Origin of the sequence: Acidiphilium rubrum, from assembly GCF_900156265.1 — a bacterium.
Classification (GTDB): Bacteria; Pseudomonadota; Alphaproteobacteria; order Acetobacterales; family Acetobacteraceae; genus Acidiphilium; species Acidiphilium rubrum.
Map to the genome: position 1 here is coordinate 57672 of NZ_FTNE01000011.1, position 57671 is coordinate 115342.

At 63.5% G+C, this 57671-nt stretch carries 50 protein-coding genes and 1 pseudogene (1 of these 51 only partly in view); 32 read left to right on the plus strand and 19 right to left on the minus strand.

Features of this window, described 5'->3' with window-relative positions; all coding sequences use genetic code 11:
- On the minus strand, nt 1–141 hold the beginning of the coding sequence (locus BW994_RS09850; RefSeq protein ID WP_029311888.1) for a P-II family nitrogen regulator. 198 nt of this gene lie to the left of the window's left edge; only the first 141 of its 339 coding nucleotides appear in the window; its start codon is at nt 139–141; its stop codon lies off the left edge, out of view.
- Nucleotides 142–440: 299 nt separating this feature from the next.
- Here BW994_RS09850 and BW994_RS09855 point away from each other — a divergent pair, with 299 nt between their 5' ends.
- The 5 genes from BW994_RS09855 (at nt 441) to BW994_RS09875 (ending at nt 4517) form a co-directional block, all read left to right on the plus strand.
- Nucleotides 441–1598 carry an aminotransferase gene (locus BW994_RS09855; protein WP_081849079.1) on the plus strand — a complete coding sequence of 386 codons (1158 nt, stop codon included), beginning with the start codon at nt 441–443 and terminating at the stop codon, nt 1596–1598.
- Nucleotides 1599–1764: 166 nt separating this feature from the next.
- On the plus strand, nt 1765–2004 hold the full coding sequence (locus BW994_RS19210) for a hypothetical protein (protein WP_139334063.1): 240 nt from the start codon (nt 1765–1767) through the stop codon (nt 2002–2004).
- Between the two features lie 117 nt (nt 2005–2121).
- Nucleotides 2122–2760: a hypothetical protein gene (locus tag BW994_RS09865; RefSeq protein WP_051657338.1), complete on the plus strand. Its 639-nt coding sequence runs from the start codon at nt 2122–2124 to the stop codon at nt 2758–2760.
- Between the two features lie 156 nt (nt 2761–2916).
- On the plus strand, nt 2917–3759 hold the full coding sequence (locus BW994_RS09870; RefSeq protein ID WP_029311892.1) for a carbon-nitrogen hydrolase family protein: 843 nt from the start codon (nt 2917–2919) through the stop codon (nt 3757–3759).
- Nucleotides 3756–4517, plus strand: coding sequence for an NAD kinase (locus BW994_RS09875; RefSeq protein ID WP_029311893.1), 762 nt, complete (start codon nt 3756–3758; stop codon nt 4515–4517). The genes BW994_RS09870 and BW994_RS09875 overlap by 4 nt, the downstream gene beginning before the upstream one ends.
- An 18-nt stretch (nt 4518–4535) precedes the next feature.
- Here the strand turns inward: BW994_RS09875 and BW994_RS09880 are convergent, their stop codons facing one another.
- Together BW994_RS09880 and BW994_RS09885 are read right to left on the minus strand one after the other, a co-directional pair.
- Nucleotides 4536–5405, minus strand: coding sequence for a phytanoyl-CoA dioxygenase family protein (locus BW994_RS09880; protein ID WP_029311894.1), 870 nt, complete (start codon nt 5403–5405; stop codon nt 4536–4538).
- A 59-nt stretch (nt 5406–5464) separates the two neighbouring features.
- On the minus strand, nt 5465–6448 hold the full coding sequence (locus tag BW994_RS09885) for a malate dehydrogenase (RefSeq protein WP_029311895.1): 984 nt from the start codon (nt 6446–6448) through the stop codon (nt 5465–5467).
- 82 nt (nt 6449–6530) lie between these two features.
- Between BW994_RS09885 and BW994_RS09890 the strand changes: the two genes are divergently transcribed.
- Nucleotides 6531–7130, plus strand: coding sequence for a RecX family transcriptional regulator (locus BW994_RS09890; protein ID WP_029311896.1), 600 nt, complete (start codon nt 6531–6533; stop codon nt 7128–7130).
- Nucleotides 7131–7284: 154 nt separating this feature from the next.
- Here BW994_RS09890 and BW994_RS19970 read toward each other — a convergent pair whose 3' ends face one another.
- Nucleotides 7285–7614, minus strand: coding sequence for a hypothetical protein (locus BW994_RS19970; RefSeq protein ID WP_217696455.1), 330 nt, complete (start codon nt 7612–7614; stop codon nt 7285–7287).
- A gap of 527 nt (nt 7615–8141) precedes the next feature.
- Here BW994_RS19970 and BW994_RS09895 point away from each other — a divergent pair.
- From BW994_RS09895 to BW994_RS09925, 7 genes are all read left to right on the plus strand, one after another.
- A complete protein-coding gene (locus BW994_RS09895; protein WP_342667838.1) occupies nt 8142–9281 on the plus strand; it encodes an acetamidase/formamidase family protein in 1140 nt (379 codons plus the stop codon).
- Nucleotides 9282–9346: 65 nt separating this feature from the next.
- A complete protein-coding gene (locus BW994_RS09900; RefSeq protein ID WP_083703302.1) occupies nt 9347–10561 on the plus strand; it encodes a substrate-binding protein in 1215 nt (404 codons plus the stop codon).
- A 13-nt stretch (nt 10562–10574) separates the two neighbouring features.
- Nucleotides 10575–11417, plus strand: a complete 843-nt coding sequence (locus BW994_RS09905) for a branched-chain amino acid ABC transporter permease (protein WP_245801554.1) — start codon at nt 10575–10577, stop codon at nt 11415–11417.
- Entirely contained in the window at nt 11410–13224 is a 1815-nt protein-coding gene (locus BW994_RS09910; RefSeq protein WP_211252777.1) for a branched-chain amino acid ABC transporter ATP-binding protein/permease, read from the plus strand. Before BW994_RS09905 ends, BW994_RS09910 begins: the two co-directional genes overlap by 8 nt.
- Nucleotides 13221–13928 (plus strand): ABC transporter ATP-binding protein, encoded by a 708-nt coding sequence (locus BW994_RS09915; RefSeq protein ID WP_029311901.1) that lies wholly within the window; start codon nt 13221–13223, stop codon nt 13926–13928. The genes BW994_RS09910 and BW994_RS09915 overlap by 4 nt, the downstream gene beginning before the upstream one ends.
- Nucleotides 13929–14069: 141 nt before the next feature.
- On the plus strand, nt 14070–15626 hold the full coding sequence (locus BW994_RS09920; RefSeq protein WP_139334064.1) for an amidase: 1557 nt from the start codon (nt 14070–14072) through the stop codon (nt 15624–15626).
- Between the two features lie 27 nt (nt 15627–15653).
- Nucleotides 15654–15887, plus strand: a complete 234-nt coding sequence (locus tag BW994_RS09925) for a hypothetical protein (RefSeq protein WP_029311903.1) — start codon at nt 15654–15656, stop codon at nt 15885–15887.
- On the opposite strand, the gene BW994_RS09930 is transcribed toward BW994_RS09925, so the two are convergent.
- On the minus strand, nt 15845–17296 hold the full coding sequence (locus BW994_RS09930) for an NCS1 family nucleobase:cation symporter-1 (protein WP_051657340.1): 1452 nt from the start codon (nt 17294–17296) through the stop codon (nt 15845–15847). The genes BW994_RS09925 and BW994_RS09930 overlap by 43 nt on opposite strands.
- Nucleotides 17297–17591: 295 nt before the next feature.
- On the opposite strand from BW994_RS09930, the gene BW994_RS09935 reads away from it, so the two are divergent.
- Nucleotides 17592–18866: an amidohydrolase family protein gene (locus BW994_RS09935; protein WP_029311905.1), complete on the plus strand. Its 1275-nt coding sequence runs from the start codon at nt 17592–17594 to the stop codon at nt 18864–18866.
- Nucleotides 18867–19426: 560 nt separating this feature from the next.
- On the opposite strand, the gene BW994_RS09940 is transcribed toward BW994_RS09935, so the two are convergent.
- The gene (locus BW994_RS09940) at nt 19427–20851 is read right to left on the minus strand and encodes a phospholipase D-like domain-containing protein (protein WP_245594119.1); all 1425 of its coding nucleotides are present in this window, start codon (nt 20849–20851) and stop codon (nt 19427–19429) included.
- 120 nt (nt 20852–20971) lie between these two features.
- On the opposite strand from BW994_RS09940, the gene BW994_RS09945 reads away from it, so the two are divergent.
- Complete coding sequence (locus tag BW994_RS09945) at nt 20972–21637, plus strand: endonuclease/exonuclease/phosphatase family protein (protein ID WP_076454528.1); 666 nt, start codon at nt 20972–20974, stop codon at nt 21635–21637.
- Nucleotides 21638–22079: 442 nt separating this feature from the next.
- Here the strand turns inward: BW994_RS09945 and BW994_RS09950 are convergent, their stop codons facing one another.
- Nucleotides 22080–23216, minus strand: a complete 1137-nt coding sequence (locus BW994_RS09950) for an alpha/beta hydrolase (protein ID WP_081849082.1) — start codon at nt 23214–23216, stop codon at nt 22080–22082.
- A 55-nt stretch (nt 23217–23271) separates the two neighbouring features.
- A complete protein-coding gene (locus BW994_RS19215; protein ID WP_139334065.1) occupies nt 23272–24159 on the minus strand; it encodes a hypothetical protein in 888 nt (295 codons plus the stop codon).
- A gap of 456 nt (nt 24160–24615) precedes the next feature.
- Between BW994_RS19215 and BW994_RS09965 the strand changes: the two genes are divergently transcribed.
- Genes BW994_RS09965 through BW994_RS10005 form a run of 9 tightly spaced genes read left to right on the plus strand, consistent with a single transcriptional unit; the run spans nt 24616 to nt 34600 of the window.
- Complete coding sequence (locus BW994_RS09965; RefSeq protein ID WP_035228907.1) at nt 24616–25998, plus strand: amidase; 1383 nt, start codon at nt 24616–24618, stop codon at nt 25996–25998.
- On the plus strand, nt 25998–26306 hold the full coding sequence (locus BW994_RS09970; protein ID WP_029311912.1) for a cupin domain-containing protein: 309 nt from the start codon (nt 25998–26000) through the stop codon (nt 26304–26306). Before BW994_RS09965 ends, BW994_RS09970 begins: the two co-directional genes overlap by 1 nt.
- Before the next feature lie 5 nt (nt 26307–26311).
- A complete protein-coding gene (locus BW994_RS09975; RefSeq protein ID WP_245594121.1) occupies nt 26312–28411 on the plus strand; it encodes a hydantoinase/oxoprolinase family protein in 2100 nt (699 codons plus the stop codon).
- Nucleotides 28408–30171, plus strand: a complete 1764-nt coding sequence (locus BW994_RS09980; protein WP_029311914.1) for a hydantoinase B/oxoprolinase family protein — start codon at nt 28408–28410, stop codon at nt 30169–30171. Before BW994_RS09975 ends, BW994_RS09980 begins: the two co-directional genes overlap by 4 nt.
- Nucleotides 30168–31271, plus strand: a complete 1104-nt coding sequence (locus BW994_RS09985) for an ABC transporter substrate-binding protein (RefSeq protein ID WP_029311915.1) — start codon at nt 30168–30170, stop codon at nt 31269–31271. The genes BW994_RS09980 and BW994_RS09985 overlap by 4 nt, the downstream gene beginning before the upstream one ends.
- 25 nt (nt 31272–31296) lie before the next feature.
- Entirely contained in the window at nt 31297–32172 is an 876-nt protein-coding gene (locus BW994_RS09990; RefSeq protein WP_029311916.1) for a branched-chain amino acid ABC transporter permease, read from the plus strand.
- Nucleotides 32169–33176, plus strand: a complete 1008-nt coding sequence (locus tag BW994_RS09995; protein ID WP_035228887.1) for a branched-chain amino acid ABC transporter permease — start codon at nt 32169–32171, stop codon at nt 33174–33176. Before BW994_RS09990 ends, BW994_RS09995 begins: the two co-directional genes overlap by 4 nt.
- Complete coding sequence (locus BW994_RS10000; protein WP_029311918.1) at nt 33169–33897, plus strand: ABC transporter ATP-binding protein; 729 nt, start codon at nt 33169–33171, stop codon at nt 33895–33897. Before BW994_RS09995 ends, BW994_RS10000 begins: the two co-directional genes overlap by 8 nt.
- Nucleotides 33878–34600 carry an ABC transporter ATP-binding protein gene (locus tag BW994_RS10005; RefSeq protein ID WP_408734948.1) on the plus strand — a complete coding sequence of 241 codons (723 nt, stop codon included), beginning with the start codon at nt 33878–33880 and terminating at the stop codon, nt 34598–34600. Before BW994_RS10000 ends, BW994_RS10005 begins: the two co-directional genes overlap by 20 nt.
- Nucleotides 34601–34953: 353 nt before the next feature.
- On the opposite strand, the gene BW994_RS10010 is transcribed toward BW994_RS10005, so the two are convergent.
- From BW994_RS10010 to yghU, 5 genes are all read right to left on the minus strand, one after another.
- Nucleotides 34954–35613: an RraA family protein gene (locus BW994_RS10010; RefSeq protein ID WP_029311920.1), complete on the minus strand. Its 660-nt coding sequence runs from the start codon at nt 35611–35613 to the stop codon at nt 34954–34956.
- Nucleotides 35614–35657: 44 nt separating this feature from the next.
- Nucleotides 35658–37100: a sodium:solute symporter family protein gene (locus BW994_RS10015; RefSeq protein WP_029311921.1), complete on the minus strand. Its 1443-nt coding sequence runs from the start codon at nt 37098–37100 to the stop codon at nt 35658–35660.
- Nucleotides 37100–37321 carry a DUF3311 domain-containing protein gene (locus tag BW994_RS10020; RefSeq protein WP_245594123.1) on the minus strand — a complete coding sequence of 74 codons (222 nt, stop codon included), beginning with the start codon at nt 37319–37321 and terminating at the stop codon, nt 37100–37102. The genes BW994_RS10015 and BW994_RS10020 overlap by 1 nt, the downstream gene beginning before the upstream one ends.
- Before the next feature lie 80 nt (nt 37322–37401).
- Entirely contained in the window at nt 37402–37605 is a 204-nt protein-coding gene (locus BW994_RS19975; protein ID WP_029311923.1) for a hypothetical protein, read from the minus strand.
- Nucleotides 37606–37686: 81 nt separating this feature from the next.
- Complete coding sequence (yghU, locus tag BW994_RS10030; RefSeq protein WP_029311924.1) at nt 37687–38565, minus strand: glutathione-dependent disulfide-bond oxidoreductase; 879 nt, start codon at nt 38563–38565, stop codon at nt 37687–37689.
- Between the two features lie 624 nt (nt 38566–39189).
- On the opposite strand from yghU, the gene BW994_RS10035 reads away from it, so the two are divergent.
- The 3 genes from BW994_RS10035 (at nt 39190) to BW994_RS10045 (ending at nt 41991) form a co-directional block, all read left to right on the plus strand.
- A complete protein-coding gene (locus BW994_RS10035; RefSeq protein ID WP_029311925.1) occupies nt 39190–39930 on the plus strand; it encodes an ATP-binding cassette domain-containing protein in 741 nt (246 codons plus the stop codon).
- Complete coding sequence (locus BW994_RS10040) at nt 39927–40943, plus strand: ABC transporter permease (protein ID WP_029311926.1); 1017 nt, start codon at nt 39927–39929, stop codon at nt 40941–40943. The genes BW994_RS10035 and BW994_RS10040 overlap by 4 nt, the downstream gene beginning before the upstream one ends.
- 73 nt (nt 40944–41016) lie before the next feature.
- Complete coding sequence (locus BW994_RS10045; protein WP_051657341.1) at nt 41017–41991, plus strand: sugar-binding protein; 975 nt, start codon at nt 41017–41019, stop codon at nt 41989–41991.
- 365 nt (nt 41992–42356) lie between these two features.
- Here BW994_RS10045 and BW994_RS19980 read toward each other — a convergent pair whose 3' ends face one another.
- Entirely contained in the window at nt 42357–42590 is a 234-nt protein-coding gene (locus tag BW994_RS19980; protein WP_217696456.1) for a hypothetical protein, read from the minus strand.
- A 358-nt stretch (nt 42591–42948) separates the two neighbouring features.
- Here BW994_RS19980 and BW994_RS10050 point away from each other — a divergent pair, with 358 nt between their 5' ends.
- The 5 genes from BW994_RS10050 to BW994_RS10070 all read left to right on the plus strand — a co-directional run bounded on the left by BW994_RS10050 (nt 42949) and on the right by BW994_RS10070 (nt 49634).
- Nucleotides 42949–43833, plus strand: a complete 885-nt coding sequence (locus BW994_RS10050; RefSeq protein ID WP_029311928.1) for a phytanoyl-CoA dioxygenase family protein — start codon at nt 42949–42951, stop codon at nt 43831–43833.
- Between the two features lie 115 nt (nt 43834–43948).
- On the plus strand, nt 43949–45187 hold the full coding sequence (locus tag BW994_RS10055) for an MFS transporter (RefSeq protein WP_162176796.1): 1239 nt from the start codon (nt 43949–43951) through the stop codon (nt 45185–45187).
- A gap of 377 nt (nt 45188–45564) precedes the next feature.
- Nucleotides 45565–46032 carry an Hsp20 family protein gene (locus BW994_RS10060; RefSeq protein ID WP_029311930.1) on the plus strand — a complete coding sequence of 156 codons (468 nt, stop codon included), beginning with the start codon at nt 45565–45567 and terminating at the stop codon, nt 46030–46032.
- A 272-nt stretch (nt 46033–46304) separates the two neighbouring features.
- On the plus strand, nt 46305–47246 hold the full coding sequence (locus tag BW994_RS10065) for a LysR family transcriptional regulator (RefSeq protein WP_029311931.1): 942 nt from the start codon (nt 46305–46307) through the stop codon (nt 47244–47246).
- A 438-nt stretch (nt 47247–47684) separates the two neighbouring features.
- Entirely contained in the window at nt 47685–49634 is a 1950-nt protein-coding gene (locus BW994_RS10070; protein ID WP_029311932.1) for a hypothetical protein, read from the plus strand.
- Between the two features lie 130 nt (nt 49635–49764).
- Here the strand turns inward: BW994_RS10070 and BW994_RS10075 are convergent.
- The 5 genes and pseudogenes from BW994_RS10075 to BW994_RS10095 form a co-directional block, all read right to left on the minus strand.
- Nucleotides 49765–50072, minus strand: a pseudogene (locus BW994_RS10075) (transposase); the annotation flags it as partial.
- Nucleotides 50073–50267: 195 nt separating this feature from the next.
- Nucleotides 50268–51233, minus strand: a complete 966-nt coding sequence (locus BW994_RS10080; protein WP_029311934.1) for an FkbM family methyltransferase — start codon at nt 51231–51233, stop codon at nt 50268–50270.
- A gap of 11 nt (nt 51234–51244) precedes the next feature.
- On the minus strand, nt 51245–51919 hold the full coding sequence (locus BW994_RS10085) for a hypothetical protein (RefSeq protein ID WP_029311935.1): 675 nt from the start codon (nt 51917–51919) through the stop codon (nt 51245–51247).
- 34 nt (nt 51920–51953) lie between these two features.
- Nucleotides 51954–56498: an FkbM family methyltransferase gene (locus BW994_RS10090; RefSeq protein ID WP_029311936.1), complete on the minus strand. Its 4545-nt coding sequence runs from the start codon at nt 56496–56498 to the stop codon at nt 51954–51956.
- Nucleotides 56495–57619 carry an FkbM family methyltransferase gene (locus BW994_RS10095; protein WP_051657343.1) on the minus strand — a complete coding sequence of 375 codons (1125 nt, stop codon included), beginning with the start codon at nt 57617–57619 and terminating at the stop codon, nt 56495–56497. The genes BW994_RS10090 and BW994_RS10095 overlap by 4 nt, the downstream gene beginning before the upstream one ends.
- Nucleotides 57620–57671 lie beyond the last annotated feature (52 nt).

The following is a 57671-nucleotide window of genomic DNA, read 5'->3' on the forward strand; positions in this document are numbered from 1 at the left end:
GCGATACAATTCGGTATGACCTTTCTGGCGGCCGAATCCCTTGGCTTCCAACACGGTGATGCCCTGAAGCCCAACCTCGTGCAAGGCTTCCTTCACCTCGTCCAGCTTGAACGGTTTGATAATCGCTTCGATTTTTTTCATCCGGTTCACGCCCGATCCGAGACGGGCACCCTCCTTGTTGCTGGTTTATCTCGGCGGGCAAATGCACGCACCGGCCCTTGTCCGGCCGGCAACACTGCGATGCATATGCCGTGCCAACGACACCTGACGCCAGGGATCGTTGCGTTGCTCACGGGATCGGCATAGCCTGTGCCCAAAACAAGTGCAGTTCATGCCTAGTTTACGAACGCCGCACGCCAAACCCCTTGCCCTTCCGTCGTCTCGCACGATACTGCACACAAATTGCCTCAGGGAGCCAGACCGTGAAATCGCCCAACCTCATGCTCGACGCCATCGGCACGACGATCTTCACGGTCATGTCCGCCCTCGCGACCCAGCACGGCGCGATCAACCTCGGCCAGGGTTTCCCCGATACCGATGGACCCCAGGACGTGATCGATGCCGCCGCCGCCGCCCTGCGCGATGGCCGCAACCAATACCCGCCGCTGACCGGCGTCGCCGAACTGCGCGAAGCCGTCGCCGCCGCCAACCACCGTTTCTACGGCATCACCGTTGATCCAGCGACCGAAGTGGTCGTCACCTCCGGCGCCACCGAGGCGATCACGGCGAGCCTGATGGCGCTGCTCAATCCCGGTGACGAAGCCGTGCTGATCGAACCGCTCTACGATACCTATCTGCCCGTCGTGCGAATGCTCGGCGCCACCGCCAGGCTGGTCCGCCTGAACCCGCCGGACTGGCAGCTGCCGCGCGCCGAGCTCGAAGCAGCGTTCGGCCCCAAAACCAAACTGCTACTGCTGAATTCACCGATGAACCCGACCGGCAAGGTCTTCTCCGCCGACGACCTCGCGTTCATCGCAGCCCTGCTGACCCGACACGATTGCTACGCCGTATGCGACGAGGTTTACGAACATTTGATCTTCGATGGTCTGAAACATACGCCCCTGATGAGCCTGCCCGGCATGCGCGAACGCTGCCTGCGCATCGGCAGCGCCGGTAAAACCTTCAGCCTGACCGGCTGGAAAATCGGCTACGTCACGGCCCCCGCGCGCCTCGCCACGCTGGTCGCCCGCGCGCACCAAAACCTCACCTTCACCACGCCGCCCAATTTGCAACGCGCCGTCGCCATCGGCCTCGCCAAGGACGATGCCTATTTCGCTGCCATGGGCACCGACCTCGCCGCCAAACGCGACATCCTCGCCGCCGGCCTCCGCGACATCGGATTCATCGTGCTGCCGAGTTCCGGCTCCTACTTCATCACCACCGATTTCACCCCCCTCGGCTTCGAAGGCGATGATGTCGCCTTCTGCCGCCACATCACCGAACACGCCGGCGTCGCCGCCATTCCGGTCTCCGCCTTCTATCCCGCTGACGCGCCGACCCACTACGCCCGCTTCGCCTTCTGCAAACGCGAAACCGTGCTCCGCGAAGCGATCGATCGCCTCAGCCGGCATTTTGCCGCGCGACAGGCAGCGGAATAGGGTAGGAAAGTTAAGGAAGCGCTACTTTTTTGAAAAAAAGTAGCAAAAACTTTTGTTTGTTTTAGGGCCGTTCGCTGCCGTCAGGTCGGCGCCGCTTCGCTGGATAGGCCACCCGCGCCCGGCCAAAATCCCCGCCATCCGCCAACTCCGCCTTGCCGATATGGACATGGCCGCGGCGGTCATGCGCGCCTCGTTCGACGACCGGCTGCCGCAGCCCGCCATTTCTACCAAGCCCATGGGTTCATCTCCATCGCCTGTACCGACGGGACCGGCAATGAGGACCAAGCGCCCGACGTTCGATATCGATGGACCCCAGCGCCGCTGGAAGCCAAGCGAGACTAACGCAAACGCAAGAATCTTCTTTTTTGTGAACAAAAAAGAAGCAAAAAAAACTTTGTTAATCTAGGTCCGTGCCGGTGAAACCGCCCATGCCCCAGCTCAAAAAAGTTTTTTGCTTCTTTTTTTCAAAAAAGAAGTGCTTTCTTCCTTTCTCACCCCCCGCCCACCGTGGTTATCTCCCCTCGTGCGCACCGCCCCAACCCCGCTGACGATCTCACTCCTCGACCGCTTCGCCCTCATCATGGCGATGCTGGCCGAAATCGCCGTCAACCAGGGCCACGCGCAACACCTTCCGGGGGCCAAGATCATCGCCATCTGGCAGCGCCTCACCAGCATCGCCGCCCGTTTCGCGCGCGCTGTATTGCGCGGCCCCACCCCAAGCCGGAAGCGCCTCACGCCCGCCAAACCCAACCGCGCCAAGCGCCCCTCCCTGCCGGATGGCTTCGGCTGGCTGCCCCGCGTCTTCCCCGGCACGCACGACATGCCCGCGGCCGTCACCTACCCCGCCCAGCAACTCCGCGACCTGCTCGCCGATCCCACGATGGCCGAACTGATCGAAACCAATCCCGCCATCGGCCGCATCCTCCGCCCCCTGTTCGAAGCCCTCGGCATCGAACGCCCGGCCATCCTCGCAATCCCCCAACCAGCGCCGGCCGCAGCCGTGCAGCGCGAACCCGCCCCACCGCCCGCCGTCTGGCTCCCTCCCGATCCGCCCCCGGCCTGGACGCAGCCAACCTCCGAGGACGGGACGCAACGACCACCAACCCGCACCGAACCCACCACCCCACCGCGCTTATTTCATTACGATTACGAAACAATATAACGCCCGTCATGCGCACATCCAGAACCCCGCGCCTCACAACGCCTCAGATCCGGCGCGCGCACCAAGCCTCGACCGCGTCCCGATTGCAACCGAATGGCGCGCGGATCGCATCACACGATCTTGCTTGCGCACGGCACTTGGCGCACCATACCGACCATGCATGATCCGCTCCGTCTCACCGCCATTCAGCTCGCACCCGGCGCCGACAAGGCTGCAAACATCGCCCAGGCGCGCGGCCTGATCGAAGCCGCGGTGCCGCAGGATCGGCCACAGCTGATCGCCCTGCCGGAAATCTGGACCTGCCTCGGCGGCGACCGTGCGACCAAGTTCGCCGCCGCCGAAACCCTGCCGGAACCCGGCGGCACCGGCGGTGCGGCCTATGAGTTTCTGCGCGAGATGGCGCGCACCCATCAAATCCACGTCCACGGCGGCTCGATTGGCGAATCGGGCGGCGACAAACTGTTCAACACCACGCTGGTGTTCGACCCCACCGGCACCGAAATCGCCCGCTACCGCAAAATCCATCTGTTCGACATCGTCACGCCGGATGGCCAGGGCTACCGCGAAAGCGCCATCTACGGCGCGGGCGACCAGCTCGTCACCTTCAAGCTCGGCGCCGCCACCATCGGCCTGACCATCTGCTACGACATGCGCTTCCCCGAACTCTACCTCGCGCTGCGCCGCGCCGGTGCGGACATCATTCTGGTCCCCGCCGCCTTCACCCTGCAGACCGGCAAGGACCATTGGGAGGTGCTGCTGCGCGCCCGCGCGATCGAAACCCAGTGCTGGATCGCCGCCCCCGCCTGCACCGGCACGCATTTCGACGGCTCGAACGAACCGCGCGTCACCTACGGCAATTCGCTGATCGCCGACCCGTGGGGCATCGTCACCGCCCGCTGCTCGGATGGTCCGGGCTTCGTGACGGCGCGGATCGATCTCGCGAAATCCGCCAAACATCGTGCTGACATGCCGGTTCTCGAACACCGAAAACTGGTGTGACCAAAATCCACTTCGCCGCCGCCGCGACCGAACAGGCGCGCGCGGCGAGGGAAAAACTCGTCGCCGCCTACGGCACCGTCGCGCCGCAGGAGGCCGAAGTGGTCGTCGCCCTCGGCGGCGATGGGCTGATGCTGGAAACCATCCACCGCATGCTCGACTACAAACTGCCGGTCTATGGCATGAACTGCGGCTCGGTCGGTTTCCTGATGAACGACTTCGCCGAAGCCGACCTGCCCGCCCGCATCGCGCGCGCCATGAGCAACGACCTGCACCCGCTGCGGATGCACGCCGTCACCATGACCGGCGCGGTCGAGGAAGCGCTCGCCTTCAACGAGGTCAGCCTGCTCCGCCAACTCCGCCAGGCCGCCAAAATCCGCATTCTGGTCGATGGTAAAATCCGCATGCCCGAACTGATCGGCGATGGCGTGCTGATCTCCACCCCGGCCGGCTCCACCGCCTACAACCTGTCCGCCTACGGCCCGATCGTGCCGCTCACCGCCAATCTGCTGCCGCTCACCGCGATCGCCGCGTTCCGCCCGCGGCACTGGCGCGGTGCCTTGCTGCCATCGTCGTCGGAGGTCGTGTTCGAAATCCTGGAGCCGGAAAAACGCCCGGTCTCCGCCGTCGCCGACTCGACCGAGGTGCGGCGCGTCATCTCGGTCGCCGCCAGCGAAGACCGCTCGGTCTGCGCCCGGATATTATCCGACCCCGACCGCGCCCTGTCCGAGCGCATCATCCGCGAGCAGTTCACGGTGTAATGTGCCGGCGCGGGCTGGTCAGTTCAGGTCGGGCTCGTCGAACACCGCATAGGCGCGGCCGTTCGCATCGCGCGCCTTGATCACCATGTCCGGCCGGTGGTGAATGCCCGAGTAATGCGTGATCAGCGATTTGCGCAGCGTGCCGGGCTGGCTGGGCGAACCGCGGTGGATCAGCCGGCTGTGCCAAATCAACACATCGCCCTTCTTGCCCAGAAACGGCACCACCGGAATGCCGCAACCCGCGATCTTCGCCTCGATCGCCGGGGTCACGAATCGCTCGGCGTATTTCGGCCATTGGTTGATGCCATGCGCCGGCTCGATCCGGGTGAGCTCTTCCTCGGTCAGATGCGCGCGCACCCGCGCGCCGCGCATCAACCCCCAGCGATGCGAGCCCGGCACGTATTCGAACGGCCCGCTGTCGGGTGCGATATCATCAAGCGCGATCCATACCGCCGCATACCAGGTGTTGACGAAATCCGGGTTCAGATAATCGTCCTGATGCCATTCGCGCCCGGTGGTCACCCAGGCGGTCAACGCCAGATGAAACAACATCTCTTCGCCGACCAGCGCGCCCAGCAGATCCATCAGCGGCGGATACAGCGCCACATCGCGCAGGCTCGGCAGCCCGACATAGCAATGCCCGTATTGCCAACCCGCCAGATGCCCCTTGACACCGGCGCGATAGGCGGCCCGCCGCTCGATATAGGGGTCGAGCAGGGCATCGGGGATGAAACCGCGCTTGATCACCACGCCATCCCGCCGCCACGATGCCTGATCGGCGGTCAACCCCGCCTCATCGACCCCGGGTCGATCGAGCGGCGGCAAGGTTGCGGGGTCGGGGAACTCGACCAGATCCTCGAATGTCACCATGGTCTCCGATTCCGACATCGCCCGTTCTCCCTTGTATCAGCAGAGTCTAACGGGCGGCGCCGGGTCGGGCAACCGCGTCAGGCCAGCAGATGCGCCACCGCGTCGCGCTCTTCCTTCAACTCGTTCAGCGTGATCGCGAACCGCTCGGTCGCGAATTCATCCATCGCAAGCCCCGAAATCCGCGTCACAACACCGCGCTCGGCGGTTACCGGCACACCGAACATGATGTCCTCTGGCACGCCATAGCTGCCGTCCGAGGCAATCGCCATCGACACCCATTTACCGTGCGAGCCCACCACCCAGTCGCGCATCTGATCGATCGCGGCATTGGCGGCCGACGCGGCGGATGACGCACCGCGCGCCTCGATCACCGCCGCACCGCGCTTGCCGACGGTGGGAATGAACACCTCGCGGTTCCACGCCTCGTCATCGATCATCGCGGCAAGCTTGCGCCCGCCCGACTCGGCGAAGCGATAATCGGGATACATCGTCGGCGAGTGGTTGCCCCAGACCACCAGTTTCTCGATCGTGCCGACATCGATGCCGGCCTTGCCCGCCAGCATCGAGGCGGCACGGTTGTGATCGAGGCGGATCATCGCGGAAAAACACGCGGGCGACAGATCGGGTGCCGATTTCATCGCGATATAGGCATTGGTGTTGGCCGGGTTGCCGACCACCAGCACCCGCACGTCGCGCGATGCCGCCTCGTTCAGAGCGCGGCCCTGCACGGTGAAAATCTCGGCATTGGCGCCCAGCAGATCCTTGCGCTCCATACCCTTGCCGCGCGGCCTGGCGCCGACCAGAAACGCGATATCGGCATCCCGGAACGCCACTTTCGGATCATCGGTCGCCGCCATGCCCGCCAGCGTCGGGAAGGCGCAATCCTCGAGCTCCATCATCACGCCCTTGAGCGCGCCCTGCATCTGCGGCAGATCGAGCAGCGTGAGTACGACCGGTTGATCCGGCCCCAGCAGCGCGCCACTCGCGATGCGGAACACCAGCGCATACGCAATCTGACCGGCGGCGCCGGTAACGGCGATGCGGACGGGGGATTTTTCCATGGGACTTGCTCCTGATTTGATGCGCCGCACTATCGCCCGCCGGGGCTTCCGGTCAACCCATGCGCTATGCCACACTGAAGCGATGAAACGCGAGGAACGCAAGCCGGGCCCACCCCCCACCGAGCATCGCCTGCGCGAAGCAGCCATCGCCCACCTCGCCCGCTTCGCCGCGACCGAAGCCGGCCTCACTCGTGTGCTGACCCGCCGCATCGATCGCTGGGTTCGCGCCGCCGAAGCCGATGGCACGGAACCCGAAACCATCGCCGCCGCCCGCACCGCCGGCCGTGCCGCGATCCCCGGCATCATCGCATCGCTGCGCGCGCTCGGCGCCGTCAACGACACCGAATTCGCCGCCTCGCGCGCCCGCCGCCTCGCGCGTGAAGGCAAATCCCGCCGCGCCACCATCGCCCATCTCGCAACCAAGGGGATCGATACCGACCTCGCGGCCAGCCTGGTGCCGGACAATCAAGCGCGTGACCTTGCCGCCGCCTGCCTGTACCTGCGCCGCCGCCGCCTCCCGCCGTTCGGCGAAGGCGACCGGATGCGCGCCCTCGCCAGCCTGGCACGCCAAGGCTTCGACCGCAGCACCGCCGAACAAGCTTTGGCCCTCGATCGATCCGCCGCCGAAGCGCTGGTCCTCGCCGCAAGATCCGGCCAGTTGCCGGGGGCCGTTGATTTGTAGGCGAGGAAGGCCAGTGGCACTTCCGCCGGAGCCATTCCAGCGATTGAGAGCATCGCTGGAACCCTCGGTTTTTCCGCCATTTAGTGTCATTCTCGAGCGATTTGGGTCCAGGTTACGATCGTGGAACCGTCCATGAAAAGATTTTTGTGATGATTCAGTTGGGACTCCAGCCTACCATTCGCGCCAATCTATCCAGCGCTGGCAGGACGTCGCTATCAGATCCGATAGCTCTGCAATCGTCTGCTGTTGGGTTCGCCATGACCTTTCGAATGCGTTGCAGGCGGTTTCCCATGATTTCGAAATTGACGAGAGCCCCGCGTGAAAGCATTCCGTCGCGCATTCCCCAAATATGTCCCGCCAGTGAATAGGCTTGAAGCACGGAGGTTCCCTGGATGAGAGCGTTCCAACGTTGATTTCGGAACCCGCATGCGTTCAGCTCAGTTGCACCTGCGACAAGCGAAATTATCGGTTTCATGTCATTCATGTACATTACGTTCAATTGATTGGCTCGCTCCGCAAATGCATATCGCGGCGTTATCAGGACCAGGAGTACTAACAATAGTTTCGTCGAAGTCATCTATGCCTCCAAGGAAAGTTCAATGGACAACGGCAGCCCCGCGCGAGCGATCCGGACGAAGCCAAGCGGCCATAAACGCATGCGATCGGGTTGTTTTACATGTTTGCCAGGACAGGGGACCGGCTATCACCCGACGGCAGCTCAATCATCTCGATCAAACCCGCTTGAAGACCCTAACAAAACTCTTGGTCAGAACACTTCGAAGGCAAAATAGGATAGAGTAAGAGCAATCTCATTGATCTATATCAATCACCTGAAAGCCAGGAAGGTACCTGCGGGCCCGACGCCGGTGGTCCGAAAATTTTTGTCCAGGCGGATGGCCAGCGCGATGACAGAAATACCTGCCATAGGGCCATGACGACGGGTAAGCCGGGACGGTTGCACCGGACAGCAATACCGAGCCATCGCAGAGTGTGGCGACCTGCACGAGCGACTTGTCGGCACTGGCACGGCGGGGTTTCCATCGACGATTATCTGCGCACGTCGGCAATGCCAGCAGGCCGCCGCCGGAAGATCGACGATCGCCGTCGAGTTGGTCGGGCATTGGCTTGCCTGCGACGGGCACCACCGCAATGCTGCGTAGAGACATCTCGAATGGTGCGGGCCAGAAAGTCGAAACTCAGCTTTTCGGGGAGATGTCTTTGACCACTCATCACGAGATTCCGGCAACGCCGGACAAGATGATTCTGGGCTATCTAGATGCGACAGCTTCACCTGTGCTGACTGTGGAGTCCGGCGATACCGTCACGCTACATTCATTTCCCGCCGGCGGTCGGGCAAGTTTGCCGGCCAGCGGCGTGCCGGCCGACTATCTCGCTGCATTGGACGCATTGCCGCCGGGGCCGGGTCCGCATTTCATGACCGGCCCGGTTTATGTACGCGGTGCCAAACCGGGCGATACGTTGCAGGTGGATATTCTCGCAGCGGTCCCGCGCATGGATTGGGGCTTTGTCTCGATCATGCCGCTGCTCGGCACTCTGCCCGATGAGTTCACCGACTACGAAACCATCCATCCGAAAATCGACCGTGAGCGCAATGTGTGCCTGCTGCCTTGGGGGACCGAGTTGCCGCTTGATCCTTTCTTCGGCATCATCGGGGTTGCGCCACCCGCCGCCTGGGGGCGGTGCACATCCTCGGTACCGCGCGCCTTCGGCGGCAATATGGACAACAAGGAACTGAAGCCTGGCACCACGCTCTATTTGCCGGTGTTCAACGAAGGCGCGCTGTTCATGGCGGGCGACGGCCACGGCGTGCAGGGTGATGGCGAAGTGTGCATCACCGCACTGGAAACCGGCCTGACCGGCACATTCCGCCTGACCGTCCGATCCGACCTCGACATCAAAACACCGTTCGCTGAAACGCCCACCCACTTGATGTCGATCGGCCTCGATGAAGATCTGGACGATGCCGCGAAACAGGCCGTCCGCGAGATGGTTCACCACATCTGTGCGCGGACCAATCTGTCGCGCAATCAGGCCTACATGCTGTGCTCACTGATCGGGGACCTGCGGGTGACCCAAACTGTCGACGGCAACAAGGGCGTGCATATGATGCTCGCGAAAACGTATCTCTGATATCGTATCTCTGATTCTGCCCTTTCGTTTCTGTCTGAATTGTCCATGAACCGAGGAGATCATCCATGTCGCGCATTCGTTGGAGTCAAACCAATCCTGTCCTAACGCGGGCCGGAGCCTCCCGGCGCGGGCTTGCGGCCGGCGTGTTGGCGCTCGGCATCGCCGGCGCTGTTCCACCGGCCCATGCCGCAAAACCGCCGATCCGGATCGGCGTGCCGGTGGGTCTGAGCGGGGCGAACAGTGTGGTTGCCCCTTCGGTGGTGCAGGCGGCCAAACTCGCGGTCTCCCAGATTAACGCAGGCGGCGGCATTCTGGGGCGCAAGTTGGTGCTTGACGTCGCCGATGACGGCAGCGGCGCGGATGGTGCGGTCAAAGCCTTCGACTCGCTGATTTTCCGTCAAAAGGTCGATGTGCTGATCTCGATGGAAACCAGTGCCGCACGCAATGCCGGCTTGCCCGTGGTCGCGCGCGGGCACACCCCTTATATCTATACCTCGTATTACGAGGGCCATTCCTGCAGCCCCTATCTTTATGTCGATGCCTGGGTACCCGAACAGCAGGTTCCGCCGATCGTCGATTATTTCATGCAGCACGAGCACGCCAAGACATTCTTCCTGGTCGGCAGCGACTATGCATTCGGTCGCGGCATGCTCGACCTGACACGCAAATACATCGAGGCCCATGGCGGCAAGGTGGTCGGCGAGGAATTTCTGCCGATGGATGCGTCTGACTGGACTTCGGTGCTCAGCAAGCTGCGTGCCGCCCACCCGGATGCGCTGATCAGTTCGACCGCCGGCGGGGCGCCGAATGTGACGCTCACCAAGCAACTTCGCGCCGCCGGCATCAAAGTCCTGTACGGCAATCTTGCAGAAGATGAAGGGACCGCAAAAGCGATCGGTCCGGACGCTGCGGGCACCTATTTGTCGCAATCGTATTTCACCGGCATCGAAAATCCCAAGAACACAGACTTCAAGGCAGCGCTCAAAAAAATGTTCGGCGCCAATATGAAAACACCGAACGATCTGTCCGAACCCGAATATGACGGCATCTATCTTTACAAGGCGGCCGTCGAAAAGGCCGGATCGACCAACGCCGCCAAGGTCCTGAAAGCATTGCCGACCGTCAGTTTCGATGGACCGCGCGGCGTGGTGCGGATGTCGGACGAACATCATGCACCGCTGACGCTCTACCTTGGCGAAGTTCAGGCGGATGGATCGGTCAAGATCATCAAGAGCTTTCCACATGTCTCACCCGGTGATCAGTGCCCGGCGCTGAAATAGCCATCCAAGGGGCGTGCGCGTGATCAACCTGCTGCTTGATATCCTGACCACCGCAGGCATACTGTTCATCGTTTCGATCGGTCTGCTGATCGTGTTCGGTGTACAGAAAATCATCAACTTCGCGCACGGCGCGTTTCTGACCATCGGCGGTTACGTCGCGCTGCTGGTCACCGGCGCGCATTTCAGCCCGTGGTTGGCTCCCCCGGTGGCCCTGCTCGCCGGCGCATTGATCGGCGCGATCGTCGAGCGGGTGATCGTCCGCCCGCTCTACAACCGTCCGCTCGATGCCATTCTGGCGACATGGGGACTTTCGATCGTGGTGGTGCAACTCATCACGATCGGTTTCGGTCGCGGGGTGCAGTTCGTGACCAGCCCGGTGTCGGGCGCCATCCACGTCTTTGGTGCGGATTATTCGCTCTACCGGCTGATCTTTCTGGGGATTGCGATCGTGCTCGGTCTGGCGGTCGGGCTGCTGTTGCGGAGCACGCGGCTCGGCCTCGTCGCGCGTGCCGTGATTCTGAATGAAAATCTGGCACGCAGTCTCGGGATCGACAGTGATCTGGTCCGGTTCATGACCTTCGTGGTCGGCGCAGGGCTCGCGAGCCTGGCCGGCGCGCTGCTGACGCCGCTACTCAGCGTCGACCCGACCATGGGGGTCACATGGCTGCTCAACGCCTTCATGTTGGTGATGGTTTCCGGCACGTCGTTGATCAGCCTGATGCTGGCCTGCGTCGTGCTGGGGGGCGCGCAGGTCGTGATCAGTACCTTTGGTAACCCCGTTCTGGGTGGCCTGACCATCGTTGTCCTGGCTGCCATTCTGCTGCGGCTGCGCCCGACTGGATTTGCCCGTGCGTAGTACCGTGAGCCTGCCGTCCGAGACACGGTCGAGCGAACTCATCCGCCTCGGCTGCGTCTGTCTCGCTGCGCTGGGTCTGGTCGGCATCGGCCCGCTGTGTCTCGGTGAATATTCCGTCGATATTCTGATCCGATCGTTCCTGTTCGGCGCCGTCGCGGTGACGCTGGATATCCTGTGGGGCTATACCGGCATTCTCTCGTTTGGCCAGTCGGCATTTTTCGCGATCGGGGCCTATGCCGGCGGCCTGATATTCACACATCTTGGCTTGACGCCGTTGGACGCGATCCTTGCGGTTGGCATCGGTTTGATCGTTGCGTCGCTGCTTGGCGCATTGGTTGGTTGGCTGGCCTTCGGGTATGGCGTCAGCGATCTCTATGTCTCGGTTGCGACACTGGTTCTCTGCGTTGTGGTGGTGCGGATCCTCTATGCCGGCGGTACCTTCACGGGGTCGAGCAGCGGGCTGTCGGGCTTCACCACCTTCGACCTATCAATGCCGGTATGGTTCGCGCTGACCGGATCGTTTCTGGTGATTGTCGCCGCCCTCGGCTGGCTGCTGGTCCATAGCGATGCGGGAACATTGTTTGTCTCGATCCGCGAGAACGAGCAGCGTGCCCGCTATTTCGGCCTCGCCACCGGACGTATCAAGATCGCCCTGTTCGCAGCGGCGGCCGCCATCGCCGCACTCGCGGGATTCGGATATGCCAGCTACACCGATGTCGTGGCGCCCGACCTTGCCAATTTCAAATTCGGTACCGCCATCGTCATCTGGGTGGCGCTCGGCGGGCGCGCTACGCTGCTGGGGCCGGCGATCGCGGCGGTACTGATCGATTTCATCAGTGCCTATCTGAGCGGTAGCCTGCCGTTCATCTGGGAGTTGCTGGTGGGCGTCGTGTTTATCGCGGTCATCGTCGTGATGCCGCAGGGGCTCGGCCCGGGCCTGGCACGCGGCGTTCGATCGATGCTGCCGCTGCGCAGTGTTGCCCCGTCCTCCGCGGCACAGCTCAGCATCGCCAGTCAGCCGGTGATCACGGCCCAGTCCGATCATGGACCCTCTGCCATCGCAGTCACCGCCTTGTCACGGCATTATGGCAGCTTGCGCGTTTTGGATGACATCAGCTTCACGGCGCAAGCTGGCGAGCTCGTCAGTCTGGTCGGACCGAACGGTGCCGGCAAGACGACGCTGATCCGCTGCATCAGCGACGGGACGGAACGCTCCGGCGGCGATGTTGCGATCCTGGGGTGCAGCATTGGTCGACTGACCCCGGAATATTGCGCCCGGCTCGGCCTTGGCCGCAAGTTTCAGACACCCACGGTGTTTGAGGCGCTCACGGTTGCGCAATCGCTGCGGATCGCACGCGCGCGGATCGATCCGCCATCGCTCTGGCGCCGCGCCGACACGATCAATCTACCGCAAGCCGCCTTGCAGGTGGTGCAGGCCACCGGCCTTGCCGAACAGCTCGCCAATCCGGTCCGCAGCTTGTCGCATGGCGGCAAACAGGCACTCGAACTTGCCATGGTGCTTGCCGCCGAGCCGCGCGTGCTGCTACTGGACGAACCGACCGCCGGGCTGACCAAGGCAGAGCGCCGGCTGATCGGCGGCATCCTGGTCGATCTGGTGGCGCGGCATCGGCTCTGCATCCTGCTGATCGAGCATGATCTGGACTTCGTTCGGCAGATCAGTTCGCGCATCATCGTGCTGCATCAGGGCCGGATCGTGCTGGACGGCGATGTCGCCACCGTCGTTGGTTCCGAACTGGTGCGCACCATCTATGCCGGCGAGCCGCAGGCGATCGGCGCCATGACATGAGCGATATCGCCCTCGAAATCGATCGTTTGACCAGCGGCTATGGCCAGTCGATGGTGCTGCGTGATGTCAGTCTGAAGATACAATCGGGGCAGGTGCTTGCGATTGTCGGCAAGAACGGCATGGGCAAAACGACGCTGCTCAAGACCATCATGGGGTTCCTGCCTGCGCAAAGCGGGCGTATTTGCATGTTCGGGGCCGATGTTACTGGTGTGCAGCCGCACCGTCTCGCCGGCCGTGGGGTCGCCTACAGCCCGCAGGACCAGGCGATTTTCCCCGATTTCACCGTCGATGAAAATCTTCGTCTCGGCTTGAGCAACGATCGGGGTTACGAACGGGCCCTCGATCGCGTCGCTGTATTCTTTCCGTTCCTTGCCCAACGTCGGGGCCAGCGTGCCGGCACGCTCAGCGGCGGCGAGCAGAAAATGCTGCTGGTCGCCCGGGCGCTGATGTCGCGCCCCCGTCTGTTGTTGATCGATGAAATTACCGAGGGCTTACAGCCTTCGGTCGTGCAGCGCCTCATCGGGGTGCTGCGTGCGGAACTGGCGGCGTTTGATCTGTCCGTTCTGTTGATCGAGCAAAATGTCGGCTTCGCCCTCTCGATCGCCGATCGATACGCTGTTCTCGCACGTGGCGAAGTCGTGGCGGCGGGACGCGTCGATGCGCCGGGAGTGGCCGGCGTCATCCAGAATCATCTCGCTGTCTGACCGATGATGTCCGGGCAAATGCATATCCGCCGATGCGATGTGAACGCCGCGCGGGCCGATCAATCGATCTGCCGTCGAGGATATCGGCATGACCTCGATGCTGACTGCCTATGCCGGTGAAACAGATGAAGGCCAACTGCCATGATGGATATTGAACGTAGAATCAGCCCGGAACTCGATCTTGTCGAAATGACTGTGGCCGATGTGGCGGCCGCTTTTGCCCGCGGTGTCAGCGCCGAGGCGCTGGCGACCGCGTTTCTGGACCGGATCGCGACCTACAATCCCCGCTACAACGCGCTGATCGTGATGAACCCGCACGCGCTCGATGATGCCCGCGCCATCGACCGGCGCCGCGCGAACGGCGAAGCCCTGGGGCCGCTCGCCGGTGTACCGGTGGTGGTCAAGGACACCATGGACATGGCCGGGCTTCCCACCACGGCGGGCTGGCGTTTCCTGAGCGCCCAGGCCGGTGGTGTCGATCTCATTCCCGAGACCGACTCTCCCGTGGTCGCGCGGATGCGACAAGCCGGCTGCGTCATCCTCGGCAAGACCAACGTGCCGATCCTGAGTGCGACCGGGAGCCATGCCAACGACAGCTGGGCAGGTCCCACGTTGAATGCTGCCATGCCCGACCGCCTGCCCGGGGGCAGCAGCGCGGGCACCGCGACTGCCGTGGGTGCGAGCCTTGCCGTTCTGGGTCTTGCCGAGGAAACCGGTGGTTCGATCCAGAACCCCGCGTCCGCCCAGGGGCTGGTCGGCATCAAACCGACTTTCGGGCTGGTCCCGAACGCCGGCGTCGTGCCGCTGGCGGGCAGCACACGGGACGTGGTCGGGCCGATCACCCGCTGCGTGCGCGATGCCGCTCTGACGCTCGATGTTCTCGCCGGCTATATAGCGGCTGATCCGAAGACGGTTGCCGGCATCGGTCATCGGCCGAAAGGTGGCTATACCTCGAAGCTCGACCCGAAAGCGCTCGCGGGCAAGCGACTCGGGCTGTATGGGCCAGGCTGGCGTGACCGGCCGCTCTCGGAGGATTGCACGGAACTGTACCGTCGTGCCGGCCGGGAGATCGAAGCGCGTGGGGCAACCCTTGTTGCTGATCCCTTCGCGGGTTCCGGCTTTGCCGCGATCGGCCGGCCGGTCAGTGGGCTCGACCATTACGATGCGCGCGGCATGGAGAGCGTGGCCTATGATCTGCAACTCTACCTGCAGCGACTCGGCCCGTCGGCTGCCCTGCGCACCTTCGCCGAATTCGCGGCTGCCACGGCGGCGGAGGACGCGTTCGGACCCGGTGGTGTGCTGCATATGATGCACCAGTTGCCGCAATTCGCGGCCTGCCTCGCGAACCCGGAAACGTCCCCGGACTTGTCTGATTTCCTCGCCGCGCGCGAGGCCTATCTTGCGATATTTGCCGAAGTGATGGCGCGGGCACGCCTCGACGCCTTGGTGTTTCCCCAGATGCGCGACGAATTGCCCGCTCTGCATGGCGCGGCAACCATCCATGAAACGACCGTGTGCGAGATCAACATCGCCGGCCTACCCGGCGTCACGGTGCCGGCGGGCGCCTATCCGTCCGGCGCACCGTTCAACCTGATTTTCGTCGGCCCGCTGTGGAGCGAAGCCGACCTGCTCGCGCTCGCCTATGACTACGAAACAGCGACCCACCACCGATCGACTCCGATTCTTTCAACAAACTGACTTGCGCCGCGGCTACCGGGCGGGGTCATGCAGGCCCGGCCCAGGGCGTATCGGTCAACTCTGAACATCGAGTGGAGGGTTTTTTCGCCCGAAGGCAACGAGATCGAGGTCGCCCACACGCCGAATACGTCGCTGCTGGTCTTCCCCTCGATCCGGGGCCGTCCGGCCGATTTGGCCTTGATCGACGATGCGCTGAAGTGGTCGACCGCCAATGGCGGTCAGGGCAGGACCGGATACATCATCCGTGACATCACCGCATAAACCACCGCGCCGACGCCGACGCCGATGAACCAGGAAAACGCATACAGCGTCGCCAGCCCGGGGATGAACAATCCGCTCAGCGCGGCGACGCCGCCGATCGCCATCGCGCTCAGCCCGGCGACGTTCCACCCGCCGCTCGCGGCATAGGCGCCGTCGTAGCGATAGAAGGCCGCGACGTCGTATTTTCGCTGCCGCACCAGGAAAAAATCGGCGAGCATGATGCCGGTCACCGGCCCGAGCAGCCCGCCGATCGCGCCCAGTACCTGGAAGATGCTGTTCGCGTTCTTGAACCACAGCCAGGGCGCGAACATCAGGCCGATCACCAGCACCACCATGCCGGCGCGGGCGAAATTGAGGTGGCGCGGAAACAGGTTGATCAAATCATAGCAGGCCGGCATGATGTTGGCTGCGACGTTGACCGACAGCGTCGCGATGATGATCGTCACGCCGCCCAGCACCAGAATATACGGGTTGTGGATCGCCATCAGCAGATCGACCGGATTCCAGATCGGCTTGCCGAACGCTAGCACCGTGGCCGAGGTCACGATCACGCTCATCAGGGTGAATACCACCGCGGTGATCGGCAGGCCGATCAACTGCCCGAGCGCCTGATCGCGCTCGGACCGCACGAAGCGTGAAAGGTCGGGGATGTTGACCGCAAAGGTCGACCACACGCCGATCAGCCCGGTCACGCCGCCGGCGAAGACCAGAAATCCCTTGATCCCGCTGAGATGCGAAGGCTCGGCGAACAGCGGGCCAAGCCCATGGCCGATCTTCAAGCCCCAGATCGTCGCGATTGCCCCGACCAGGATCACCAGCGGCCCAGCCACGAGTTCGAAATTGCGGATCCGGTGCACGCCATGCGTCACGATCCACCCGTGCAGGACCCAGAACAGCCCGACCGAAACCCATAAATTGAGCCCCATGCCCAGAAACGGCGTGGTCAGTGCGGTCCACGGCGCCCACAGCGTGCCGAGAATCGCATTGATCGCCTCACTGCCGGCATAGGCCTGCACGGCGAACCAGAAAATCGCGATGAAACCGCGCAGCACCACCGGCAATTGCGCCCCGCGCGGCCCGAACGAGGAGCGGATCAGCACACAGAACGGCAGGCCATACCGCGTGCCGGACACCGCGTTGAACCACATCGCGAAAAACAGGAACATGTAGGCGATCGCCGTCGCGCCCAGCGCCTGCCAGGCGTTCATGCCCAGCGCCATCAGACCGGCGGCGGTTTCATAGGCCACCACATTGTGCACCATGCCCATCCATACGGTGGACATGTTCACCCAGGTCCAGTCACGCTTGGCCAGCGGCACCGGCGCCAGATCGGCGTTATACAGGCTGCCATCGGCGGCACTGCCGGCATAATCGTCGATATCCTGCAAAACAGCCTGAGATACGGACATGCGGGACCCTTTCTGGTTTGGGCGACGTTCAGCAAATCCCGTGCCATGTGTGGTCCGTCGCGGGTGCTGAACGCGTTCCCCGCAAAATCCGTGCCGCCCGCCGCGCCATTTGCTGCGCAAGCGTCGCCTGAGGCATACACGCCAGGCGCTCGCATCAGGACGAACCCTCCCGAAAGGACATCAGAGTGGCTTGGCTCGAATATCGGACTCCGCACCGACCGCTTCAATTAGATGTGATCGCAGTCAATTGTCGCTTAATAAATAAGCATATGCTCGCACAGTGTACGGGACTTTCATGGACCTGCTGATCCGCAAGGCATCGATCCGGGACAACCCGGTGCTGGTCGATCTTGCGATCGCCGGCGGCCGCATCGTCGCGATCGAGCCGGACATCACCGCCCCGGCCGCCCGGATCATCGATGCCGCCGGCCGCGTCGCCCTGCCCGGCCTGCTCGAGCCGCATATCCATCTCGACAAGGCGCTGCTCGACCGGCGGATGCCCGCGCAAACCGGCACGCTGGCCGAGGCGATCCGCATCACCGGCGAGCTCAAGCGCCATCAGCAGCGCGCCGATGTCCTGGCACGCTCGCGCGCCGTGCTCGACATGGCGGTGATGCATGGTGTCACCGCGCTGCGCGCCCATCCGGATGTCGACCCGATCCAGGGGTTGATCGGCGTCGAGACCGCGCTCGAACTCAAGGCCGAATACGCCGATCTGCTCGATATCCAGATCGTCGCCTTCCCGCAGGAGGGGATCATCAAGGCGCCCGCCACGCTCGATCTGCTGAACGAGGCGATGCGCCTCGGCGCCGATGTGATCGGCGGTTGCCCCTATGTCGAACCGAGCGCGGCCGATGCGGCGGCGCATATCGACCGCGTGTTCGACTTGGCCGCGCGCTGGGGCGCGCCGCTCGACCTGCACGCCGATTTCGCGGACGATGCCACCGATCCACGCTTCGCAACCGCCGGACTGATCGCGCGCCGTGCCATTGAAACCGGCTGGCACCGCCGGGTTACCCTCGGCCATGTCACCAGCCTCGCAGCGCTGATGCCGGACGCCGCCGCGCCCGTCATCGATCGGTTGGCCGAAGCCGGCATCCACATCGTGAGCCTGCCCGCGACCGATCTCTACCTGGGTGGCCGCGGCGATGCCGCCAGCCCCCGGCGCGGCCTCACGCCGGTCCGCCGGCTGCGCGATGCGGGCGTGAATGTCGCGTTTTCCTCGAACAACATCCGCAACGCCTTCACCCCGTTCGGCAAGGCCGACCCGATGCTGATCGGCAATCTGCTCGCCCATGCCGGCCAGTTCGGGACGGCGGCGGATCAGGCCTATGTCATCGACATGTGCACGATCAACGCCGCGCGCGCGATGGGCCTGGCGGCGGATTACGGGCTGCGGGTAGGCGCGAGGGCTGATCTGATCATTCTCGACACGATGGACGCCGCGGCCATGCTTGCCGATCTGCCGCTCCGCGCGTTCGTCATCAAGGATGGGCGGGTCAGCGTGACCGCGACACAGGCGTGCGTCATCCACCGCAAACGCGGGTCAGCATCAATGCCTGCAGAGTGACTGCCAAGCTGATCCGCGACGCACGCGCCGCCGCTGTTTGCTGCGCCGATCGCTCGCTCTGTGGCCTGATGCCACGCGCAGGCGGCGTATATGCATCAGACGGGGTTGGGGGTAAGAACGATCGCGCGACAGCTATTCGGTGGGCAAAGAAGTCCACCACCCCGAATAATTCTATCGGTGCGAATACTCTACGGTATTTGTATACAGCGTTCGCCGATATACCCAATCTTTACCAGAAACTATTTTAACTGTAACAATCTTCGACGAATCAGGAAAATCCGACACGCCAAAACAGTTCTGGTCGGATGTACCTTCCTCCACCGGTCAAGGCCGCACACACAGCGCGCTCGCGAACGTCCATCGAATGGGGATTGGCCACCCAATGCTGGCCGCCACACCCGGCGATCAGCTTTGATCACAGTTCAAGTCGCGCTGGAATCCTCCCAACCGCGTGAGACCGATGTCATCGTGCTATAGGCCGCTACACCTGAGGATTGCCTGTCAGACTTTTGCATCCGTCGCCGTGCCTCGCATACCGAAGGGTAGAGCAAACGCGACGATCACAGATACGGCAGCAGCAACCGTGCGGCCGCGTGGCAGATACGTTGCCAGACCGGCACCACCTCAAGTTCATGATCCGTCAACGTTCGGCTGCAAGCGATTTTGGCATCGATCAGAGCATCGAGTTCACCGCACACGACGGAGTCGTAACACTCGAGGTCAAATTCGAAATTGAGGCGCAAGCTTCGCGTATCCCAGTTGGTACTTCCAACCAGGCTCCAGATGCCATCGACGGTGAGCAGCTTCGCGTGGCTGAACGGGGCGGCGCCGAGCGAAATCGTCGTTGCGATCTCTTTGAAGACGCGAACTTGAGCCCGCATCGCCCAGTCCATGAACAGGTGATCTGAATGTTCCGGGATCACGATTTCCACGATGACGCCGCGCAAACACGCCTGCTCGATGGCAAATTGCAACTGGTCGTCCGGCAAAAAATACGGCGTGACGATTCGAACCCGATGTTGAGCAAGGACCAACGCCGCGCCGAGTACCGTTTCGATGTGATAGACATCGGCATCAGGGCCGGAGGGGATACCGCGCGCCAAACTCGCACCAAAGCCGGTCTGATGCAGTGACAGATCCGGCCACCAGCGCTCACCCTCCAGATTTTCATCAGTCGTAAACGTCCAGTCCTGGGCGAAACTAATCAGCAATTGTCGCGAGACCGGCCCACAGATACCGACGTGAACGTCGTCCACCCTGCCGTGCTTGGTCGTCGGGCCGCAATTCTCGTCACCAATGTTCAAGCCGCCGGTAAAACTGGTCACCCCATCGATGATCAACAGCTTCTTGTGGTTGCGCAGGTTCAACATCGGCATTCGCCACGGCATCCAGCTATGCAGAAATCGCTCGCAGGATACACCCGCGTTGCGCAAGGCTCGGAAAGTCGGATCGCGGAGATAGCCGCCGCCGATTCCGTCGACCAGCACCCGCACCGCGACACCGCGGTCACGTGCCGCGATCAACGCCTCAACAAAGCGGTGTCCGACTGCATCATATCGAAAAATATAAGAAGCCATTGCAATGCTGTGGCGTGCCCCGTTGATCGCGTCGATCATCGCGCCGTATGCCTTCTCGCCGCCATGATGAACGGCGATGCGATTGCCTGCCGTCAGCGACATTCCGGTGATCTGCTGGCCGATTGCGGCGAGTTTTCGGATATGCACCGGCGTCGCAGGGGCTACGGAAACGACGGGCCTGCCGTGGGGCGGCTTCGGGACCCGGGACAGCCGCGCCGCCCGCCGTGAAACACGATTGATCCCGAACAACAGATAGAGCAAAATTCCGATAACCAATGTGAGCCAGACGACCGCGATCCATCCGATCGCGGCCCGTACATTTGATTTACGTAGCAAAATATGACAAGTTACCACCGATGCGACAGCAATATGAGTCAAAAAAAGGAATGTTGACATTGATTGCAGCAAAGTAATTGTTCCAAATATGATTAGGCCCCGGGGCCATCGTAACTGTTCTATCCTAAAATCACGTGAACTGATAGGCGGCACTGTCGGGATCGATGATGCGGCGACCGACGGGAGGCGATTATGCGTGTCATCAGCTGGAACCTGCTCCATCGCGTCGGCGCCGAACCGCGCGACGTGGCAGCGCTTATCGAGGCGTTTCAACCCGATCTCCTTCTGATGCAGGAAGCGACCGAAGGCATGGCGGCGTTGCGCAGCCTTTGCGGCGGCTGGTATTTCCGCGCACCGTTCCCGGGGCGGCGCTACGGCGTCGCCGCGTGGAGCCGGCATTGCTTCGCGGAACCGGCGCTGCTGCGCCTGCCGGCATCGGTCATTCCCGGCCGGGTGCCGCCGCGCCTCGCGCAACTCATCCGCATGGACGGCATGACGATCGCCAACGTGCATCTCTCACATGGACAAGTGCTGAACCGGCTGCAACTTCGCTACATCTCCCGTCATGTCGCCGGACCGGCAGCCATCATCGGTGACTACAACGCGGTGGGGCCCATCAGACTGTCCGGCTTTCGCGATATCGGACCCCGCCAGACCACCTGCCGCGCCAGCAGCGTCATTCCGTTCCGGTTGGACCGCTGCATGGTTCGCGCCGTGCACGGGACTGAAACCGGCGTTCTGCGACGCGGCATGTCCGATCATCATCCAATTCGTATCAGACTGACCTTGGACACGATCGCACAGCCGGCGGACCCCGCACCGATCCCGCTCGCCCGAGAGTCTTTATCTCGGCCGTAAGCAATCGGAGCGATCAGCGGCCGTGGCTCGGGCGGCTGCCCGTGGACTGACGTCGCAGCACCTACGTTCGATCGCGTCTCCGTCGCAGGTCGACTGGCAGGGCACTGCACTCAAGCCTCGCCTGTGCCAGCATAAGCCAGCCCCACACGGTGTCGCTGCCTTCGCCGTTCAGCAGTTCACCGGCCCGCACTCTGCGCTTGGTGGTCGCGTCGATATCTTGGCGAAAATCACGTGGCAGTAGGAGGCTCGCAACCATCCAGCCGGTCGACGCCCATGTGGGCTGCACACTTCGGACAGTGTCTTTCACGGCGACTGGTGTTTGCGCGACGAGCCGATCCCCAATCTGTGCAGAGCGCGGCATATCCACGCAGCACCGGCGTCAGGCATGCCACGGTTGGCGCCATCACGCGGCGCTCGGCCCTGCCGAGGTGGTCGGCGCAGGTCAATGGCCGAGATATTTGCCGAAGAAGGTGGCGATTTCGGTGAATGCTTCCTTGGTTTCGGGCAGGCGGTCGTCGAACTGGTATTGGGCGTGGGATTCGCCTTCGAACACCTCAAGGATTGCGGGAACGCCGGACCGGAGCAGTTTGCGATGCACCCGCACCGTGTTGCTCAGCAGCAGGTCGCGGGTTCCGGTGGTCAGGATCGCCGGGGGAAATCCGTGCAGGTCGCCATAGACCGGCGAGATCAGGGGATCTTTCAGATCATGACCGTGAGCGTAAACAATGGTGGCGGCTTGGCAGAACCCGTTGCGCGAGACGAGCACATTGTCGACTTTTTCATTGGTGTAGAAGCTGTCACCGGTTTTGGTCGCATCGGACATCGGGGTGCCGGGGGCGATGGCGGCGGGCAGCGGCAGCCCTTCCGCGCGCGCGCGCAGCACCATCTCGAGCGTCAGCGCGCCGCCGGCCGAGGTTCCGAACACTGCGATGTCCTTGGCGGGGGTGGTTTTGAGGACATGCTTGTAGACCGTCACGACATCGTCGAGGGCAGCGGGAAAATAAGCTTGCGGTGGCATCCGGTAATCGACCGAAATGACCTTGTAGTGGCCGAAACCGGCCATCATGATCGCTTCGGTGGTGCCCGATTCGCCGGGGAACAGAACATAGCAGCCGCCATGGGCGTGGATCAGCACCTTGCCACGATTTTGCGGTGGGATGGTGCGCGGGGTCAGTATGAAGACCTTCACGCCGGCCATGACCGCCGGTTTGATCGTCACGTGCAACCGGGCCAGCATGGCCGGAATGGTTTTCACGACGCCGGCGGCCTGCTGGTTGGCGAAGGCGCGGGCCTCGGCGCCGGTCTTCCATTGGTCGTTCCACGCTGGGTTGAGGGGAGCGGCGATCAGTTTCTGCATGCCGGGGCTGATATCGGCATAGGGCACCGGCAGTATCTTGGCGGGCACATCGCGCGGACCCGGTGCCGGGGTGGTCTGGGCGCGTGCGCCGACGGGGGTGATGGCCAGGGCGGCGACCACACAGAGTACCGCACCGCGCCAGCCGGCGCGATGGCGCCGGCTCGGGGTGGTGGCCAGCGGCGTGGGTTCGCACGCGCGACGCGTAGTGATGGTATGGTTCATTAACATTCCCCCTGTATTCTTGTGGCGGCGCCGAAGCAGGCATCTTGGCGCGACGCTATCGCATCGCGCGTGATTGGCCAACCGTTTTTGTGTGGGACGGGTGATGTCGGTTCGGGCTAGACAGAGACTCGTTAGTTGGCGAACTGACGCGGTATGCGCGCTGAGTTGAGTGCCTGGACGGCGTTATGGATGGCTTGGTCGATGGCGCGGGCGCAGGTTTGGTGGGTGAGATGATGCGCCTTGAGATCGCGCTGGTACGGATTGGGCCGTTGTCGTCGACCAGGACCACTCGCTCGGCCGATTGCCCCGGCTTTGGACTGCACAGCCGACATCGCGGCTCAAAACGAGCGACGAAGTTGTTGCTGCGCTTGATCTTGCTCGTGTGCACCATGAGTTGGCGGGTCGTGGGATCGCAAAGAACCCAGTGTTCCGACCTGCTTCGCTTGTCCTGATGCCGTAGCGTGCAAGTCGGCCCCGGCTCTGGCGCTTGCGCTGCGAGCAGGCGGCAGATCGGCGTGCTGCTCTGGCCGAGGTCGGCGCCGATGTCGCTGGCGAGGGCGAAGTCGACCGCGCCGGTGGCCAGCCAGTTGGCGAGCGGGGCGTGTTCACCTTCGCGTAGGGAGGCTTCCGCCGGTCCCATGATGTCGAGATAGCGGCGGATCACGCTCGGCATGAACATCGCGCCGAACGGTTCGAAGCAGCCGATGCTGATATGCGCGGGCATGCCGGATGATTTTTGCTTGACCGCGCGATCGAACGCATCCGCACGCGCGAGCAGGGCCAGAGCCTCACGGACGAAGCTGCGCCCGCTCGGCGTGGACGCGAGGCCGATTGCCGTGCGGCGATCGAACAGGCGGGTGCTGGCGGCGTGCTCGGCGGCCGTGCTGGGCCATGGTGCAGATGTAGCGCAATTGCCTGATCGACCGATTGACCGGTGACGCAATCCGGAATGGTGTCTGCGTATTCAAGCGATAAATTGCATGAACCGCCTTGAAAAATATATTTTCTGTTTGGGCCTATTTCGGTCTAACGTTACCTGCATGATTGGCTGGGGCCGATTCCCCGCCAATCCAATAATCTGACCGACGCCGGTCCACGAAACCAGACTTTGTCCGACCAGAAGCGATGTTTTCATGCGCAGCGTGCGCGACGATGGCGATTTCAGCGACGACAACCGTGGAATATCCGGGCTGGATCAAGAGCCGGTGCCGTCTTGTCGCAATGCTTGCCGTGTCTCCGCCAATCCGTCCGGGGGCCGGTGCCACCGAGATCGAGGCGGGTCTGGCGATTGCGGCAGCTTGAGCGGCATCGAGACGGGGATATCTTCACACGAATGGATATCACCGGCGCATTGAAACCCCATGCAAATCCACTTGATGACGCCGATGCGGTTTGCCTTATGTCGGCCACGGCCCTCGCCGCTGCATTCCGGACGGGGCATCTCTCACCGGTCGAAGCGACGCGTGCCGCGCTGGCGCGGGCCGAGCAGATCCAGCCGAAATTCAATGCGTTCACCTTGATCGACCACGAGGGCGCGCTGGAAGCCGCACAACAGTCCGAAGCGCGCTGGCGGGCCGGGGCGCCGCTCGGGCCGCTCGATGGTGTGCCGGCAACGATCAAGGATATCGTGTGGGTGGCGGGGTGGCCGGCGCGCTATGGCTCGCTGGCGCCAGCGCAGACGCCCACCGAGGATGCGCCGGCGGTGGCATTGCTCCGGGCGGCCGGCTGCGTGCTGTTCGCGCAGACGACCACGCCGGAATTCGGCTGGAAGGCGCTGACCGACAGCCCTTCATCCGGCATCACGCGCAATCCGTGGAACGAGGCATTGACGCCGGGCGGCTCGTCCGGCGGTGCCGCGGTGGCGGCGGCGACCGGGGCGGGCGCGCTGCATCTGGGCTCGGACGGCGGCGGGTCGATCCGGATTCCGGCCGCGTTCACCGGCATCGTCGGCCATAAACCGACGTTCGGCATGGTGCCGGCCTATCCGGCCAGCGCGTTCGGCACGGTGGCGCATATCGGGCCGATGACCCGCACGGTCGAGGATGCCGCGCTGATGCTCGATGCGATGTCCGGCCGGGATCTGCGGGATTGGTATCAGAACACCCAGGGCTACGCGCCGAGTGCCGGGCAGGCGCCGCGCGATCTGGCGGGTCGGCGCATCGGCGTGTGGGCCGAGCCGGCGCAAGGCGTGGTCGACAAGGTGATCGGCGCGGCGTTCGCTGCCGTGCTGGACCGGCTCGAGGCGGCGGGGGCGGTGCTGGAGCCGGTGCGCCTGCCGGGGGAAGACCTGCTCGGGATGTTCCAGGTGTTGTGGTTCGCCGGTGCGGCGGCGCGGCTGCGGGCGGTGCCGGAGAGCGCGCATGGCGCGATCGACCCTGGGTTCCGCGCCATCGCGGCGATCGGCGCGGGGTATAGCGCGGCGGATTACATCGCGGCCAGTGGCAGGCGCGCGGCCTATGGTTCGGCGTTCGATGCGTTGATGACGCGGTTCGATGCTCTGGTTTCGCCGGCGACCGCGGTTCTGCCGTTCGCGGCCGGGCTCGAAGTGCCGCCCGATCGCGGCATGACGCGCTGGACCGAATGGGCCGGGTTCAGTTTTCCGGTCAATCTGGCGCAGGCACCGGCCTGCGTCGTGCCGTGCGGCATGTCGCCGGGTGGGCTGCCGATCGGTGTGCAGATAGTGGGCGCGCGGGGTGATGATCGGACCGTGCTGGGGCTGGCCGCTGCATTGGCCCCGCAGGGCGCGCTGCCCACAATTTCAGTCCCGACAGGAGCCTTGTGATGACCCGCCCCGCCGCCGTGCCGACCGTGCAGATCGACAACGACATATTCAGGGTGACCGAATGGCGCTTCGCCCCCGGTGCCGCGACCGGCTGGCATCGCCACGGGCTCGATTACGTGGTCGTGCCGATGTCGACCGGGCGGCTGCTGCTGCGCGAGCCGGGTGGTGCCGAACGCCATGCCGCCCTCACCGCCGGGGTCAGCTACAGCCGCGCAGCCGGGGTCGAGCATGATGTGATCAACGACAATGAAGGGGAATTCGTGTTCATTGAAATCGAGACCAAGCGGACCGGGGGTGACGCGTCCTGACCGCCGTGCCGCCGCCCTTGGGTGAGGCGGATCAGACCCGGCTCGCCGTCGATATCGGCGGCACCTTCACGGATTTCGCGCTGCGCCGCCACGGCGTGGTCACTACCGCGAAAATCCTGACCACGCCGGATGCACCCGAGCGCGCCGTGCTCGAAGGTTTCGATGCGATGCTGGACAGCGCGGGGATCACGCCCGGAGATATCGATCTGCTGGTGCATGGCACGACGCTGGCGACCAACGCGATCATCGAGCGCAAGGGTGCGGTCACCGCGATGATCACCACCGCCGGGTTCCGCGATGTGCTGGCGATGCGCAACGAGAGCCGCTACGACCAGTACGACCTCGGCATCACGCTGCCGGCACCGCTGATCCCGCGCCATCTGCGCCTGACCGTGCCGGAGCGGATCGATCATGCCGGGCGGATTCTCGCCCCGCTCGATGAGCAGGCGGTCATCGATCTGGTGCCGCGCCTGCGGGCGGCGGGGGTTGAAAGCCTCGCGATCGGGTTTCTGCACGGGTTCACCAATCCGGTGCACGAACAACGCGCGGCCGCGCTGATCGCGGCGGCGTGGCCCGATCTGCCGATCTCGCTCGCCTCCGTGGTGGCACCGGAAATCCGCGAGTGGGAGCGGTTTTCGACCACCGCGGCCAATGCCTATCTGCAACCGTTGATGGCGCGCTACCTGCACCGGCTCGATGACGGGCTGCGCCAGCGCGGGCTTGCCGCGCCGATGTTCCTGATGCTGTCGGGCGGCACGCTGACCACGGTCGAGACCGCCGCGCAGTTTCCGATCCGGCTGGTCGAAAGCGGCCCGGCGGGCGGTGCGCTGTTCGCCGCACGGATCGCGCAGGCCGCCGGGCTGGATCGGGTCGTGTCGTTCGACATGGGCGGCACCACCGCGAAGCTCTGCCTGATCGATGATTTCCGGGCGACCACCGCGCGCAGTTTCGAGGTGGCGCGGATCGGCCGGTTCATGAAGGGATCGGGGCTGCCGCTGCGGATTCCGGTGATCGAGATGGTCGAGATCGGCGCCGGCGGCGGCAGCATCGCCGCGGTCGATCCGCTCGGGCGCATCACCGTCGGGCCGGACAGCGCCGGGGCCGATCCTGGTCCCGCCTGCTACGGGCGGGGTGGCGCGAAGCCCTGCGTGACCGATGCCAATCTGGTGCTCGGCCGCTACGATCCGCTCGGCTTCGCGGGTGGGGCGATGCGGCTCGACGATGATGCCGCGCGGCTCGCGCTGCGCCGCACGCTCGGCACGGCGCTCGGCCTGAGCGATGGGATGGCCGCCTTGGCGGTGCTCGAGACGGTCGATGAAGCCATGGCCAATGCGGCGCGCGCCCATGCGATCGATGCGGCGACCAGCCTGCCCGGGCGCACGATGATCGCGTTCGGCGGCGGCGGCCCGGTGCATGCGACGCGGATTGCCGAAAAACTTGGGATCGACCGGGTGCTGGTGCCGCGCCACGCCGGGGTGGGCAGCGCGATCGGGTTTCTGCACGCACCGGTCGGCTACGAGGTGGTGCGCAGCCTGTATCAGCGGCTCGATCATCTCGATCTCGACCTGGTCAACGCCCTGCTCGACGCCATGCAGCGCGAGGCGGTCGCGACGGTCGAACCCGGCCGCTTCGGCGCACCGGTCCGCGAGACGCGGAGTGTGGCGATGCGCTACGTCGGCCAGGGGCACGAAATCATGGTCCGATTGCCGCCCCGCCGCCTCGATGCGTCTGATATCATCGCCCTGCATCATGCTTACGAGGCCGAATATGCGCGCATCTACGACCGGCCGGTGCCGGGATCGGCGATCGAGATGATCAGCTACGTCGTCTCGATCGAGACCATCATGGACGAGGGGGCAGCGCGCCCGGTCGAGCCGGCGCCGCACGATGCAAGCCCCATCGGGCATCGCCTGGTGCGCGACAGTTTCGATGGAAGGGAATCGAATTGGTCGCTCTACGAGCGCGCGGCCCTCGCCCCGGGCGCGCGGCTGCGCGGGCCGGCGATCGTGCAGGAGCGCGAAACCTCGACGCTGCTCGGCCCCGGCTGGTCGGGGATGGTGATGGCGCAGGGCTGGATCGACCTCGTGCGGGATGGCGCGGCATGAGCGACGAAGCGGCCCAACTCACCGCGATCCGCCAGCAGATCATGTGGCGGCGGCTGATCGCGGTGGTCGAGGAACAGGCGCAGGTGATGATCCGCACCGCGTTCAGCACCACCGTGCGCGAGGCGGGCTATCTTTCCGCCGGGGTGTTCGATTGCGCCGGCCGCATGCTGGCGCAGGCGGTGACCGGCACGCCCGGCCATGTGAACGCGATGAGCGAGAGCGTCGGGCATTTCCTGCGCAAATTTCCCGCCGCAACCATGCGCCCGGGCGATCACTACATCACCAACGACCCCTGGCTCGGCACCGGCCATCTGCATGATTTCACCGTGGTGACGCCGGCATTCCGCAACGGCGTGATGATCGGGCTGTTCGCCAACACCGCCCATGTCATCGATGTCGGCGGCCTCGGCATGGGGGCGGAGGCGCGCTCGGTGTTCGAGGAGGGTCTGTTCATCCCGATCGTACGCTGCTTCGAACAGGGCCGCCCGAGCGAGATTTTTTTCGATATCCTGCGCGCCGGCACCAGGCTGCCGGTCGAACTCGAAGGCGATATTTATTCGCTGTGCGCCTGCAACGATGCCGGTGCCCGCCGGCTCAACCAGATGCTCGATGAATTCGGCCTCGATGGGCTGGAGCCGCTGGCCGACTTCATTTTCGAGAGCAGCCTGCGCGCGACCGAGGCGGCGATCGCGGCGGTGCCGCAAGGAACCTATCGCGCTCGCATCAATTCGGATGGCTACGAGGCACCGATCAGCCTCGCGGCCACGTTGCAGGTGGATGAGGGCAGCATCACGGTCGATTTCGCCGGTACCTCGGCACCTTCGTCACGCGGCATCAACGTGCCCGCCGCCTATACCCGGGCCTATGCGTGTTTCGGCATCAAGATCGTGATCGCGCCGGACATTCCGAACAACTGGGCCAGCCTGCAACCGTTCCGGATGGTGATCCCCGATGACTGTATCCTGAACGCGCCGCACCCGCGCCCGGTCGCGGTGCGCCACGTGATCGGCCAGTTGCTGCCCGATCTGATGATGGGCTGCCTGCATCAGGCAATTCCCGGGCGGGTCGCGGCTGAGGGGTCTTCCTGCCTGTGGAACCCGCCGTTACGCGGCGGCGCGCTGGTCTCAGGGCACGATGCGGATGCGGCTCAGCCGAACCACGCGCCGCTGCCGGATTTCGAGGTCATCACCTTCAATTCCGGCGGCACCGGCGCGCGCCCCGGGCTCGATGGGCTGGACGCGACCGCGTTTCCTTCCGGCGTGCGGACCATGCCGGTCGAAATCACCGAGACGGTCGCGCCCATCGTGTTCTGGCGCAAGGAGTTGCGCCCCGACTCCGGCGGTGCGGGGCGGATGCGCGGCGGTCTCGGCCAGATCATCGAAATCGGCGCGCGCGATGATCAGGAATTCGCCTGCAACGCGATTTTCGACCGGATCGACAATGCGCCGCGCGGGCGCGATGGCGGGCATGACGGCGCGGCCGGCCGGGTCGGGCTGGTTTCGGGTGCCGCGCTGCGGGCCAAGGGGTTGCAGATCATTCCGCGCGGCGAGCGCCTGCGGCTCGACCTGCCGGGCGGCGGCGGCATGGGCGATCCGGCGCTGCGCGATCCTGCGCATGTCGCTGCCGACGTGCATGATGGCATGGTGACGCGGGAGGCCGCCCGCCTGGTTTACAAAGTCGCGATCGACCCGTCCGGCGCGGTCGATCCGGATGAAACGAGTTCACTGCGCAGCATGATCGAAGGAGATCGAGCCCCATGACGATTGAGACACCAGCCGTAGGACGCCGCACCGTGCTGGGAGCCGCGGTCGGCGCCGCGGCACTGACCTCCGGCCCCGCCCTTGCCGCAGCGCCACCCGACATTCTGGTCGGCGCGGTCTATCCACTCAGCGGCAACGCCGCACCCATCGGCAATGATGCGCGTGTGGCGCTCGAAACCGCCGCCGCGATCATCAACGGCCATCACGACGTGCCGATGCTGCTGGGCCAAGGCGGCGGCCTGCCGGCGCTGGGCGGTGCGAAGATCAAGCTGATCTTCGCCGATAGCCAGAACAGCCCGCAGATCGCGCAGAGCGAGGCGGAACGCCTGATCACGCAGGACAAGGTGGTCGCCATCATCGGCAGCTATACCAGTGCCACCGCTGTCACCATCAGCCAGATCTGCAACCGCTACGAAGTTCCCTATATCTCGGCGGAGAATTCGGCACCCAGCCTCAGCGAACAGGGACTCACCTGGTTCTTCCGGCCCTCGCCCACCGATATCGCCTATCAGGCAAGCACCCCCTCGCTCGCGGTCGAGGCGGCGCGGCTGCGGGCGGCGAACGCGGATGTGCTGATGCCCTCGTCGTATACCAACGATGCCATCCTGCTGGTCCGCTCGATGCACAATGTCGGCTACACGCCCAAGGCGATCATGGCGCAGGATGCCGGCTTCATCGACCCCGCCTTCATCGCCGCCGTCGGCCCGCTCGCGGAAGGGGTGATGAGCCGATCGAGCTATGCGAGCGATGCGGAGAAAACCCGCCCGGCGATTCCCAAGGTGAACGCGCTGTACAAATCGGGCACCAAGGGCAAGGATCTGGACGATCTCTCGGCGCGCGAATTCACCGCGCTGCAAGTTCTGGCCGATGCGATCAACCGGGCCGGCTCGACCAAGAACACCGCCTTGCAGGCCGCGCTCAAAACCACCGACATTCCGGGCAATCAGACCATCATGCCCTGGAAAGGCATCAAGTTCGACGCGACGGGCCAGAACATTCTGGGCAACCCGGTGATCCAGCAATATCAGCACGGCGCATGGCACACGATCTTTCCCGCCGATGTCGCGACGGCCGACGCGATCTGGACCGTCGGGACTTGATTTCGGCCATTGAGGGCGGAGGCGCATGACGGCGTCCCTGATCATTCAGGTCGCGATCGGCGGGCTCCTGATGGGGCTGATCTACGCGCTGGTCGCGGCCGGGCTGTCGCTGATTTTCGGGCTGATGAACATCGTCAATTTCGCGCATGGCGAATTGCTGATGGTCGCGATGTACGCGGCCCTGCTGCTGCATGACCATCTGCACGTCGGCCTGCTGCTGCAACTGCCGATCGTGGCCGCGCTGCTGTTCGGCGTCGGGGTTGCGATCTATCGCGGCCTGATATCGCGCGCGCTCGGCGTGCGGTTCAACAGCGGCATGGTGCAGATTTTCATCACCTTCGGCCTGTCGATCTTCCTGGTCGGGCTCGCGCAATTCATGTTCGGCAGCGATTTCCGCACCCTGAACGATGGCGCGATCAGCACGGCGACGGTCGCATGGGGCCAGATCGTGCTGCCGGTGTCGCAGATCGCGGCGGGCGGCGTCTGCCTGCTCGCTTTCGCGGCATTGGCGCTGATCTCGCGCACCGAATTCGGCCGCGCGCTGGAAGCGACGCGCGAGGATCGCGATGCGGTCGCGCTGATCGGGATCGATCGTGACCATATCTTCAGCCTCGGCTGGGGCATCGGCGCCGCGACGGTCGGCATCGCCGGGGTCATGCTCGCGAGTTTCTACTACATCGCGCCGAGCGTGGGCACGAGTTTCGCGGTGATCGCCTATATCACCGTCGCCCTCGGCGGCTTCGGCTCGCTGCTCGGCGCGCTGGTCGCCGGCCTGGTGGTGGGGCTGGTCGAGGCCCTGACCGCCCTGTTCATCGATCCGTCGCTGAAGGAGATCGGCATTTTCGCGCTCTATGTCCTGGTGCTGATGGTCCGGCCGCGCGGCCTGTTCGGCCGGCAATGACCGGCGCAGCAGCCCACACCATCGAAACCCGCCGCCGCACCCAGTTGCTGGTCGGCGCCGGCCTGCTGGTCGGTCTGATCATCCTGCCCGTGCTGATCCCCTCGCCCTACTGGCGCGGCCTGATGGTGCTGGTGCTGCTCTACGCCGGGCTCAGCCAGGGCTGGAACGTGCTGGGCGGCTATTGTGGGCAGATCTCGTTGGGCCATGCGCTCTATTTCGGCCTCGGCGCCTATACCTCGACCCTGCTGTTCACCCGGCTCGGCATTCCGCCGACCATCGGGTTGTTCGCCGGCGGCGCGCTGGGCGGCGCGGCGGCCCTGCTGGTCGGCTGGCCGTGTTTCCGCCTCAGCGGCCATTATTATGCCATCGCAACGCTGGTGTTCGGCCTGATCGGACTGCTGCTGGTCGAAAACTGGGACTGGGTGGGCGCTGCCGAGGGCATCACCATTCCGTTCCGCCAGCAGAGCTGGATCGATCTGCAATTCCGCATCGCCGTCCTGCCGTTCGACTACGCCATGCTCGCCTACGCCGCCCTCGCCTGGCTGGTCGCCTGGCTGGTCGAGGGCTCGCGCTGGGGCTTCTACTGGCGCGCGGTCAAGGACGACAGCATCGCCTCGCGCAGCCTCGGCGTGCGGGTGTTTCCGAGCAAGATGGCCGCCGCCGCGATCAGCGGTGCGATCACCGGTGTCGGCGGCGCGCTCTATGCGCAATACATCGGCTTCATCGATCCGCCCAGCACGTTCGGCCTGTCGCTCTCGGTGCTGATCGCGCTGCCCGCCGTGGTCGGCGGCGTCGGCACGCTATGGGGACCGCTGCTCGGTGCTGCCGTGCTGATTCCGGTGCAGCAAATCTCGATCGCCAAGCTCGGTGGCGCTGCGGGCGGGGTCGATCTGATGATCTATGGCGGGCTGATCCTGGTGCTCGCCCTGGTCCGGCCACAGGGGCTGATCAGCCTGTTCGGCATCCGCGGTGCCGCCGGCGATGCGGTGGTCGAAAATGGCTGAACCGCTGCTGGATATCCGCGGCGTCAGCAAATCCTTCGGCGGCGTCGCCGCCAATGTCGATATCAGCTTCACCGTCACCGCCGGTGAAATCCTCGGCCTGATCGGCCCGAACGGCGCCGGCAAGAGCAGCCTGTTCAACAGCATCGCCGGCGAGGTCAAGCCGGACCAGGGTAGCATCCGGCTCGATGGCACCGTGATTTCGGGTCTCGGGCCGGTCGCCTGTGCGGCGCGCGGCATCGGGCGCACCTTTCAGGTGGTGCGCAGCTTCGACTCCATGACATTGCTTGAAAACGTCATGGTCGGCAGCTTCCTGCGCCACCGGAACACCGGCACCGCGATGGCAAAGGCGCTCGATGTCATTGGCTTCTGCGGCCTCGCCGCGCGCGCCGATGTGCCCGCGCACGACCTGACCCCGCCCGAGAAACGCCGCCTCGAAGTCGCCCGCGCGCTCGCGACCGAACCGCGCCTGCTGCTGCTCGATGAAATCCTGACCGGCCTGACGCCGACCGAGGCACAGGCCGGTGTCGACCTGATCCGCGCGGTGCGCGCGCGCGGTGTCACCATCATCATGGTCGAGCACGTCATGGAAGTGCTGCTGCCCCTGATCGATCGCGCCGTGGTGCTCAACCTCGGCCGCAAACTATGCGAGGGCACGCCCCAGTCAGTCGTCCGCAACCCCGATGTGATCCGTGCCTATCTCGGTGACCGGTTTGTCGCCTGAACCGCTGCTGCACGTCTCTCACCTCACCGCTGCCTATCGCGGCCTGCGCGTGCTGCACGGCATCGACATCGAGGTCGCCGCGGGTGAAATCGTCGCGGTGATGGGGGCGAACGGCGCCGGCAAAAGCACCCTGCTGCGCGCCATCGCGGGACAGATGCCCACCGGCGGCGCCATCCGCTTCGCAGGCACCGATCTGGCCGATCTGCCCGCCCACCGGATCAACCGGCTCGGCGCAGTGCTGGTGCCGGAGGGCCGGCGCCTGTTCGGCGGCCTTTCGGTCGAGGACAATCTACGCCTCGGCGCCTACGCAAGGCGCGGCCCGGACCGGTTCAAACCGCTCGACCTGGTGTTCGAACTCTTCCCCCGCCTGCAGGAACGCCTGAAACAACGCGCCGAAACCCTGTCCGGCGGCGAACAGCAAATGCTCGCGATCGGCCGGGCCCTGATGACCAACCCGCGCCTGCTGATGCTCGATGAACCAAGCCAGGGCATCATGCCGCGCCTGGTCGATGACATCATGGACGCCGTGCAACGGATCAGAGGCCTCGGCGTCACCATCCTGATCGTCGAGCAGCGCCTGGTCGAAACCCTGTCGATCGCCGACCGCGCCTACGTGCTGCAAACCGGCCGCGTCGTCATGGCCGGCCCCGCCGCCACCATCGCGGCAAACGCCGACGTCAGGCGAGCGTATCTTGGCATGTGATGGCGGGGGGTTTTGGGTGGTGCTCGAAGGAAGCAAGACCAGGGGGCGTTGCCCCCCGAACCCCCCACTAAGGGCTCAGCCCTTAGAACCCGCTAGTTTTAGGGGTAGGGAGGGCGTCCAGACCATACTGTTTGAGAGCCCGCCAGCCGCCTGCCCTTCGCGATCACCCATCGACCGGGGCGGATGCTGGTGCTTGATGTTGCGGATGAGCAATGTACAATCATGTGACGAAGGCTGGGTAAAGGCGTTCTTTTTTGAAAAAAAGAACCAAAAAACTTTTGTTTGGTTTGGACTGTGCCGCTCGCATGGCAGAGGCCATACTTCGCGGCGTCGTTTGGGGCTGAACCGTTCGATTATCGGCCCGCCTCGATGATCGCCGTTGACCCGGCGATATCCGCATAGGCTTCACCCGCATCGATCCGTCGCAGCGTCGCCGTCTCGGTTTCCTGCATGGCGATGGCCCGATCGGCGGCGGCCCGCACCGCGCCGGGCGGCAAGACCAGCACACCGTTTTCATCGGCGAAAATCGCATCACCCGGGCTGACCATAACCCCGCCGCACGATACCGGCACACCAAAGCCGCCGCCGAGCCCGAGCAGCTTGACCGTGATGGGCGACAGCCCGCGCGCCCAGACCGGCACGCCATAGGCGCGCAACTCCTGAACATCGGTCACCACCCCATCCACCACGATACCCGCAACGCCGGCATGCCGCGCGGCATAGGCAACCGCGCCGCCCATGCAGGCGTGCTTATGATCGCCACAGCGGTCGATCACCAGAATATCGCCTGGCAGCGCCTGTTTGATCGCATAATGCACCATCACCGCATCCGGCCCTGGCGCCAGCACCGTCACGGCGGTGCCCGCGATCCGCAGCGGCGAGAACAGCGCCCGCACGCCGGGGTCCATGAATCCGGTATGCCGAAAATGCCCGATCGTCGCCGGTTCCGCCCGGCGCAGATGCGCAAGCAGATCGGCCGCGATCGGCGCGGGCCGGGGGCGCAGATCATACATGCGGCGCTGCTCCGTTGCTCACATCAAACGAAGTTTGCACGCGGTCAATCGCCGCTCGCCGGTGCCGCGATCAGCCCTGATTCGCGTGCAGCGACCGGCACGACGCGCGGATCGCGCGCCATCAACAGGCTGCCGCCGACCAGAATGACAATGTTGATCAGCAAACAGACGAAGCCGACGTTCAGCCCGTCCATCGTCGCACCGGCCAGATAGAACGCGATCGAAAGCACATCCGCCACGATGATGCCTGCGCCGATGGCGAGCGGGTGGGCGCGCCGGAAGAAAATGATCGCGAGCACGCCGGGAAAGAACTGGGTGATGCCGAAGAACGCCGTGTTGATGATGGTGAGCAGCAGGTTCGGCGCCATCAGCGTCAGCAGAATCGATGCCGCGAGATACAGGACGATGACCAGACGTGCAGCACTGCGCTGCCGGGTTTCGGGCACATGGCCGAACAGGTTGCGCGACACGAGCGGGCCGATCGCGAGGCTGATGCCGGCCAGCACGATCAGGCCCGACAGCGATGCACCGGCGGCGACCATGCCGAGCACCCAGCCGGGCAGCAGCGATACCGCGACCGCCATGAACGCCTGGTTCGGCGCGGCGAGATGGGTATGCTGGCTGAGCGCGTAATACGATGTGACAACCAGGAACGGATACATCAGCATATAAAGCGGCATGAACATCTGCGTGCGGCGGATGGTCTGCTCGGAGCGGGCGGTGAACAGGTTCTGCATGTTGAACGGAAACATGAAGAACCCGAGCGCCTGAAACGTGATTGTACTCATCGTGAACCGCAGCTGCGGCGCGTTCAGATGATTATGCGCGACCGGCCCGGCGATGTGGAAAATCGACCCGAGGCCAACGGCGGAAACCGCCGCGACGCCGGTGACCACGATCGCCAGGACCATCAATATGTCCTTCAGGATCGCGACATAGGCGGGTGCGCGAATGCCCGATACCGCGACATAGGTGAACGCGAGGGCTGCGGCCAGCACCGTCAGCACGATCGGGTTGAAATGCCAGCCGAGACCGTTGAGCGCGATGATCAGGCCGCTGAACTGCAACTGCCCCCAGGGCACCAGAAACACGATGGCGGCGATGGTGACCGATAATTCCAGAAACCGTCCATAGCGATGATCGCGGAAATGGCCCTTGAACAGATCGGGCAGCGTCACCGCGTCATAGACCTTGCCGGCACGCCAGATCCAGGGATTGACGAAATAGCCAACCGGATAGGCCAGCAGGATATAGCCCAGAAACCAGATCCCGTAGGTGCCGCCCATGGCGTAGATACCGCCGGGAAAGCCGATGATCGTGCCGATACTGTAAATCTCGCCGACGGCAAGAAAGAACACCAGGAAACCGCCGAACTGGCGCGAGGCGATAAAGAACTCTTTCACGGATTCGGTATGATGCCCGCGCTTGGCAAATATCGCGAGGCCGAGCGAGGCGAGGATCAGGCAGGCGAATACGAAGCTGGCCATCACGCGCGATCTCCCTCATCGGTGGCCGGGCGATGGCGGTCGAACAGCAGCCAGCAGGCACCCAGACAGACCGAGGTCAGCACAAACCAGGCGAACATCCAGAGGTACAGAAAAGGAATGTTATCAATTGTCAGCGATACCGTGTTGACAAAGGGTAGCATCACCACCACCGCAAAGAACGGAATGCCCAACCCGATTATGGCCCTGATCATACGGCGCATCCCATCATGGTTCACAGAGTCTGGTGGTGGCCAGAGTTCGGTGAACCACGGTGAGCAAAAATCATGCCATCGATAGGCGGCTAAAACAGCGTCAACCGCCGGGCCGATGCTCTGGCTTTAATCAGAACGGCGCTTTTTGCGGCACGGTCGCGATCGGATAACGCACTTGCGTCGGGCGAAACCTTGGCACTGTCAAGTTGTGGGGCTGCGGCCCAAGTCACTGCGATCAGATAGCGATAGGTATACGCCCGAATGACCAAAACGAACCGCAGCTGCTCGCGCATGACGGACGGTTCAACCCCTTCAGAGGGCGGCCGGACGGTAACATCCGCTCATCACCGGGCCACGCCGCCGCCTCCGATCCATTACGCCTGCGCCACCAGTCTGTCTTGCGTCCGTGTCTCGAAATCGCTGGCGTCGTGCCGCTCGTGCAGCTGCGTCTCCGGCTCGCCGAACACGCGGTTGACCATTCGCCCCCGCTGCACCGCCGGCCGGGCCGCGATCTCATCCGCCCAGCGCTGCACATGCGCATAGCTGCCGACGTCGAGAAACGCCGCCGCGCCATACAGCCAGCCCTTCACCAGCCCGCCATACCACGGGAACACCGCCATGTCGGCGATCGTGTAGTCATCACCAGCCAGATACGCGCTCTCGGCCAGCCGCCGGTCCAGCACGTCGAGCTGGCGCTTGGCCTCCATCGCGAAGCGGTCGATCGCGTAGCGGATCTTGCTCGGCGCATAGGCGTAGAAATGCCCGAACCCGCCGCCCAGATACGGCGCGCTGCCCATCTGCCAGAACAACCAGGACAGGCACTCCGTCCGCGTCTCGAGATCGGTGGGCAGGAAGTCTCCGAATTTTTCCGCGAGATACAGCAGGATCGCGCCGGATTCGAACACGCGCCGTGGTTTGTCGCCGCTGTGATCGACCAGCGCCGGGATTTTGGAATTCGGATTGGCCGCGACGAATCCGCTGCCGAATTGATCACCCTCGTTGATGCGGATCAGCCAGGCGTCGTACTCGGCACCCTGATGGCCCCGCGCCAGCAGCTCTTCCAGCATCACCGTCACCTTCACCCCGTTCGGCGTGGCGAGGGAATAGAGCTGCAACGGATGCTTCCCCACCGGCAACGGCTTTTCATGCGTCGCCCCGGCGATCGGGCGGTTGATGTTGGCGAACCGGCCGCCGTCTTGCGCGGGCTCCCAGGTCCACACATCCGGCGGCACGTAATCGGTCTCGTTCGTCATGGTCACTCGATCTCCAGTTTCATTCGTTCAGCCGATGCCAACGCCGCATACACGGCATTGCCACTGCCCCATTTCATCGTGCCGCACGCGCAAGAGGCGCGGCGCAGGGGAAACCTTGCGCCGCACGAGTCCTCATTCGGCTTGTCGCAGAGGTTAGAGCACAATGGTGGAAAATCAATTCCGCGTATCCGTCCGCTTCGCCGTCGGTCAGCCCGCGTCCCACACTGAACCCCCCGCTCTGCTCGTCGCTCACGGTATTATGCACCGGCTCAACAGTGAAACGCCGCGAGAATTTCGGAAGCTCGAAATTTCAATCACAATGGAGCCCTAATGAACAAAACAGCGAACAAATTCAGCCCTGAGGTCCGTACCCGCGCGGTGCGGATGGTTTTGGACCGTGGGAATGGGCAGACCTGCAGGTAAGTAGCCGGAGGCAATCGTTGCTGCGATATATTTTTGATTGTCTCTTGCTTGGTAAGCAACAGAGTGCTTCTCTCTGATCATAAAAACGCGAGCGGCGCAGGCCGCCGCATAATGCCATCGTGGCAGAGGGAGAACGGTCATGCGCAGAGCCATTCCGGCAACCTCGGGTCCAGTCATCGTTGATTTTGCCCGGGCCAGGGCATGACGCTGCTGACGCTCGAAGATGTCGGCAAGTCGTATGGGGCGGTGCAGGCGCTCAGTAATGTCAGTTTCCAGGTCGGCCCGGGCGAAATCGTCGGGCTGATGGGTGATAATGGCGCAGGAAAATCGACCCTGGTGAAAATCATCGCCGGCGTATTCCGCCAGAGCGAAGGGACCATGCGGTTTCAGGACAAAGAGGTGCATTTCCATGCGCCGGTGGATGCGCGCAAGGCGGGGATCGAGGTCGTGCATCAGGATCTGGCGATTGCCGATAATCTGAGCGCGGCCGCCAATATTTTTCTCGGCCGCGAGTTGCACCGGCGGATTGCCGGATTTCGCTGGCTCGACCACGCCGCAATGGCGAAGCGCTCGGGCGAATTGTTCAATGAATTGAAAAGCGAAACCCGGCCGGGTGAGTTGGTGCGGCGGATGTCCGGCGGGCAGCGCCAGGCGGTGGCAATCGCGCGGACGCGGCTTGCCGATGCCAAGCTGATCCTGATGGACGAGCCGACCGCGGCGATCAGCGTGCGCCAGATTGCCGAGGTCCTGGCGTTGATCCTGCGGTTGCGCGATGCCGGGATCGCCGTGTTGCTGATCAGCCACCGGATGCCCGATGTGTTCGACGTGTGCGACCGGGTGGTGGTGCTGCGGCGCGGCCGGCTGGTGGCGAACAAGGCAATCGCCAGTTCCTCGCCGCAGGAGGTCACCGGCTTGATCACCGGAGCGCTCGAAACGGCATGAGCGATTTCAGCAATGTGCGCCAGGTTTCCTGGCATTCGCGCGGCTTTCTGGCTTCGCAGACCGCCTATGTCACGCTCGCGCTGGCGCTGCTGGTGGCGGCAATTTCGGTGGTCGCGCCGGAGTTTCTGAGTTTCGGCAATCTCAGCAACGTGCTGACTGATTTTTCGTATATCGGCATCGTTGCCTTCGGCTCGACGCTGGTCATCATCACCGGCGGGATCGACCTTTCGGTAGGATCATCGATGGGGTTGTCCGCGATCATCGCGGCGATGCTGTTCCGTGCGCTCGGCCCGACGGCGGTTGCGGCGGTGCCGGGTGCGGTGCTGGCGATTTCGGTGGTGGGCGGCCTTGCGGTGGGTGCGACGATCGGGCTGATCAACGGGTTGCTGATCGCTTATACCGGACTCGCACCGTTCGTCACCACGCTTGGGATGCTGAGCATCGTGCGAGGGCTGTGCTACGCCATCACCAACGGCCAGGGCGTCGATATCACCGGGCCGGAGGCGAACCTGTTCTTTCGCCTGTCGGATGGCACGCTGCTCGGCCTGCCGGTGCCGCTGCTGTATCTGCTGGCACTCGGCGTGATGATGGGATTGCTGCTGCACCATACCGCGCGCGGTCGCTATGTGTTCGCGATCGGCGGCAACGAGCGGGCGGCAGCGCTCACCGGCGTGCCGGTGCAGCGGGTGAAAACCGGGGTCTATGTGCTATCCGGCCTTACCGCCGCGCTGTCCGGCATTCTGCTCGGTGGCTGGCTCGGCTCGGTGCCCGCCAACCTTGCGGATGGGTATGAGCTGCGCATCATCGCCGCCTCGGTGATCGGGGGCGCCAATCTGCTCGGCGGCGTTGGCGGCCCGCTCGGTGCGATCGTCGGATCGGCGCTGATCGAGGTGATTCGCAACGGGCTGGTGCTGGCCCGGGTGAATACATATTGGCAGCAGACGGTGGTCGGCGCGATCATCATCGCGGCCGTGCTGGTCGACCGGCTGCGTAGCCGACGGCTTGGCCAATAGGGCGGGGGAAACCGCTCCGCTGGCTGATCGAACGATGATAATAATCACGACAACAAAACGGAGGATCGACACAATGACATCCAATACCAAAAGAACCGGGCTGTGGCTGACGGGCGCCGGCACCGCCGCGGTGCTGGGGGCGTTGCTGCTTTCGCCGGCGCCGGCAAAGGCCGGCAAGACCTATGATTTCGCGATTGTGCCGAAATCGCTCAACAACCCGTACTTCGACCTGTCGCGCGATGGCTGCATGGCGGAAGCAAAGAAGCTCGGCGATGTGAAATGCACCTATACCGGCCCGGTGACGCAGGACGCCGCGGCCGAGGTGCAGACGGTGCAGGATCTGATCACGCGCGGCATCGACGGTATCGCGATCTCGGTCGCCGATCCCGGCTCGATCGCGCATGTCATCGCGCGGGCGCGGGCCGCCGGCATTCCGGTGATCACGTTCGACGCCGACGCGCCGGACACCAAGCGGCAGGTCTATGTCGGCACCGACAATTTGCAGCTCGGCAAGGATCTGGGCCAGCAACTGGTCAAGGCGCACCCGACGCCCGGTACCTATGCGGTAATTTCGGGTGGCCCGGCGGCGGAGAATCTGGCGCAGCGGGTCGATGGCGTGCGCGACGTCTTGAAGGCCGCGGGCTGGAAAGAAGTCGGCGGGTCACCAACGTTCTGCAACGACGACAGCGCGCTCGGCATGCAGCAGATGACCGACCTGACCACCGCCAATCCCAATCTGTCGGCGATCGTCGCGGTGGGTGGCTGGCCGCTGTTTACCGAGAACGCCTATGACGATTTCTATAACAAGCACAAAGCGGCGATCGATGGTGGCAAGCTGACGATCGTTTCCGCTGATACGCTGCCGGCCGAGCTCAGCGAGCTCAAGAAGGGCGAGGTCGCGGCGCTGGTGGGCCAGCAGCCCTATGCGATGGGGGCGAAGGCGATGGAGATTCTGCGCGCCCTGAAACAGGGCAAATCGGAAAAGACGATCCAATATGTCGGGCTCGATGTCGTGACGAAGGACAATGTCGCCCAGTTCATGAAGTAGCGCGCGCGGGCTGCTGACAACGCCCCCTGCGGCTCGGATTTGCCCGGGCCTGGCTAGGATTTCGATCCGCGGGGGAGTTTCATCCATGTTCTGCCGCTGCATCGCGGCTGTACGTTCTTGATGTAGCCTGGCAGAGTGGGCGCCTTGGGAACTGGATCAACGCAGTGACCACGGAGATGGTGTGGTAGCCGGCGATCGGCTTGGCATGGTATCCAGTCGGGCCGCAGCGTCATGATGAAGGACGCCTTTGGCGGTCAAGCAATCAAGCGGGTCCTGACGTACAAGGTCTCGGTGGGCTCGGCATCCTGCGAGAGCAACGCGGCAAGGTGAGGGGCTCGCCCCATAGGATGCCGCCATAAGAGCGCCTATGTTCTCCGGATAGCCGCCTCGCGTTGCGTGCGCTCCGGCTTTGGCCCAAGCGCCACACTGGTCTTGGCATGGACGTTGGCGTTAACGCCAGCGAGGATCGCCACGGTATCGAACCGGCTGCGAAAATCCGGATAAGGTTCGAGCCGCGTCCGCCAACTCCAGCCGATCCGGCCCCTGCGCCGCGCGTTCAACGCCGGCCGGATCCAGCTCAGGGTAACGATATCGGGCAACGGGGGCGATGGCACCGCGGCAGGCCACAGGTTCCGCGCACGGCGACGTCGTGGGCGACCTGTCCGCTGAACGCATCGACGATCGCGCCCTGTGACCGAGTTGGAGACCGAAGCTGTCGGCCGCGCATTTCGATACATCGCGTATAGTGTGTGGGAACGCCCTTTACTTTCAGCTAAGCTGTGTTCCAGGTAAATCGCATTGATTGGATGTATCGGTGCAACCGCTTCTGACTAATTTTCCGAGCGCATGAAAGAATTTGCTGGAAATGGCAGCACCGGAGGCCTATCCTCGGCTTGATAATGACAGCGCTACCAATTCGATCACTGATATGTGATTGACAAAAACCGGAGGAAATGAATGCTGACGCAAGAGCAAATCGCTGCCTATCGATCTGACGGATTCATCGTCGTGCCTGGTATTTTGAGTTTATCGGATCTCGTCCAGATGCGTCAGGTAATCGCAAGATTGATAGACCATGCGCGGGCAATTGATGTGCACGATGAGATTTACGACCTCGAGCCTGGGCACACCCGTGATGCGCCCAAGGTTCGGCGCATCAAATCACCCCATAAGGTCGATGATGTATTCAACGACATTATTCGCTCTGAGCGGGTGCTCGGCATCCTGCGAAGCTTGATTGGTTCCTCGTTTCGCCTTCATGGTTCGAAATTAAATATGAAGGCCGCGCACTTCGGATCACCTGTCGAATGGCATCAGGACTGGGCGTTCTACCCGCATACCAATGACGATATTTTGGCCATCGGCGTATTCATCGACGATATGGCACTCGATAACGGGCCACTTCTATGTGTGCCTGGGTCTCATCGAGGACCCGTGTGGGACCATCACGGCAGTGACGGCCGGTTTTGTGGAGCGATTGATCCCAATGATATAATCGTGGAAATCGGGCGTGCGGTGCCGTTGACCGGTCTTGCAGGCAGTATGTCGTTCCATCATGTCCGCACCTTGCATGGCTCGGCCCAAAACCAGTCGAACCGCCCGCGTAATTTGTTGTTGTATGAGATCGCGGCAGCGGACGCGTGGCCGTTGAAAGGCGTGCCAGATCTCGAAGCGTTCGATGCCAACTTGATGATCGGCAATGGTCCCACGATAGCGCCCAGACTGGCAGACGTGCCGGTGCGTATTCCTCTGCCCCCACCGCTGCGCCAGGGCTCGATCTATGAAACGCAGTCCGCTGCAACGGACCGTCAGTACTTCAAAGCCAGGACGGACGCCGCATAAGGTTACAGGCTTAAATTTAGCAAAAAATCGAGGAAACGAAAAAATGCAAATGGCAAACACAGACGAATCTATCGGGAGAACACGTTGGGTTCATCTCGTACCAGTGATATTCCTGATGTACACAATATCCTATTTCGACAGGATTAATATAGGTCTTGCTTTACCGAGTATGTCAAAGGACCTCCATCTTACGTCATCGAACGCCGGACTAGCTGCAGGCATTTTCTTTTGGGGATACCTGATCAGTTTTCTTGGCGCCGGCTATCTGGCACCACGTTTCGGAGCCAAGCGCGTGATTTTAACCGCGCTTATCCTGTGGGGAGGCTTTGCAATTGGTACGGGATTGGTACAAAATTACCACGAGTTGCTGATCATGCGCTTCATGCTTGGTCTTTCTGAAGGCCCGGTGTGGACCAGCACCGCAATGTTGCTGTCCCAATGGTTCATTCAACGAGAGCGCGCACGGGCGTTTGGTCTGTGGAACCTGTGTCTGCCCGTCGGGGCAATGCTCTCCGGCCCGATATCAGGATTGATCCTGACGTATTCGAGTTGGCATATCATGTTCATCATCGAAGGCCTGCCGGCATGGCTCTGGGCATTTATTTGGTGGCGACAGATACCTACCAGCGTCGATCAGGCAAAATGGCTGCCGGCCGAGGAGAAACAGCGCCTGCAGACGCGGATCAATGCAGAACAGATCGAACTGGCTGCCGGGGCTTCACCGGATTGGTGGGCGATGTTGCGGGAGCCAGCTGTATGGCTTTTGATGGGTGGATTTTCTTTGATCAACATGGTCAACTACGGCTTCGGAATCTGGCTGCCTACGGCGCTCAAGGCGGCTAGCACGCTGAGTATAGGTTATATCGGTCTCGTGAGCGCTCTTCCGTATCTTGCCGCCATCGTGGGGTTGATCGTCGTAACGCGCAGTTCCGATCGTCACCATGAACGCCGGCTCCATGCAGGCATCCCAATGATTGCCATTGGGGGACTGCTGTACATCGGCTCCCATATCGGCGCCCATGAAATTGTGCCGATCATGATCGCGTTTACGGTCATGGGATTCTTTCTATTCATGTATTTGCCTCTGATCTTCACCTTCACGTCGGAATTGTTGCCGCGAAGTCTTGCGATACCGGCGATGGCGTTCATTGGCGGGTTTGCAAACCTGTTCGGGGGTTTTGTCGGACCATGGCTCGTTGGTTGGTTGCGTGGTGTAACCGGCAACGTGTCGCTGGCGTTCGGTGTGTTAGCAGTCTTCGGAATCCTCGGAGGTTTGCTGGTCATTGCCATTCGCCCCAAGCGCCGGCGTGCTGTGGTCGGTGAGATCGCTGTCAGCCAGGTCGGATACCGCTGAATGAGCGATCCAGCTATGATCGGCTTGACGCCTGGCATCGCGTAATACCGGGTTCTCAGTAGCTACTCATTGAGGCGGGTGACCACGGCGTCGGGGTCTACCTACGTCACGGTCGCGCGCATGGCGCATCTAGGGGAGTCCTGGCGGCGCCATGCGTTAGCGCTTTCATCGCTGGAATGGCACCGGAGGGAAAGCCCCCGCCTTGCCTGCCCCAACAGCCACCGGAAAATTTTGAGTCGGAGTTGTGAATCCTCTTGAACACCTCCCCCTCCCGTGACTATGTCGGTAGCGAAGGATGCCATTGGGTCCTTCGTTCGACTACGGATTGGTCAAACTGACAGTCCGAATCTTAACCTTGCTATCGCAGGAGGTTTGTTATGACTCTTGATTTCTCGCCCTTGTTCCGTTCCGCCATCGGTTTCGACCGTTTGCAGCATTTGCTGGACAGCGTGCCGGATGCCAGCGTGACCTCGTATCCCCCGTACAACATCGAAAAGCTCAGCGCGGAAGACTATCGCCTGACCATGGCGGTGGCCGGTTTCCGGGCCGACGATATCGAAATGACGGTCAAGGAGAACACGCTGGTCATTGCCGGCAAGATCGCGAACGAAACGCAGAAGGGTGAAACCCTGTACCGCGGCATCGCGGCCCGGGCGTTCGAGCGCCGGTTTGCGCTGGCCGACCATATGGTGGTCGACGGTGCATCGCTCGAAAACGGTCTGCTGCATGTTGCCCTCAAGCGCGTCATCCCCGAGGCCTTGAAGCCTCGCCGGATCACGATCGAGGCGGCAGCACCGGCCACCGTGCGGACGATTGAACAGGACACCGCCAAGCTCGCGGCCTGATCTGCCCAAATGAAGGCACCCCGCATCGCAAGATGCGGGGTTTTTGCGTGACCCATGGTCTGACACCAATCCCGCCCCGATCGCCTGGTGCGGCGTGTCGAGATCGAGCAACACGGCAGATCGGCCGTTGGTGCCGCAAACGACGTGCGCAACCGCGCGAAACCGGGAACCGCCATGACGAGAACGATATATTCATATTCATTGCGCCGCGTTACATAAAATTCTGATTTATCTCATGCGGAATTCACCATAAATCGCCAAGGCACGACACGATGGACCAATTAAGCCTGCTCAATACCTTCGTCCGCGTTGCCGAGCGCGGTTCGTTCTCGGCGGTGGCGCGGGATTTCAGCACCTCACAGCCGGTGATCTCCCGCCAGATCGCGGCGCTGGAGGACCAACTCGGCGTGCGGCTGATCCAGCGCACCACGCGCCGCCTGTCCTTGACCGAGGACGGGCAAGTCTATCTCGATCACGCCCGCGCCGTGGTCGAAGCGATGGATGCGGCGCAAGCCAGCGTCGGCGTCGCCCAGAAAACCCCAACCGGACAGGTTCGGCTGGGCGTGCCAACCTCGGTCGGCATGTACCTCGCGGCACGGCTCCCCGAGTTTTTTGCGCGCTATCCGGAAATGTCGGTCGATCTGAAAATGCGCGACGGCGCGTTCGACCTGGTCGAGGAAGGGCTCGATCTGGTGATCTCGGTCGCCGAGGCCACCCAGGCGAGCGTGATCACCCGCACCATCGGCAGCGCCGCTTCGGTGCTGGTCGCATCCCCGGCCTATCTCGCGGCGCGCGGTAAACCGGCGACCCCGCAGGACCTGCTCGATCATGAATGCATCGTCTACACCCGCCCCGGGATCGACCGGAACTGGCGATTCTTCGGCAAGGGGATCGATGAGACCGTGACAGTGCACGGTCGGTTCCACGCCGATTCGAGCGAGGCGGTACGCCGCGCCGCGCGCGCCGGCCTGGGCATTGCGATGCTGCCACGCCTGACCACGATCGATGACGTCAATTCCGGGCGTCTGGTCACGCTGCTCGATGCGTTCGGCCCAATGAAGGTCAAAGTCTACGCCATCCTGCCGTCGCGCCGCTACATTCCGCCGCGGACCCGCGCGATCATGGAATTTCTGATCGCCGAATTCGAAACCACACCGTTCCTGCAATCGACGGCGGGGGTCGCCGGTGTTCCCCAGGCGCCGATCTTCGACTGATCGGAGAAAAAGCGCACCGGCCTGATCGACGATCTGGCTACGCCGCCGACGGGTTGTCATAATTTTTGATATTTAATATAGCATTAATAGACAATCTTATTCCGAAACTATTTTTGTCAAGATCGCCGCAATTTAGGTTTGGTAAAAATATAATTGGCGAAAAACGTAAAAATTACTTGCGTTCCCAGATAAAAAACCGTGATCATCAGCAACACAGCAGCCATGAACAGGTTTTTACATCTTATGGTTGTCCTGTTGTGTCTAAAATACCAGCTTGCGCTCTGAAAAGCTGATCTTTGGGTCATGTTGCGGTATTTTCCGCGTTCACACTGGGGTCAATGAACGAACAACAATTTATCAAAAGCCGGCAATCCGACAGCACGCCCGATTCGCCGGCTTAAACTTGTCGCTCCCTCGCTCCTTGTTATTCTGGCTGCAATGAAACTGGCCACGGCGTCGCCTCTGGCGCTGAACCTGTATCAAGTGGATCAGTTTCAGGGCGCCAGCATCGACACCAGCGGCAGCCTGACCGGGTTCGGGTTCATCCCGCCGGATATGGGCGGCGCAGTTGCCAACGGCTATGTCGCGCAGATGGTCAATGACGAGTTCGCCATCTACACGCCGTCCGGCGCGCTCGCGACGCCGGCGGTCTCGCTCGATGCGTTCTATGCCGGGCTTGGCGTAAATTCATATACGCAAGGCGGCAACCCGGATATTTCGGATCCGCGCATCATCTACGATCCGACGTCGAAACGATGGTACGCAAGCGCAATCACGGTCGCCAACGCGGTCAATAATACGATTCTGCTGGCGGTCTCCAAGGACGGCAACCCCCTCGACGGATTTACCGGCTATTCGATTGCCTCGAAGAAAAACCAGTTTGCCGATTTCCCGACGCTCGGGGTCGATCATGGCGCCGTCACGATCTCGTCGAACAATTTCAACAGCCAAGGCAGCTACACCGGCTCTTCGGTCTTTTCAATTCCGAAGGCACAATTGGTGAAAGGCGTCACCAATCTTTCCAATATCAAAGAGTTCAACAGCACCAGTAAAATCGGCTTTACGCCCGAAGCCGTCACCTCGGATGGCTCAGGCAACAAGACGACGATCCTGAGCAATAATTACGGTGCGAGCGGCCTGCTGGTCTCGACCGTTTCGAACAATGCCGGCAAGAATGCGAAACTGACCCTGACCAAAACGATCAACCATTTCTCAGGCGCTTTGACCAACGCGCCAACCCAGCCTGGTGGCACCACCTATGATCCCGGCGATAACCGGATCAGTTCCGGCAGTTATCAGGCCGGCAACTACATCTATTTCGCCAACTCCGTGCTGCACGGCGGGTCCGATCAGATCCAATGGGGCGTCCTGAACGCTTCGACCGATTCTCTGATCAAATCAGGCTTCGTCTCGCTCGCCAACGAAGACCTTACCTACGGTTCGATCTCCGGCAACGCTGCCGGCACCTTCGTGATCGGCTTCAACGGCTCAGGCTCGACCACCAATATCAGCGACTATGGGACGGTCTGCTCCGTCATGACCGGCGCGTGCAATGCACCCTCGCTGCTCTACACCGGCCCCGCCAGCAACTACAACGTGACGTTCGGCGGCCCATCGAACCGCTGGGGTGACTACTCCTGGACAGCACCGGACACCAGCAATCCAAACAATTTCTGGTTCTTCGAGGAATACCCGAGCACCAACGGGTCTTGGGGCACGATCATCACCGAGGTCGAAACCACGGTGCCCGAACCCGGCAGTCTGGTGCTACTGCTGACTGGCGTAGTCGGGGCTGATCGGCCTGACCCGCGGCCGGCGGAACCGCGCGACACAGCTGGGTGCCTGACGGAAACAACGCCTGACATGAAGCAGGCGGCACCATCCACGGTGCCGCCTGCTGCTCATGCCCGATCGGCGAAACGCCAGCTCAGCGTATCAACCGCGATCGCTGTTCGGCGCCGCATTGAACGCGGTGGCGAAGCCCGCCTGGGCCAGACCGATCTGCGATTGCGCAAGCTTTGCCGTGCCCTTCGGCGTCACAAAGTTCGGATAAGTCTGCGCACCATTAACCGGACTGGCCGGCTCGGAAATCACCGGCGCACCCGCAAGGCGAAACGCCGGATAAGCCTCACCCGTCACGCCGCTCGCGGCCGACGACACCAGCGGCTGGGCCGGTACCACCGGAATGCCTTCGTCGGCCAGAGCATTGCCGGCACCGGCCAAACTGATCACGGCGAAAGCGGCGGCAAAAGTAAGATTCTTCATAACGAACTCCAATTCAGTGCGGAGCGCGGCCGGCCTCACCATGGGGCCGTTACTGCGTCCGTTTCTGCTGCAATGCAACATAGGGCTGGAGTCCTGTCACGGTTATGTCACAAATCGGCATAACATTCATCGATGCCTCGACATGAATATGTTTCGATACCTGGCGCTGGTAGGGGTGGCGCGTAGGCAGGCAAGGCAGGGCGCATTGCCTTCTCAACCCACACTGAGGGCGGAGTCTTCGAAACGGGTAACATTAGGTCGACACATACCCGGCTTTGGCCAGGTAATTTTTGCACTCTTGCGCCGTAAACGCGTCCAGGAGCGACCCGATGCGCTGCCAGGTTGCCTCCTTGGTGCGCTCTGCGGCTTTCTGAGCAAGTGTTTGAGCTTGGTGAAGACTTGCTCGATGGGATTGAGGTCGGGGCTATAGGGCGGCAAGACCAGGAGCCTGGCACCTTTCGCGCGAATGGCGGTTCCGATGGCGGGTTTTTTGTGGCCGGAAAGTTTGTCCGGCACCACAAGGTCGCCCGGCATGAACGTCGGGCAAAGCTCCTGTTCGACACACCAAACCGTCCCGCCGCTGCCCGCTTCGACAGGTGACCAGTTAAAAACGCGCTCGCGCAAGTCCATCGGTTCGCCGGTTGCCCATGCCAACGAAACCTCCAGGCTCAGGCTGCGGATGTTTTTTTATAGGTCTCATACACGGCGAGGTCCGGCTTCGGATGGAAGGGGCCCGTCAATTCGTCAGAGGCCGCGTCAATTGGAATTACGAGGCGACGTACCGAAACGTCTCGCCTTCCTTGCTCCAAACGCAGCGGTCAGGCCCGCGATCCGTTGTTTCAACACGCGGAGGGGGGCTGTGATGCGCCAGGAGGTTGAGTTGTGCAGAGCGGCGAGTTGGGTTTGGGCGGCGGTGCCGTGGGGACCGAAAGTGATGGGCATCGGGTTGAACTTGTGGCCTGGCCTGGGTCGGAGGATCAGGTCGTCGATGCTCTGGTTGCGGACCATGTTGTCGCTGGTGAAGCGTTCCGGGGTTTCCCAGGTTTTGCCGGATTTGCTGGTGATGTCGAAGCTGGGCCAGAGCGCCTGGGCGAAGATGAGCGGGTTGTAGTTTTGCAGCACGAGGGCCCAGGCGTTGAATTCCATGAAGATGGTGGGTTGCCATTGGGCGATGGTGTGTGCGGCGCCGGCGAGGACGTTGGGTTCGAAGCCTTCGACGTCGATCTTGATCAGGTCGATGCGTTGGCCGGGCAGATGTTCGGCGCAGAAGCCATCGAGTGTAGTGAGGGGGACGGTCTCGGTGGAGACCTGGGCTGTGGGGTCGGGTGGGGCCCCGGGAATCGTCTGCCGGACGAGGGACCAGGCACCGCGGCTGGTCATGCGGACCGTGCCGCGCGTATCGCCGACGGCGCTGGCGATGATGCGGCAGTTGGTGATGTGGTTGGTTGCGAGGTTATGGCGGAGGAAGTCGAGGTTGTCCGGGATGGGTTCGAACGCGATGATTTGGTCATGCGGGCTGCGGGCGGCCATGACGATGCTGGTGAGGCCGATATTGGCGCCGACATCGAGGATGGTGGCAGGGGTTGGCAGACCGGCGACGAGGGCGATCAGGGGGTTGTCGGAGTGATCGCTGCCATCAATCGAGTTGAGATAGATGGCGTGGTCGCCGATCAGGCGCAGGGTCCGGCCGTGCAGGGTGAAAATGGCTGACTGGGGTTCCATGCGGGTCTGGTTCAACGGTTGGGTTGATAATCGGCGAAGGCTTGCCTGATTCGGGCGGCCTGATCGGGGGGCAGGCGCTGTTCGGCGGCGACGGAGGTGAGGGAGGAGACGTGTTTGCGGTGGAAGAAGGTCGTCTGGTCGTAGTAGCTGTAGCCAAGGTCCTGAACGCCGGGGGCGGTGCGGTCGAGGTGGTCGGCCATGGCTTTGACGGCGTGCTTGGCGTGGCGCCGGGCGATGGTGCGGGCTTCGCGCCAGCCGACATCGGGTGAGAGGAAGCGCCCGATGGTGTGGGCGGCGCGGATCGGGTGGCGATCGAGGAAATCATAATCGAGGGTCAGGGCGACGTCGCGGATTTTTTCATACAGGGCCAGCCAGGCCTTGATCAGGATGATCGAATCGGCCTCGGGGAGGCCAAAGGTTTCCATGAAGGAGGCGACCGCGTCTTCCGGGCGGCGGATGGTGCAGATGACGCGGATGGCGCCGGTGCGGGCAAGGTTGATGCCGAGTTCGTCCATGTCGTGCGATTTCAACAGCAAATGATCGCAGGGTCCGGCGGCGGCGAGTTCGGCCGGGATGTCGAATGCGGCCTGTTGGTGGAGTTTGCCGCGTTTGGTCAGCACGTCGCGCGCGATGTTGAAGGCGAAGGTGGAGCCGCTGCGCTGCATGCCCGCGAGAAAGACGATCATGGGCGACGGGACCGGATGCGGGCTTGCCGGGGCATCAGCGATTGGCGAGCGGGGTTGCAAAGATGTCGATGTGGTCGATGCCGGAGCGCTGATACGCCTCCATGATGCGCGACCAGTCCTGGCCCGCGGCGCTCAATGAGCCGTCCGGTTGGATCACGGCGACTTCGTAGTCCTGGCTTGCGAACCAGCGCAGATAGTCTTCGCCAGAGACACCCGAGATGCCTGGTATGAGGTCGGGGGCGAATTCGCTGATGATGGCGGGACGGTGGCGGCGGATGATTTGTTCGCAGCCTTGCATGGCGGGGTATTCGGCGCCGTCGACGTCGATCTTGATCAGGTCGATCCGACGATCGGCGGGGATGACGCTGTCGAGGGCGAGGCAAGGCACGATGCGTGCGGTGAGCAGGGCGCCGATATCGTCCGGCACGCCGGAGGTGGTCCCGGTGGAGTGCGAGGTGTGAAGCGAGAGGATGCCGGTTTTCGAACCGGCGGCAGCGTGGACCAGCGTGATCTGCGCGAAATCGTTCAGGCGGCGGCTGGCTTCCAGCAGGCGCGCGTTCTGCTGGTTGGGTTCGACCGCGAACACATGGCCGGTGGGGCCGACGATGGCGGCGGAGAGCATAGAGAAATAGCCGATATTGGCGCCGATATCGAGCACGCCCATGCCGGGACGCAGCGTCCGACGGAAGATGGCGCTGACTTCGGGTTCATAGACCGATTCGCGCACGACCTTGCCGATCGCATCGTCCGTGACGTCCGAGACGATGCGGAAATCGGGCAGGTCGGTGATGACGATGTCGGACGAGATGTCCTGGCTCATCAGCCCGCGCCGGGCGAATTCGAGACTGTTGACATAGCTGGCGACGACGCCCTGGAGGTTGCCGCCGATGTGCGCGGAATGGCCTCGCCATTCCTCGATATTCGGTGAGCGGCCGAGCAGCAGACGGAAGCAGGCCATGATGTCGGCTTTGGTGGCCAGCGGCAGGTGGGGCTCCAACCAGGGGTCGCGGGCGCGTTCGGTCCGCAGGCGTGTGGGCGACGCATGGCGCCGGGCTGGTTCCTCGGGCGTGGCTTCGGGCAGGGGGGCGGGGGCGGTGGGCAGGACATCGGCGGCGGCGGCGAGGCCGGCGAGCATGCCGTGGGTCCGCTGGGCGACGGCGTTCCAGGAGCGATCGGCGAGCCAGACCTCGGCGGCTGTGCGCAGGGCGACGCGCGCGGGCGGGTCGGCGAGGTGGCTGATAATGGCCTCTGCGATGGCGGCCGGGGTTTCATCGGCCGTGCGGGCGACGGCGCGGCCGGCCTCGTCGAAGATCGGGAACGGCGTGACGATCGTGGGCGTGAGGCTGGCGAGGCAGTTGCGCAGGGCGGCGCTGGAGGCTTCCGGAGTGCGGCGGTAGGGCAGCACGAGCAGGTCGCAGCCCGCGAGCAGCGCCATCGATTCGTCATGGGTGAGGTAGTCGGTGGTCCACTCGATCGCGTCGGTGACGCCGAGTTCGGCGGCGAGCGCGGTGCAGGTGCGGTGTTCGGCGCGGGATTCCTCGGCCGGGAAAAGAGCGTTGACCAGGCGGAGTTTGGCGTGCGGCCAGGCGGCGCGGATGTCGGGCAGGGCGGCGATGAGGCTGCCGATGCCTTTCGAGGGCAGCAGGAACCCGTAGCAGCCGATGATCGGGGCGTCGCGGGCGGGATTTAACGGTGCAGGTGCGGATGTCGCGTTGAACGGCGCAGGAGCGGATGTCGCGTTAAACGGCGCAGGAGCGGATGTCCCGCTGAACGGCGCAGGTGCGCCGTGTGCTATGAGAACCACGGTATCGGACAGGCCGCGGGTGGCAAGGAAATCGACGTCGGCCACTGTGTGCACGACGATGCGGGTGGCGTTCTGCAGGGCGTCGAGCACGATCACCTGATCCGGTGGGGGGAGTTCGAGCAGATGGGCGGTGGTGTGGAGCGTGACGGCGACGACGCGACCGGCGAGGCGGGCGTCATTCAGCAATTGCGCGAGGCCGAGCCAATGGATCAGGCCGGGTTGATGCTGGATCATCAGCACGTCCGGATCGGCGCGGCTGACCGCGGCGGCGAGGTCGCCGATGGTCGTCAGGCCGCCTTGCGTCCAGGCAGGGGCGACAGGGACGCGGTGGGCGCCGATCCGTTCGGTGCGTTCATGCGTGCGGTGATCGGTCAGGATGCTCAGATGATCGTGCGGGGCGATGTGGGCGGCGAGGGCCGTGACCAGGTAGCGGGTGTATTCGGCCACACCGCAGCGGACATCCCATGAGCTGATGACGGCGAAGCGGCGCGGCGGCGGCGGCGGGGTGAGCAGGAGATCGATCGTGGTATCGATGAGGCGGCGCGTCCAGGCGCTGCGGTCGAGCCGGTGCATCACGCCGGTGCGGGCGCGTTGCGCGCGGGCGGTGGTAGCGGTGCTGGCGGTGGCGGCATCGGTGAAGACTTCGTGCAGGGCGCGCACCAGTGCCTGCGTGTCGGGCGCGAGCCAGAGGGATTGAGCAGCGGCAAGATGGCTGGCCGAGGGTTCGCGCCGTGCGGGGAGGACAATGGCGTCGTCCTCGGTGATGAAATCGGCGTGGCCGCCGGCACCGGTGACAATCAAAGGCAGCCCGGCGGCCATGGCTTCGGCGGCAGGCAGGTTGAAGCCTTCGCCGCGGGTGGGCAGCACCATGACATCGGCCGTGCGGTACAGGTCGAGCAGGTCCGCTTCGGGGATGTCATGATCGATCAGCACGATTTCGGGCAGATCGGGATGGTTGGCCTGCAGGCGCGCGATCTGCGCGGCGGTGTCGTTATGCGGGTTGGGGAAAGTCTTGATGACCAGACGCGGCCGCAGCGATTGGTCCGCCGCGCCGGCGACGGAGGGTGGGAACGCGGCGGCGAAGGCGGCCAGCAGCAGGTCGACGCCTTTACGGGGGAAGGTCGATGAGACGTGAAGGATGGTGAAAATGCCCGCGGTGACCGGTGACGTGGTGCGCGCGGCGGCGAGGGCTGCGAATTGGTCGAGCGGCGGCGCGTAGCCGACCACGCGCACTGGAATCGTGACGCCGGAATCGATCAAGGCCCGCGCTACGAACTGAGATGGGGCGAACACGGCGCGAAACGAGCGGTTGAGCTGTTCGACCATGGGCAGGGGGATGACGGATTCTTCCCAGAAGAAGAACGCGATGGCGAGGTCGGCCGCATGGTCGGGCACGTGGAGCGGGTAGTGCTGGCTGATCACCACCATCGGAGCGGTGGGCGGCGGATTGGCGGTGACCAGGGCGTGCAGGGCGGCGTGGTCGGCCTCGGGCACGTCGTCGAGCCGATCGGTCGGCTGCTGTTCGACCGGTTGCAGGCGGATGCGCCCGGGCAGGGCCTCGTCGAGGGCGAGGGCGAGCGTGCGGTTGACGGCGGCGAGGCTGTAGGTGCCGTTGACGTGGCCGGCGACCGTCATTGCAAGGTTGGCGGCAAGGGCGGTACGGGCGGCGGCGTCGTGCGGCGGCATCGCGCCGCCGCGCAGCAGCGCGGCGAGCAGCCCCGGCACGTGGCGCGACAAGCGGAAGCGGTCGAGATTGCCGTATTGCGCAGCGATGATCGGCTTGCGGCGCGCGTTGGTGGTCAGGTCCAGCATGGCGGTGGCTGCGGCGGCGGGATCGGCGGTGGCGAGCAGGGTGCCAGTGCCGGCCATGGTGTAGGGTACAGCACCGGTGCCATAGGCGATGACCGGAATCCCGTGGGCCATAGCCTCGATCAGCGGCACGCCGAAGCCTTCGTGGCGGCTGAGCGAGACGTAGAGATCGGCCCGGTGATACCAGTTGCTCAGCTCGGCGTCGGAGACCTGACCGGTAACGGTCACGACGCCGCGCAGGCCGAGTTCGCCGACCCGGCGATACAGGGCCGCTACGTACCCGTCACTGCCGCCTTCGGCCCGGCCGACCAGGACCAGGCGGCAGGGGCGCGCGAATTGCGCGCGGAATGCGGCGAAGGCTTCGACGAGGTCGATCTGTGCCTTGCTCTCGACGATGCGGCCGACGAACAGGATCGTGAAAGCTTGGTCCGGCTCGCGTTGAAACGGCACCGCGGCGCTGGCGCGCAACGTATCGATATCGAACAGCAGAGGACAGACGGTGACCGCGTTGTAGCCATGGCGACGCAGTTCGATCGCGTTGAACGGACTGACCGCGAGGGCGGCGACCGTGCGGTCACGCCAGAAATCGAGCTGCGCGCGGCCGAGATCGGCAAAGCGGGCGAGGCCGGGCATGCCGGTGAGCAGGTCGGCCGGGGTGATGTTGTGATACATCAGGATCTTCGGCGCGGGCAGGGCGGCAAGCTGCGCGGCCCGATCATGGCCGAGCGAATGCAGGACAATCAGGATGTAATCGTCGTGCACCGGCAGGTCTTCGAGGCGGAAAAACTGCTCGTCCAGCCGTTCGTCGGGGTGTTCGATAAAAATGTCGCTGCGGTAGCCGAGGCCGCGCAGGATGTCGCGGGTCAGCAGCATCGAGTTGGTGATGGCATCGCCGAAGGCGACACCGGGGTGGAACTGGTGAACCGCGCGGCGCAGCGGCGCCGGTTGCGTCACGGGTTCGCTCACGGGGCGTGCCCCGGCGGCGTGGCTACGGGGGCGCGTCCGGTGAGGCGGCGCAGGATGCGCGCGAGCGGCAAAACCGGCTTCAGGGCGCGTGGCCCGTCATCCCAGCGCAAGGTGAGCGAAAGGCGGTCGAGCGTGGTCTTGTAGGGCGTCAAATTCGTGATCTGGGCGCGCAGGTCAGCCTCCTGGTGCTCCATCATCTTGAGATGACGTTCCAGCAATTGCACCCAGTCTTCGCGCACTTTTACACCATGCTGGCTATTTTCCAGCGCGTGCTGGGTTTCGATGAGCAAGTGTTGCAGTGCGTCGTGCGTGGCTTCAAGCTCGGCGCTGCGGGCTTCGGCGGTCGACTGCATGGTGCGCAAATGCAGCATTTCGCGTTCGAGCAGCGCAATTTCGTTGGCCTGTTCGGCGATCGTGCGGGCGGCGTCCGCGGCGGCTGGATCGTGGATTTTGAACAGGTCGAAACTGTTGGGCGGCAGGCGGAAATGCGGTGCGAGTGCGGCGTGGCGTTCCTGGGCGACGTAAAAACGGTTCAGCCCGTCGAACCAGACGAACACATAGCCGGCTTCGAGCACCGTCGGCTCCCAGGTGGCGTTTTCGATGGTGCTGAGGGGTTCGGTGGCTTCGAGCAGCATGACCCATGGTCGGAACCGCTTGAAATCGGCGCCGGCGAGCACCTCGGCTTCGGCGCCTTCGACGTCGATTTTCAGAAAGTGTATATCGCCGGTCGCGTAGGTTTCGCAGATCTCTGCCAAGGTCATCACGCGAACCGGTCGGGCGGTGACGCGAAACCCGTCGCGCCGGTGGGTCGCGGCGATGTCGGCGTGCAAAGTGGAGAGCCCGGTGTCGACGACTTCGTGGAAAACCCGGCTGCCGGGGGCTTCGGCCAGCGCGACCTCGAGGTTGACATCCTCGGGCCGAGCGTCGTGCAGGCGGCCGAAATAGTGCTGGCTCGGCTCGATGTTCACGCCGCGCCACCCGGCGTCGTAAAAGGCCTTGGTGACGCTCATTTCGACCGGATCAGCCGCCCCGACATCGATGTAGACACCGTGCTCGATCTGGCCCAGGGCGCGCCACAGCATGACGTCTTCGAAGTTCTGAGCGTAGGAAATGAGGGGCATCGGCGTCCTGGATCAGTTTTTTAGATGATAGAGCATGGTGCGGGGGAAACTC

Bases quoted from the DNA above. Each gene is read 5' to 3' on its own strand.
- BW994_RS09935 (WP_029311905.1), top strand. From the start codon at position 17,592: ATGGACCTGCTGATCCGCAAGGCATCGATCCGGGACAACCCGGTGCTG.
- BW994_RS09920 (WP_139334064.1), top strand. From the start codon at position 14,070: ATGATGGATATTGAACGTAGAATCAGCCCGGAACTCGATCTTGTCGAA.
- BW994_RS09980 (WP_029311914.1), top strand. From the start codon at position 28,408: ATGAGCGACGAAGCGGCCCAACTCACCGCGATCCGCCAGCAGATCATG.
- BW994_RS09855 (WP_081849079.1), top strand. From the start codon at position 441: ATGCTCGACGCCATCGGCACGACGATCTTCACGGTCATGTCCGCCCTC.
- BW994_RS09970 (WP_029311912.1), top strand. From the start codon at position 25,998: ATGACCCGCCCCGCCGCCGTGCCGACCGTGCAGATCGACAACGACATA.
- BW994_RS09985 (WP_029311915.1), top strand. From the start codon at position 30,168: ATGACGATTGAGACACCAGCCGTAGGACGCCGCACCGTGCTGGGAGCC.
- BW994_RS09915 (WP_029311901.1), top strand. From the start codon at position 13,221: ATGAGCGATATCGCCCTCGAAATCGATCGTTTGACCAGCGGCTATGGC.
- BW994_RS09880 (WP_029311894.1), bottom strand. From the start codon at position 5,405: ATGTCGGAATCGGAGACCATGGTGACATTCGAGGATCTGGTCGAGTTC.
- BW994_RS10095 (WP_051657343.1), bottom strand. From the start codon at position 57,619: ATGCCCCTCATTTCCTACGCTCAGAACTTCGAAGACGTCATGCTGTGG.
- BW994_RS10065 (WP_029311931.1), top strand. From the start codon at position 46,305: ATGGACCAATTAAGCCTGCTCAATACCTTCGTCCGCGTTGCCGAGCGC.
- BW994_RS09900 (WP_083703302.1), top strand. From the start codon at position 9,347: ATGTCGCGCATTCGTTGGAGTCAAACCAATCCTGTCCTAACGCGGGCC.
- BW994_RS10015 (WP_029311921.1), bottom strand. From the start codon at position 37,100: ATGGCCAGCTTCGTATTCGCCTGCCTGATCCTCGCCTCGCTCGGCCTC.
- BW994_RS19210 (WP_139334063.1), top strand. From the start codon at position 1,765: ATGGCCGCGGCGGTCATGCGCGCCTCGTTCGACGACCGGCTGCCGCAG.
- BW994_RS10060 (WP_029311930.1), top strand. From the start codon at position 45,565: ATGACTCTTGATTTCTCGCCCTTGTTCCGTTCCGCCATCGGTTTCGAC.
- BW994_RS10035 (WP_029311925.1), top strand. From the start codon at position 39,190: ATGACGCTGCTGACGCTCGAAGATGTCGGCAAGTCGTATGGGGCGGTG.
- BW994_RS10055 (WP_162176796.1), top strand. From the start codon at position 43,949: ATGTACACAATATCCTATTTCGACAGGATTAATATAGGTCTTGCTTTA.
- BW994_RS09930 (WP_051657340.1), bottom strand. From the start codon at position 17,296: ATGTCCGTATCTCAGGCTGTTTTGCAGGATATCGACGATTATGCCGGC.
- BW994_RS09925 (WP_029311903.1), top strand. From the start codon at position 15,654: ATGCAGGCCCGGCCCAGGGCGTATCGGTCAACTCTGAACATCGAGTGG.
- BW994_RS09950 (WP_081849082.1), bottom strand. From the start codon at position 23,216: ATGAACCATACCATCACTACGCGTCGCGCGTGCGAACCCACGCCGCTG.
- BW994_RS09870 (WP_029311892.1), top strand. From the start codon at position 2,917: ATGCATGATCCGCTCCGTCTCACCGCCATTCAGCTCGCACCCGGCGCC.
- BW994_RS10040 (WP_029311926.1), top strand. From the start codon at position 39,927: ATGAGCGATTTCAGCAATGTGCGCCAGGTTTCCTGGCATTCGCGCGGC.
- yghU (WP_029311924.1), bottom strand. From the start codon at position 38,565: ATGACGAACGAGACCGATTACGTGCCGCCGGATGTGTGGACCTGGGAG.
- BW994_RS10050 (WP_029311928.1), top strand. From the start codon at position 42,949: ATGCTGACGCAAGAGCAAATCGCTGCCTATCGATCTGACGGATTCATC.
- BW994_RS09965 (WP_035228907.1), top strand. From the start codon at position 24,616: ATGTCGGCCACGGCCCTCGCCGCTGCATTCCGGACGGGGCATCTCTCA.
- BW994_RS09995 (WP_035228887.1), top strand. From the start codon at position 32,169: ATGACCGGCGCAGCAGCCCACACCATCGAAACCCGCCGCCGCACCCAG.
- BW994_RS10045 (WP_051657341.1), top strand. From the start codon at position 41,017: ATGACATCCAATACCAAAAGAACCGGGCTGTGGCTGACGGGCGCCGGC.
- BW994_RS10010 (WP_029311920.1), bottom strand. From the start codon at position 35,613: ATGTATGATCTGCGCCCCCGGCCCGCGCCGATCGCGGCCGATCTGCTT.
- BW994_RS10080 (WP_029311934.1), bottom strand. From the start codon at position 51,233: ATGGAACCCCAGTCAGCCATTTTCACCCTGCACGGCCGGACCCTGCGC.
- BW994_RS09990 (WP_029311916.1), top strand. From the start codon at position 31,297: ATGACGGCGTCCCTGATCATTCAGGTCGCGATCGGCGGGCTCCTGATG.
- BW994_RS10085 (WP_029311935.1), bottom strand. From the start codon at position 51,919: ATGATCGTCTTTCTCGCGGGCATGCAGCGCAGCGGCTCCACCTTCGCC.
- BW994_RS10000 (WP_029311918.1), top strand. From the start codon at position 33,169: ATGGCTGAACCGCTGCTGGATATCCGCGGCGTCAGCAAATCCTTCGGC.
- BW994_RS10020 (WP_245594123.1), bottom strand. From the start codon at position 37,321: ATGCGCCGTATGATCAGGGCCATAATCGGGTTGGGCATTCCGTTCTTT.
- BW994_RS09890 (WP_029311896.1), top strand. From the start codon at position 6,531: ATGAAACGCGAGGAACGCAAGCCGGGCCCACCCCCCACCGAGCATCGC.
- BW994_RS19970 (WP_217696455.1), bottom strand. From the start codon at position 7,614: ATGAATGACATGAAACCGATAATTTCGCTTGTCGCAGGTGCAACTGAG.
- BW994_RS09885 (WP_029311895.1), bottom strand. From the start codon at position 6,448: ATGGAAAAATCCCCCGTCCGCATCGCCGTTACCGGCGCCGCCGGTCAG.
- BW994_RS10070 (WP_029311932.1), top strand. From the start codon at position 47,685: ATGAAACTGGCCACGGCGTCGCCTCTGGCGCTGAACCTGTATCAAGTG.
- BW994_RS19975 (WP_029311923.1), bottom strand. From the start codon at position 37,605: ATGCGCGAGCAGCTGCGGTTCGTTTTGGTCATTCGGGCGTATACCTAT.
- BW994_RS09945 (WP_076454528.1), top strand. From the start codon at position 20,972: ATGCGTGTCATCAGCTGGAACCTGCTCCATCGCGTCGGCGCCGAACCG.